Source organism: Nonomuraea sp. B208 (assembly GCF_057536035.1).
The window spans coordinates 1-56,854 of record NZ_BAAJOU010000032.1 but is presented as its reverse complement, the minus strand read 5'-3'; the positions used below and the strand labels follow the sequence as shown (position 1 = coordinate 56,854).

The following is a 56,854-nucleotide window of genomic DNA, read 5'->3' as shown; positions in this document are numbered from 1 at the left end:
GAGCCACTGAGACGCAGATCACCATGACGGGCAGCCGCCGGGCGGCGGGCCGGGAGCGGCCCGCCGCCGGGGCGAGTGAGCGTGCGTCAGCCGCGGTAGAGCTCGGCGACGCGGAAGGCCAGGTCAAGGGACTGGCTGCGGTTGAGACGGGGGTCGCAGGCCGTCTCGTAGCGGGTGGCGAGGTCGGTCTCGACGATGCCGTGGCCGCCGCCCACGCACTCGGTCACGTCGTCGCCGGTGAACTCGATGTGGATGCCGCCCGGGTGCGTGCCGAGCGAGCGGTGCACCTCGAAGAAGCCGGCCACCTCGTCGAGGACGTCGTCCAGGCGGCGCGTCTTGTGCCCGCTGGGCGCCTCGAAGGTGTTGCCGTGCATCGGGTCGCAGATCCACGCCACCTGCGCGCCGGCCGCCGTGACCTCCTTGACCAGCGCGGGCAGGTGCTCGCGGATCTTGGTGGCGCCCATGCGGGTGATGAACGTGAGCCGCCCCGCCTCGTTGGCCGGGTTGAGCCGCTCGACCAGGTCAAGAGCCTCCTGCGGCGTGGTGGTCGGGCCGAGCTTCACGCCGATCGGGTTGCGGATGCGGGCGAAGAAGTCGACGTGCGCCCCGTCGAGCTGGCGGGTGCGCTCGCCGATCCAGACCATGTGCGCCGACACGTCGTACGGCAGGCCGGTCCGCGAGTCGATGCGGGTGAGCGCCCGGTCGTAGTCGAGAATCAGCGCCTCGTGCGAGGAGTAGAACTCGACGGTGTGGAACTCCTCGGGATCGGCGCCGCAGGCCCGCATGAACGCGAGCGCCTGGTCGATCTCCCTGGCCAGCTGCTCGTAGCGGCGGCCGGCCGGCGAGCCGGACACGAAGTCCTGGTTCCAGGCGTGCACCTGCCGCAGGTCGGCGTAGCCGCCCTTGGTGAAGGCGCGCGCCAGGTTGAGCGTCACGGCCGAGGAGTGGTAGGCCTTGAGCAGCCGCCACGGATCCGGCGTGCGCGACTCGGCGGTGAACTCGAACCCGTTGACCATGTCACCCCGGTAGGCGGGCAGCTCGACGCCGTCGCGCACCTCGGTGGGCTTGGAGCGCGGCTTGGCGAACTGACCGGCCACCCGGCCGATCTTGACGACCGGCACCTTGCCCGCGTAGGTCAGCACGATCGCCATCTGCAGCAACGTCTTGAGCTTGTTGCGGACGTTGTCGGCGGTCGCGCCGGAGAAGGTCTCGGCGCAGTCGCCGCCCTGCAGGACGAACGCCTCACCGCGGGCCACGGCGGCCAGCTGGTCCTTCAGCTGGTCGCACTCGCCGGCGAACACCAAGGGGGGCAGGCCGCCGAGCTCGGCGACGACCTTGTCGAGCTCGCTGCGATCGGGCCAGTCGGGCTGCTGGGCCGCGGGGAGGGCTCGCCAGGAATCGAGATCCAGTAGATTGCTGCTCACGAGATACGAGGGTATGCCAAGGAGCCCCTACCTACCGACCTCGTTGTCCACGTTTTGGCCATTACCGGTGCGTAGCCTCTCCACGGACCTCCTCCGTCTCCACGTGCTCGGGCCGGATCCCCACGCCGACCAGGCGCGGAAGCAGCCGGTTGAGCAGCGGCACCCGCGTCAGATCGCGCGGCAGCACGCCGGGGTCGAAGCTGCCGCGCAGGGCCCGGCGGACGAGCAGGTTCTGGGCCACGCGCTGGGCCGTCTGGGTGATCACGGTGGGCGGCGTGCGCCGCCGCTGGATCCGGTGCAGCAGCGACTCGGGGACCGGCGCGCCCGACCGCAGCGGGGCGGCGAGTGCGTTGGCGGCGGCCACCGCGTCCTGCACGGCCAGGTTGATGCCCACGCCGAACACCGGCGACATCGCGTGCGCGGCGTCGCCGATGCACAGGAAGCCGGGCCGGTGCCAGCGGCGCAGCCGGTTGATCGCCACGGTGAGCACGCTCACGTCGTCGTAGCTCCCGAGCTCGGAGACGCGGTCGGCGAGGAACGGCAGCAGCCGCGCGACGGGCCGGCGCAGCGCCTCGATGCCCTGGCCGACCAGCCGGTCGTGGCCGCCCTTCGGGATGAGGTAGGCGAGCTGCCAGTAGCTCACCCGGTTGATGCCCACCATCATGTGGCCGCGCGAGACGCGCAGGAACGTGTCCGCCGGGTCGCCGTCCCGCCAGGGCAGCCGGAACCACAGCACGTCCATCGGCGCGCCCAGCTCGCGCGGCACCAGGCCCGCCCGCTCGCGCAGCGCCGAGCGCCGGCCGTCGGCCGCGACGGTCAGGTCCGCCCGCAGCTCGTGCTCGCCGGACGCGTCGCGGTAACGCACCCCGCGCACCGCGCCGCGCTCGCGGATCAGGTCGTACGCCTCCGCCCCCATCAGCAGCCGGAAGCCGGGGTAGCGGCGGGCGGCCGAGGTGAGGATCGTGAGGAAGTCCCATTGGGGGACGAACGCGATGTAGTCGTACGGGCGGGGCAGCCGGCGCAGCGACGCCATGCGGACCTCGCCGGCGTCGGTGACCAGTCCGACGTCGCGCACCTCCTGGTGGGGCAGTTTCAGCAGCTCGTCCACCAGGCCCAGCTCGTCGAGCACCTGAAGGGTCGAGGGGTGGATGGTGTCTCCGCGGAAGTCACGGAGGAAGTCGGCGTGCTTCTCCAGGAGCGTGACCTCCACGCCCGCTCTGGCCAGCAGCAGGGCGAGCATCGCGCCCGCAGGGCCGCCGCCCGCGATCACAGCAGTCATAATTCATCACCTGATGAGATTGTCTCACGTCCACGGAAAGAAGCAAGGGCCTGAGCCATCCGGCGTGCCCGAGCGGCCGAAGTACATGCGTGAGCCGCCTCTCACCCCGGAAGTGATCATGGACGACGACCTCCACGCCCTCTCCGGCGCCTACGCCGTGGACGCGCTGCCGTACGCGGAGTGGGTGGTGTTCGAGGAGCACCTGCGCGGGTGCGCCGGGTGCGGGACGGAGGTGCGGCGACTGCGCGAGACGGCCGCCCGGCTGGCCGGCGCCGTGGCGGTGAACCCGCCGCCCGGACTGCGTCCACGCCTGCTCGCCGCCGCCCGCCGCCCCTCCCCGCGCCCCATGCTTCCCCTGCTCGGCGACGCCCCTGCGCGGGGTGACGGTCTCGCGCCACCCCCTGTCGCACGGCCTTGGCCGGGAGAAGAGCGGCGGCGGAAGTGGGGACAGGGATGGGGGCGGAGGCGGGAGCAAGGGCCTGGGCAGGGGCGGGGGTGGCCGGCGAGGATGCTGGCCGGGCTGGCCGCCGTGTGCGCGGCGGCCGCCGTCGGGCTCGGCGCGGTGGCCGTGGACGCGCGCCGCGACTCCGGCGGCCTGGCCGCCGAGAGTCGTCGGCTCGCCGAGGTCAACCAGCGGCTGTCGGACGCCAACCAACGGCTCACGGGTGTCAACCGGCAGGTCGCGGAGGCCAATCAGCGGCTCGCCGGCGTCAACCGGCAGGTCGCCGTGCTGCTGGCCGCGTCCGACGCCCGGACCGTGCGGCGCCCCGTCGCCTCCGGCGGGACCGCGACGGTGGTGGTGTCACGCTCGGCGGGCCGCCTGCTGTTCACCTCGTCCGGGCTGCCGTCGCTGCCGGAGTCGCGCGGGTACGAGCTGTGGCTGTTGGGTCCGGGCGGGCCGCGCCCCGCCGGGCTGCTGGGTCGCGCCGAGGGCGGCGTCACCGCTCCCGTCGTGGTGACGCCGCTACGCGGCGACGAGCGGGTGGCACTCACGGTCGAACCGGCACGCGGCTCACCCCGGCCGACCACCGACCCGATCCTCCTCGCCGACCTCCCCGCAGCCTGACCGGAGAAAGTCGGAAAAGGGGGATCTGGGCAAAAGATGGTCTTGTGGGAGATAGTGCAGGGCATGCGTAAATTAGCGGCCCTGATCACGGCCGCAGCCCTGCTGCACGTCCCCGTCGCCGCCACTCCCGCCGCAGCCGCCGACGCGGCCGCCCCCGGCGCAGCCACCGTCGTCCCCGTGCAGGTCACCGGCCCGCCGGCCAAACGGTTCAACCTCGTCGTCATGGGCGACGGCTACACCGAGGCCGAGCAGGCGAAGTTCCGTGCCGACGTGGACCGGCACCTCAACGTCATGTGGTCGATCGAGCCGTTCAAGTCCTACCGGAACTACGTCAACGTCTACCGCATCGACATCGTCTCCGGCGAGTCCGGCGTGAGCTGCGACCCCGGCCTGGACGCCCCCCGCCGCACCACCCCCCTGAGCATGGGCTTCTGGGGCCGCTGCAACCCGGGCAGCGTGCAGCGCCTCATCACCATGGACAACGCCGCCGCCACCCGCTACGCCGACATGGTGACCGGCACGACGTCCGGCAACCGGCAGATCCTCGCCCTGGCCAACAGCGGCACGTACGGCGGCGCCGGCGGCTCCTACGCCACCGCCTCCGGCAGCAACAGCATGTCGGCCCTGATCAGCCCGCACGAGCTGGGCCACTCGCTGGGCGGCCTCCAGGACGAGTACGACTACTACCAGCGCGGCGTCCCCGGCGGCGCCTACACCGGCGGCGAGCCGGGCAGCGCCCACCACACCCTGCTCACCGAGCAGCAGATGCGCGAGCAGCGCAGGAAGTGGTGGCGCTGGCTGGGCGAGCCGAGCGAGTCCGGCGGCACGATCGGCCGCCACGAGGGCGGCCTCTACTACACCAGCGGCGTGTGGCGGCCGAGCGAGCACTCGATGATGAAGACCCTCGGCTACTACTACGACCAGGTCGGCCGCGAGGTCATGACGCAGCGCATCACCGCCAAGACCGCCGTGATCCAGGACGCGACGCCCACGGCCGCGCCCGTCGGCGCGGACCGCGTCCTCTGGGTGGAGCCGATGCGCCCGGTCAGCCACTCCCTGACGACGACCTGGAGCGTGGACGGCCGGACGCTGCCCGGCGACCGTGACGCCCTCGACCTGCGCACCCTCGGCCTCGCGCCGGGCAAGCACACGGTCACGGCCACCGTCGCCGACCCGACCGGCTTCGTCCGCGACCCGGCGATCAAGGCGGCGCTCACCGGCACCCGCACCTGGACCGTGGACACCGCGCTCACCACGCCGTCCGACGGGGTCGCGGTCGAGGTCGTCTCCTCGACGCCCACGGACCGGCCGGTCGGCCGCGCCGACCTCGTCCACGTCGAGACCACCCACCCGGCCGCCGAGATCCCCCGGATCGACTGGCGGCTCGACGGCGGGCAGGTCGACGGCGGCACCGATCTCGACCTCGGCGCGCTCGGCCTGACGCCCGGCGCGCACACGCTCACCGCCACAGTGGGCGGCCGGACGCTCACCTGGGAGGTCGACGCCGCGCCGCCGGCCACCGCGTACGAGCTGTCGCGCCCCCTGGCCCGCGCCGGCGACACCTACGTCTACAACGGCCCGTTCACCATGCGCCTGACCGGCGACGACGACCGCGACGGCTACGTCGTCTCGGAGTCGCGGGTGGACGGCGACGGCTGGTTCAACTACTTCGGCTGGCCCACCTCCTCCGAGCTGCCGTGGACCTTCACCGAGCAGGGCACCGTCATCGACTCCCTGGTCTACGGCAAGCTGCCGCGCGGCCGGCACACCGTCGAGTACCGCTCGATCGACGCGGCCGGCAACATCGGCGAGGCCGGGAGGTTCACCGTCACCACGATCGCCCCGCCGCCCGCCTGCACCCGTACGGTCACCGGCGAGCACCGGGGCCCGCTGGTCGTCGCCGACGGCGTCACCTGCCTCGACGAGGCCAGGGTCACCGGACCCGTCACGGTACGGGCGGGCGCCGGACTGGTCGCCACCGGCGGCCGGATCACCGGCGCGCTGGCCGCCGCGAACCCGGCCGCCGTCCACCTGCTCGGCACCGGCGTCCAGGGCGCGGTGACCGTCACCGGCGCGAAGGAGCTGGTGATCGTGGGGGCCGACCTGCGGGGGGCCGCGCAGCTCACCGGCAGCACGGCCCCGATCCTGTCGGGCACCACGGTGAAGGGTGCGCTCGCCTGCTCGGGCAACACCGCCGTCCCCGCCGACCTCGGCGTGCCGAACGAGCTGTCCGGCACCGGGGCGGGGCAGTGCGCGAAGCTAGCCCACGGTGTCCAGGGAGGCGCGTACGAGGCGGTCCAGCACCTCGGCGAGTGAGGAGAAGGCCGCGTCGCGGAGCCCGGCGTACTCCTCCTCGGGGTACTGCCGGGGTCCGTTCTCCACCAGCAGGATCAGCGACAGGTAGGCCCGGTAGAGGTCGAGCCTGGTCAGCGCGGAGGGCGTGAGCTCCAGCGGCGTCACCTCGCGGTAGCCCGCCAGCAGCGGATCGTCCTCCCGCAGCTCGCCGAAGATCGTCGGCGTGACGAACTCGGCGAGCAGATCGCCCCAGAACGCCCGCTCGTGGTCGATGAGCGCCTGGATCCGCGGCGTGCCCCGCAGGTCCAGGAAGACGTTGCCCACCCAGACGTCGAAGTGCACCAGGCGGGGGGTCGTCACCTCGTCGAGCGCGGGCGCGGCGGCCTCGAACACGGCCAGGATCTCCCCGGCCGGGCGCGGCAGCGGCGTCGGATAGCGCTCGGTGTCGCGCACCAGCGCCCGCGCCATCGCGAGGAACGCCTCCCGCCAGGTCGCGCCGGTGATGCCGGCGTGCGGATAGCCGAACACCTCGCCGGTCACCCCGTTGAGCCTGGCGAGGTGGCGGCCCAGCTCGCGGCGCAGGTCGTCGCCGCAGCCCGGCGGCAGGGCGTCCTTGCAGGCGTTCCAGGAGACGCCGTCGAGCGCGGCCAGCATGAGGTAGTCGCCGCCCAGCACCGGGTCGTCGAACCCGGCGCGCAGCAGCCCGGCCACCGGCACGCCCGCCGCGGCGGCCAGCCCGATGGCGGCCGCCTCCATGCGCAGCAGGTCGCGCTCGTAGCTGAGCTGATCCAGCTCGGGCGGCGGCGCCAGCTTCAGCACCACCTCGCGGCCGTCGTCGAGCGACAGCCGCCACACGGCGTTGGCGAACCCGTCGGTCAGCTCGGCGGACGCCGTGACCCCCGCGCCGAGGGCCCGCCGGGCCAGCGCGTCGAGCTCGGCCGCCGATAAGCGACGTTTGGTCCTGCTGTCCACGGGGGCTCCTCTCAGGCCGACTCCCGCCGGACGAGGTGGGTGTCGAGGATGACGACGGGCTGCCGGAGCTCCTCGCCGTTGATGCGGGCGACCAGGAGCCGCGCCATCTGCCGGCCCATGGCCTCCGTCGGCTGGTGGACGGTGGTGAGCGGCGGATCGGCGTGCAGCGCGGCCTTGGAGTCGTCGAAGCCGATCACCGCGACGTCCCGCGGAATGCGGCGGCCTTCGGCCTTGAGCACCCGCATCGCGCCGAGCGCCATCGGGTCGGAGGCGGCGAAGACCGCGTCGAGCTCGGGGTGGCGCTCCAGCAGCTCGATCATCGCGGCCGAGCCGCTCTGCTCGGAGAAGTCGCCGAAGGCCACGATCTCCGGCAGGCCGGAGGGCAGCAGCGCGTCGCGGTAGCCGGCCAGACGGTCGACGCCCACGCCCATGTCCTGGGGGCCGGCGATGGCCGCGATCGCGCCGCGGCCGAGGCTCAGCAGGTGTTTGACCGCCTGCCGGGCCCCGGCCCTGTTGTCCATGTCGACGTAGCTGTAGGGGTCGAGGCCGACGGGGCGGCCGCCGAGAACGGTCGGCACGCCCATCGCCTCCAGCCGCCCCGGCAGCGGGTCGGCGCCGTGCAGCGACAGGAGCAGCACGCCGTCGACGTGCTGCCCCGTCAGGTAGTGCTCCAGCCGCGCGTGCTCCTCCGGGGTGCGCGCCATCGCGAGGATGAGCTGCAACCCGGTCTCCGCCAGCGCCGAGCCGATGCCGCGGATGGTGCCGGCGAAGTAGGGCTCGTCGAACACCCGGAGCTGTGACTCCGACACCACCAGCGCCACCGTGTCCGTGCGGCGCGTCACCAGGGCGCGCGCCGCACGGTTGGGCACGTAGCCCAGCTCGCGGATCGCCAGCTCCACGGCCTCGCGGGCCTTGGCGCTGACATTGGGCGAGCCGTTGATGACTCTCGACACCGTGCCCCGGCCCACACCCGCGCGGGCCGCGACGGCCTCAAGAGTCGGTCGGTTCATGGGTCCTATTCTGCCGGATGATCTCCGCGTACCAGAGCGCGCTGTCCTTCATCAGCCGCTCCTGGGTGTCGAAGTCCACGTGCACCAGGCCGAACCGCTTGCCGTAGCCCCATGCCCACTCGAAGTTGTCCATCAGCGACCAGGCGAAGTACCCCTCCAGGGGCACGCCGGCCTCGATGGCCGCCTTGCACGCGCCGAGGTGTGCCTCCACGTACGCCTGCCGCTGCCCGTCGTGCACGCGGCCGTCCTCGATGACGTCGTCGAACGCGGCGCCGTTCTCGGAGACCACCATCGGGATCGGCGGGTAGTCGCGCGCGACGCGGGTGAGGACCTCGACGAGGCCGCCCTCGTCGATCTCCCAGCCCATCGCCGTCACGGGGCGGCCCCCGTTGGCGAAGGACACGTGCTCGCTGCCGACCCACGGGGAACCCGCGTCCGTGGGGGCCGCCGCCGCCGACTGCCGGCCGCCTGGTGCTCCCGAGACCGTGAAGCGGCTGTAGTAGTTGACGAGCAGCACGTCGAGGGGCGCGTTGATGATCTTCAGGTCGCCGTCCTGGATGAAGTCCGTGTCGCCGGGCAGGTCGGCGAGCACGTCCTCCGGGTAGCGGCCGAGCAGCATCGCGTCCAGGAAGAAGCGGTTCTGCAGGCCGTCGATGCGCCGGGCCGCGTCGAGGTCCGCGGCGCTGTCGGTCTCCGGGGTGATCGCGTACAGGTTGACGCAGCCGCCGACTCGGCGCGCGCCCATGGCCTGGACGGCCAGCCCGTGCGCCAGGTTGAGGTGGTGCGCGCCCCTGATCGCGTTCTCCGGCTCGCGCCTGCCGGGGGCGTGCTCCCCGGAGGCGTAGCCGAGGAACGCGGCGCACCATGGCTCGTTGACCGTGCTGAACGTGTGGACGTGATCCTTCATCGCCTCGTGGACGGTCGCCGCGTAGTCGGCGAAGCAGTAGGCGATGTCCCGGTTGGGCCAGCCGCCCTTGTCCTCCAGCTCCTGCGGCAGGTCCCAGTGGTAGAGGGTGAGCCACGGGTCGATGCCGTGCGTGCGCAGCTCGTCCGTCAGGCGCTTGTAGAAGTCCAGGCCCTTCTGGTTGACCTTGCCCGAGCCGGTCGGCTGGATCCGCGGCCAGGAGACCGAGAACCGGTACGCGGTCAGGCCCAGATCCGCCATGATCGCGACGTCGTCGCGGAAGCGGTGGTAGTGGTCGATGGCCGTGTCCGCGTTGTGCCCGTTCAGGATCTTGCCGGGCGTCCTGGTGAAGGTGTCCCAGATCGAGGTGCCCCGCCCGTCCTCGGCGACGGCCCCCTCGATCTGGTACGCCGAGGTCGCCGCGCCGAAGGTGAAACCCGTGGGGAAGCGGAGCCCGGAACGCGTCTGTTCCTCTTGTGTCGTCACGCCTTGACCGCACCTTCCATGAGTCCGCCCACGATCTGACGGCCGAATGCGATGAATACAGCGACTAGCGGGATGATGGACAACGCCGTGCCCGCGAAGATCAACGTGTAGTTCGTGGAGAACCTCGCGTTGAGCGAGGTGATCGCGATCTGCACGGTCGGGTTGTCCGGGGTGAGCACGATCAGCGGCCACATGAAGTCGTTCCACATGAGCATGAACGTGTTGATGCCGAGCACCGCCATGCCCGGCCGCACGGCCGGCAGCACGACGTTCCACCAGATGCGCAGCGTCGCCGCGCCGTCCACGCGGGCCGCCTCGACCAGCTCCATCGGCACGGCCTGGCGGGTGTACTGCGTCATCAGGAACACGCCGAACCCGTTCAGCAGGTACGGCAGGATGACCGCCTTGAGGGTGCCCGTCCACTCCAGGCTCACCATGAGCCGGTAGAGCGGCACGACGCCCATCTGCTGCAGCGGCACCGCCATCGTGAGCAGCACCAGCACCAGCAGCACGTTGCGGCCCTTGAACTGCAGGTTCGCGAACGAGAAGCCGGCCAGCGTGGAGATGATGACGACCGAGACCGTCACCGTGGCGGCGACGATGAACGAGTTCGTCAGGCCCAGCAGGAACTTCGCGTCCTCGTTGTTGAGCACCGCGATGATGTTCTCGCCGAGGTTGCCGCCCGGCAGGAACGGCGGCGGCACGGACACCGCGTCGGAGTTCGTGCGCGAGGCGATGACCACCATCCAGTACAGCGGGAACGCCGACAGGAACACCGCCAGGCCCAGCATGACCCTGGTGAAGACGGTCGGAGACCAGTTGGTCATTTCGTGCCTCCGATCCTGCGCACGAACAGGAAGTTGATCGCGGCACCGATGAGGATGAGCAGGAACAGCAGCCAGGCGGCCGCGGCGGCGTAGCCGTAGTCGAACTCCCGGAAGCCCTCCTTGACGATGAACATGGCCACCGTCTGGAACTGGCCCTGCGAGCCGCCGTCCACGTTGCCGCCGTAGAAGGTGGTCGGCTCGGCGAACAGCGTCAGACCGCCGATCGTGGAGTTCAGCACCACGAAGATCATGGTCGGGCGCAGCATCGGCAGCGTGATCTGCCAGAACTGGCGGCGGCGGGAGGCGCCGTCGATCGCGGCGGCCTCGTACAGGTCGCGCGGGATCGTCTGCATGCCGGCCAGGAAGATGATCGCGTTGTAGCCGGTCCAGCGCCAGTCGACCATGGTCGCGATGGCGATCCAGGACGGGATGCGCTCGGCCCGCCAGTTGAAGGGCTCCACGCCGAACGAGCCGAGGATCCAGTTGACCAGGCCCCAGTCGCGGGCGAAGAGCTGGGTGAACACGACCGCGACCGCGACCACCGAGGTGACCAGCGGGAGCAGCACGCTCATCCGGATCGCCAGGCGGAAGCGGAAGCGCTTGTTGAGCGCGTTGGCCAGGAACAGCGCGAGCAGCATCTGCGGCACGGTGGCGAGGACGAACATGCCGACCGTGTTGATCACCGCGCGCCAGAAGTCGTCGTCGGTGAGGAGCGCGGTGTAGTTGCCCAGGCCGATCCACTCGGTGGTCCCGGCCAGGTCGTAGTCGTAGAGCGAGTAGTAGAGCGTGAAGGCCAACGGGAAGAGCCCGAAGGCGGCGAACAGCAGGAAGTAAGGAGACACCAGGGCGTACGGCATCCCCTTGACGTCGAATCGCGACGTCCAGCGGCGGCCGGGCGGACGGGCACGACGGTGGTTGCTCCGTGACGCCCGCGGGAGGGTGTCGAGGCTCATAACAGACCTTTCGGCGGCAGAGTGCCCGGCCCGCTCGTGGCGGGCCGGGCAGAAGGATCAGCCCGCGGCCTTGACCGCGTCGTCGACCAGCTGCTGCCAGGCCTTGTCGTAGGCCACCGAGCCGTCGTCCATGCCCTGGATGACCGACTCGATGGCGTTCTTCACCTGCGCGTGCTTCACGCCGAGGAAGACCGGCTGGAGGGAGGAGGCGGACTTGGCGAAGATCTCACCGATGGGGGCGTCGTTGAAGAACTCGTTCTTCGCGCCCTGGACGGCCGGGTCCTGCTGGGCCTTGGTGTTGCTCGGCATGTTGCCGAAGTCGGTGAAGATGCTCGCCTCGGTCTCCGCCTGGGTCAGGTAGTCGGCCACCATGGCCGCTTCCTTCGGGTGCTTGGACTGCTTGGGCACGGCCAGCCAGGAGCCGCCCCAGTTGCCGCCGCCGCCGGGCACCGAGGCCACGTCCCACTTGCCCTTGCCGCTGTCGCCGGCGTTGTCGCTGACCACGCCGAGCATCCAGGACGGGCAGCCGACCGTGGCGAAGGCGCCCTTCTGGGTGCCCGCGGCCCATTCCTCGGTGAAGTTGCGCAGCTTGGCGGTCAGGCCCTGCTGGCTCATCTTCGAGGCGAAGTCGAAGGCGTTCTTCACCGCCGGGTTCTTGTCGACGATCAGGTTGTTCTGCTGGTCGAAGTAGGTGACGTTGCCGTTCTTGGCGGCCTCCTGGTACAGGTACACCTGGTAGAGGGTGTTGGTGCCGTCAGCCCACTTGGTGTCCTTGACCTTGCCCTGGAACTGCTGGCCGACCTTCATGAAGTCGTCCCACGTCGGCCACAGGGCGCTCACCTTGTCGCGCTCGCTCGGCAGGCCGGCCTTCTTGAACAGGTCGGCGCGGTAGCAGACGCTCATGCCGCCGATGTCGGTGCCGAGGCCGAACAGCTTGCCGTCGGCGGTGACGCCGTTCTCCCACTTCCAGGCGGGGAAGTCGGCCTTACGGGAATCCAGGCCGAACTCCTTCAAGTCGGCCCACCACTCGGGGTGCGCCTTGGCGAGGCCCATGCCGCCCTCGTCGATGCCGACCACGTCGCCCGCGCCCGTGCCGGACGTGAGCCACTGGATCATCTGCGGCCAGTACTGCTGCTCGAACTGGTCCGTCAGGTGCTCTTCCTTGATCTGGATGTCCTTGTGCTCGGCGTTCCACTTCTCGATGGCCTTCTTGTAGCCGAAGTTGGTGCCGCCGCCGAAGGTCTGAACCCGGATCGTGACCGGCTCGGCCGCTCCGGACGAGGCGGGAGCGCTGGACTGCGAAGTGCCGCCGCCGGAACTGCAGGACGCGACCGTCAGCGCCGCCGCGGCCAGCACCGAGGCCGCGGCCAGACCGCCGCGACGCTTGCTGATCATCATGGTGGACCCCTTCTCGGGTGAATGTTGGGGGAGTGCACCGCGGCACGCGCTCCGCCGCGGTGGGAGTCTTTGGGAGCGCTCCCACAAAGGGTGCACTTGCCCGCTGTTCACGTCAATCCACCGAAACGCAACCGTTACCGATGGGGTGATTTGTGACCGTGAAAGCGGATTTAAGGGGATGAAGCGTGCAAAGGGAGGATTGGGAGCGCTCCCATCACATCAGACACGTTTTGTGTCGGATGAAGGGCATGTCGCCCGTACCTTGGGCGCTTGCCGCTGGTCATCGTTCCCAGTCAGCGGGGTTCCAACTGGGTCGCAAAGAAGATCCAAGTGAGCTGCATCCGCATGATGGTGGACTCGGTCACCCGACCCCCGGAGGAGGTGATCGATACCGTTACGCCCGGATGAGCGGGTGCGGTGACGCCGCTCGGGGTCCTGAGAGCGGGCCGTGACCGCGGCCGCTTGAAACCGTTCACACGGGAACGCCCGGCCGGCCGGATCGGGACGCCGGGCGTTCCGCGGAGCCTATGAGTGGCGGCTCGTGGCTATGGCGCGTGGTCCGGGCGGGAGGCGCGGTGCAGCCGCAGGCCGAGGACCGACGACGCCACCAGCACCAGTCCCGCGATCATCAACGCGAGCGAGCCGCCGACCGCGCCGTCCGTCCAGTCCCACACCGCCTCGGGCACGGCCAGGGTGAACCCGGCGACGCCCGCCACGAGCAGCACCCAGGCCCGTTCCCACCGGTACAGCACGAGGCAGGCCACCGCGACGGCGAACGTCGTCACGTACGACCAGGCCAGGCTGTCGCCGGTCCCGGCGCCGTGCTGCGCGCCGAACAGCGCCACGACCGCGCCGAGTCCCAGCCCGAGCCGCCGCTGCCCGATCACCCCGGCCATCACCAGGGCCGTCCACGCGACGCCCGTCCCGACCAGCGTCAGGCCCACGGTCATGGAGCCGTAGCCGGCCAGCTCGCCGGCGACGGCCCCGGCGGTCAGCGCCGCGAACCCGGCGGCCGCCACCACGCAGGGGCCGCCCGGCAGCGCCACGTACCCGGCGGCGGCCAGGACCAGCCCTGTCACGGAGGCGGCCGTTAGCTGACGTCCGGTGACGACGGCGGCGAGCTCGGCGGCGGCCAGGGCCCCGGTCACGGCGGCCAGCGCCAGCGCCACACCCCCGATCCGCTGCCGCACGGGCCCGGCCCGCCCGGCCCCCTCCGACCAGGCCCGCCAGCGCTCCCCGGCACCCAAGTGGACGAGGGACGGTGGCTCACCCGGCCCCCCGCCCGACGACGGGCGAGAGCGCGCCGCCCCTCGCGGGCCGGTCTCGTGCGGGCCGGTCTCGTGCGCGGCGCTCTCGTGCGGGCCGGTCTCGTGTGCGGCGGCCTGGTGTGCGGCGGTCTCGTGCGCGGCGGGCCCGTGCGCGGCGGTCCCGTGCGGGGCGGGGGAGGAGCGGAGGCGGGGGCCGAGGTCGGCCAGGAGGAGGCCGGCGGTCAGGAGGGCGGCGGTCGCGGCCAGGAGGATGAGGACGCGGGCCGTCGTGGACAGGACCGGCCACGACGTCCCCGCCAGCGACACCGCGCCCACCAGCAGCAACGCGCCGCCGACGTATCCGGCGACCTCCGCCCACCGCGCCCGCGCCGGCCGCTCCGCCTCGTCGAGCGCCTGGTGCACGGCCAACGCCTGCGCGGCCGTCAGCGTGCCCTCACGTACGAGCCGCCGCAGCACCTCGTCCCGGCTCTGAGTCACCTCGCGGCCCTCCTTCCCCCGTCCCATCGCCGGACAGGCGCCTGCCGAAACCCGTCCGGACCACGCCACGCCGGCCCGCATCCCCGAACCTGCCGGGGCCCCGGACGTCCCGCGGAAAGGAGCCGGTCGTTCCTGTGACTAGGAGCCCGTACGGGGCATCTGACCTGGGAGAAGGAGCGGGACGAGGAGGTCTGTGATGAGGGCGAGCGTGGGAGATCGGCTGGTGGTCGAAGGCACGTACGGGGGCGAACTCCGCAAGGAAGGCGTCATCGTACGGGTCGAGCACGACGACGGCTCGCCGCCGTACATCGTGCGGTGGCTGGAGGACGGGCACGAGACCCTGGTGTTCCCCGGCCCCGACGCCCGGGTCGTCGCCGGAGCCCGGTGACCGCGGTGCCGCCGGCTCCGGGGCGTGGCTCGCCGGGAGGATGACCCGGATGCCCAGGTCGCGGCTGGTCCGGGTGCCGCCCGGCTGCTGCCGTACCGCGTGGGCGGGCGACCCCGCCCGCGCGGCCGGGCCGCGACGGCACGGGAGCGGGGGAGGCGCGCGATGACCGGGCCCGTCCTGGTCGCCGTGGACGGCTCCGCCCCGGCCGCCGCCGCCGTGGAGTGGGCCGCCGCCGACGCCCAGCTGAGAGGGCTGGCGCTGCGGCTCGTGCACGTGTGCGAGCGGCGGCCCCCGGGTCAGGACGGATTGGAGCCCTGCGAGGAGACGCTGGACGTGGCGCGGGACCGGGCGCTCGCCCTGACCCGCGACGTCGAGGTCGAGGCCGCCCTGCTGACCGGCGACGTGGTCGAGGCGCTGCTCGCGGAGTCGGTGACGGCGGACAGCGTGGTGCTGGGCAGCCGGGGGCTCGGCGGGTTCGCCGGGATGCTGCTCGGCTCGGTCGGCATGGGGGTGGCGGGGCACGCCCCCGGGCCCGTCGTGATCGTACGGGAGACGTCCGTGGTGCGGCACGGCCGGGTGGTCGTGGGCGACGACGGCTCGGAGCAGGCGGCGGCGGCCGTGGCGTACGCGATCGAGCAGGCGAGGGCCCGTAACGTCACCCTGCACGTGGTCTGCGCCTGGCAGTCGCCGGTGTACTCGCCGTACGCGGCGGCGTACGACACGCTGGCGCAGGAGGGCTACGAGTACCTGACGCGGGCCGCGGCCGAGCGGGCGGCGGCGTGGCGGGAGAGCGCCCCCGACGTCCGGATCACCGACGCGCAGGTGCACGGCCACCCCGTGCACGCCCTGATCGAGGCGGGCCGGGCGGCGGACCTCGTGGTCGTGGGCTCGCGCGGGCGGGGCGGCTTCGCCTCGGCCCTGCTCGGGTCCGTCGGCCACGCGGTCCTGCACCGCCTGACCTGCCCGGTCGCGGTGGTCAGGCCGCGCCCCGGTGGCGGGTGACGGATCGGCGCGCCGGGTCAGTTCTCCGCCACGACGAGGTCGCCCGCGGGCCGTCGCGGCGCGCGGTCACGCGTCCCCGGCCAGCTCGACGACCACCTCGGGCGGCCGGCGCAGCGAGTTGTGCACGGTGCAGCGCGAGATCACGGCCAGGAACGCGGGCCGCCGCTCGGCGGGCAGGCCGGGCGCGGTCACGCGCAGCCGTACGGCGGCGATCCGGGCGGGCCGGTCGGCGGCCAGGCCGAAGTCCGCGCTCACCCGCAGCCCCTCCCGCGAGGCGCCGTGGCGGGACAGGAAGCGGCCGGCGTAGTAGGCCACGCAGGAGGCGAGGGAGGCGACGAACAGCTCGGTCGGGGTCGCGCCGGCGTCGTCGCCGCCCGCCTGCTCCGGCTGGCCGGCGACCAGCGTGTGGCCCCGTACGGTGATGAGGTAGGACTCGCCGCCGGCGTGCGCGACCTCGACCCGTTCGGGCAGGTCGGACGGCGGTACGGGGGCCTGGAGCGGGATCGTCGCGTGGCGGGCGTCCATGGTGATCTCCTTCGTTCGCCAGGGAGCACGGTGGCCACCCTCCACCTTGGCCTCCGGGAGGGAGAAGGGGGAGGGCCCAAACCCCTCACCGCCGCTCTCCGCGGTCAGGGCGGGTCGAGTGCGGCGAGTGCGGCGTCGATCGTGGGCAGCAGGTCCAGTCCGGCGGCGCCGGCCGTGCCGAGCAGCGGCAGGCCGCCCGTGACCACCAGGCGCCCGCCGGCCGCGGCGGCGTCGCGGGTGGCCGAGCGCAGGACCTCAAGGCCGGCCGCGTCCAGGCCGGTCAGCCCGGCGAGGTCCACGACGAGTGCCGGGACCGCCAGCGTGGCGAGCGTCTTCGCGAGGTACATCCGCAGGATCTCCACCGGCGCGCCGGACAACGGCCCGCCGAGCTCGATCAGCAGGACCTCGCCGCGGCTGCGGATCCGCAGGGAGAAGTCGCCGGCGGCGGAAGGGCCCGTCGGGTCTGCGGGCGCGGTCGGGGTCATCGTTCGCTGGCTCTCCAAGGCGCTACGGAAGCATCACCGGCCGGACTTCCCGGCACACCGCCGACGACACTACCGGCTGCGGAAGGAGAACATCACAGCAGGTAACGGAGCCACAGGTAAGGAGCGACCAGGCCGATGGTGACCGCCGTGACGACGAGGCCGTACTTCGTGAACTGCCAGAAGCTGATCGGGGTGCCGTTGCGGGCGGCGATGCCGAGCACGACCACGTTGGCCGCCGCGCCGACGGCGGTGGCGTTGCCGCCCAGGTCGGCGCCGAAGGCCAGCGCCCACCACAGCGCCTGGTCGCCGCCGTTCGCGTCGACGAGCCGCTCGACGATGGGGCTCATGGTGGCGACGTACGGGATGTTGTCCACGATCGCCGACAGCACGCCGGACACGCCGAGCAGCCCCAGGGTGGTCAGCTCCGGCCGCCCGGCGGTCGCCTCCACGGCGGCCTTCGACAGCTCGCCGATGACCCCGGTCTCCACCAGGGAGCCCACCATGACGAACAGCCCGGCGAAGAACACCAGCGTGGGCCACTCGACCTCGGCGATGGCCTGCTCGGTGGTCACCTTCGTCACCGCGACCAGCACCCCGGCGCCGAGCAGCGCGACGACCGACGGCTCGTAGTGCAGCACCGGGTGCAGCACGAACGCCGCCATGACCAGCACCAGCACGCTCAGCGACTGCCACAGCAGCGTCCGGTCGCCGAGCGCCTCCCGCTCGTCCAGCGCCATGATCTCCGCGGCCCGCTCGGGGTCGTGCCGGAAGTGCCGCCCGAACATGAGCCGGCACAGCGCGACGAACACCGCCATCAGCACGACCACCATCGGCGCCATGTGCACGAGGAAGTCGTTGAAGGTCAGCCCGCCCCGGCTGGCGATGATGATGTTCGGCGGATCGCCGATCAGGGTGGCCGCGCCGCCGATGTTGGAGGCCATGGCCTCGGCGATGAGGAACGGCGCGGCGGGCAGTGCCAGCCGCTCGCACACCAGGAACGTCACCGGCGCGATGAGCAGCACCGTGGTCACGTTGTCGAGCAGCGCGGAGGCCGACGCGGTGATGATCACCAGCAGCGCCATGAGCCGGAACGGCCGCCCGCGGGCCCGCTTGGCCGCCCAGATCGCCAGGAACTCGAAGACGCCGGTCTCCTTCAGCACCCCGACGATGATCATCATGCCGAGGAGCAGGAAGATGACGTTCCAGTCGACGCCGGTGCGCTCGGAGAAGAACGCCGCCTCGGCGCCCGTGGCGTGGATCAGCAGCATGATCGCCGCCCCGCCGAGCGCGGCCGCGACCCGGTGGACCTTCTCGGTGGCGATCAGCGCGTACGCGGCCAGGAAGACCGCCACGCTCGCCCAGGAGAGCGCGGTCACGCGGGAAACCGGTCAGTGAGGCGCACTGGCACATCCTCTGCTCACGACGGATGAACGACTCGCCGACCAGACTTCCCGGCACACCTCTGCACAACGTATCAAGAACGCTCCCGTGTGGAATCATGGGGCGCGGGGGAGCGGATCATGACCTTCGGCGTGCGCCAGTTCGAGCTGGCGCTGATGCATCGCATGCGCGACCTCGCCGCCGCCCGCGTCGAGGACGCGCTCAAGGCCATGGGCGCCACCCGCGCCGAGCTGCGGCAGGCGCACACCCGGTGGACCGCCATGGCGCACTCGGCCCGGGCCCCGAAGGGGCGGCGGGCGTTCCTGGCCGCGCTCGGGCCGCCCGCGTACGAGGGCGAGCGGCGCGTGGGCAGCCTGACCTGCGACGTGGCCCGCTGGGCGCTGCCGTCCTGGCCGGGACTGCGGTTCGAGGTCCTGTCCGGGCCGGGCGGCGAGGTGTGGAACCAACGGTTCGTCCGGCCGGGCGGCGGGCGGGCGTTGCCGTTCGCCGAGCTGACGCCGTGGAGCTGCGTCGTCGCCGACGTCGGGGCCGGCTTCCCCGGCGCCTCGCACATCGAGGGCGCGGCCCCTCACCACTGGACGGTCGGCTTCGCCCACGAGGGCACCCACTACCGCGCCCGCTTCGTCTACGGCCTCCACCAGCGCCTCGACCGGGCCGACGACGACTCCTGACGCCCGCGCCGAACCGGACGGGACGGCCGGACCGGGCGGCCAGACCGCGCCTCGCCAGGCCGGGCTGAGCGGCCAGACCGCGCCTACCCAGGCCGGGCGGCTAGACCGCGCCTACCCAGGCCGGGCCGGGCGGTCAGACCGCGCCTCGCCACGCATGGCCAAGTCGCGTCGGGCCGGGCGGTTAGGCCGGGTCAGGGGGCCGCGGGAGCCTGTGCGGCCGTCGACGTCCGCTCCACCAGCGCCGGCTGGAAGATCACCCGCCGGTGCTGATGGCCCGGCACCCGGCCGGACTCCTCCAGCAACATCTGCGTGGCCGTGTCGCCGATCTGCTCGCGCGGCTGCCGGATCGACGACAGCGGCACGGCGGCCGCCGCCGCGAAGTCGATGTCGTCGTAGCCGAGGATCGCCACGTCGTCCGGCACCCGCAGCCCGCGCTGCGTCAGCTCCTGCAGCACCCCCAGCGCGACCAGGTCGTTGCCGCAGAACACCGCGGTCGGCCGCGCCCCGGGCGACAGCTCGGCGATCTCCCGGCCCGCCGTGCGGCCGGTCGCGACGTTGAGGTCGGGCAGCCGGATGACGGTCAGCCGCTCCCGCTCGCCCAGTACGGCGGCCAGCCCGTCGTGCCGGTCCTCCACCTGCCGGACGCTGAACGGCCCGCCGGCGTAGGCGATGTGCCGGTGCCCGCGCTCCAGCAGGTGCCGCCCGGCCAGCCGGCCGCCGAGCACGTCGTCCACCGCCACCGCGCACCCGTGGCTGAACCGGGAGGAGTTGTCGAACACGACGACCGGGATGCCCCGCGACACCAGCTGCTCCAGCCGCTCCCGCTGCCCCCGGTCGTTGACCGGCGTGATGAGCACGCCGAGCGGCCGCTGCTCCGCCAGCTCCTCGATCAGCCGCTCCTCCCGGTCGGCGTCCTTGCTGCTGTTGAACACCATCACGGTCAGCCTGTCGCGCTGCGCGGCGCTCTCGACGCCGCTGAGCACGTCGATGAAGAACGGATTGGCCAGGTCGAGCGCCACGACGGCGATCGTCCTGCTGCGCCCGGCCCGCAATTGCCGGGCCGAGCCGTTGCGGACGTAGCCGAGGCGCGTGATCGCGGCCTGCACGCGCTCGCGGGTCTCGGGAGCGACCATGTCGGGACGGTTGAGCACGTTGCTCACGGTGCCGACGGAGACCCCGGCGAGGCGGGCGACCTCTTTGATGCTCGACATCGTTCCTCAGTGTCAGTCGCCACCGCGTCCAGCGGCGTGGCCCCCTAGCTTATGCGATCATCGGCCACGCTGAAACGATTCATCCCCTCGCTCACCGTACCGTGACCTCCCGTCGCAGCCGCAGGTCCCGCGACGACGAGCCGACCTGCACGGCCCGCCTCCCGGCGGCGAGCACCCACCCCTGGCCGCCCCAGTGCCGCAACGCCCGGCCGGGCACCGTCACCGTGACCCGCCGACGCTCGCCGGGGGCGAGCCGGACCCGGGCGAAGGCCGCGAGCACGCGCGGCGGCATCGGCACGGGCGGGTCGGCGGGCGGCGTCACGTACACCTGCGCCACCTCCACGCCCTCCCGCCGCCCCACGTTCGCCAGCGTGAACGTCACGCGCAGCCCGTCCCCGGACGGCCGCACCGACAGCCCCGCGTACGCGAACCGCGTGTACGACAGCCCGTGCCCGAACGGGAACAGCGGCTCGATCCCGTACGCGTCGTAGTGCCGGTACCCGACGAAGACGCCCTCGTCGTAGACCGCCGTGCCGGCCACGCCGGGGTAACGCTCGGGCGCGGCGGCCGGCGCGTCCGCGGCCCGCGCAGGGAACGTCACCGGCAGCTTCCCGCCGGGGCAGGCCGCGCCGAGCAGCAGCGCGGCGGTCGCGTCCGCGCCCTCCTGCCCCGGGTACCACATCTGCAGCACCGCCGGCACGTCCGCCAGCCACGGCATGAGCACCGGGTGCCCGGTGTTCAGCACGACGGCGGTCCGCGGGTTGGCCGCCGCCACCGCCGCGATCAGCGCGTCCTGCTCCTTCGGCAGCGCCAGGCTCGTCCGGTCGGCCCCCTCCGTGCCCTCGTCGAAGGCGAACACCACCGCCGCCCGCGCGCCGCGTGCCAGGGCCGCCGCGGCCTCCCGCGCCTCCTGCCGCCGGGCCGGCGTGACCCAGGCCAGCCGGACCTCCAGCGGCTTCCCCGCGACCCCGGTGGCGGAGATCCGCAGCGGCGTGGGCCGCCCGCCCTCCAGCCGGACGACCGCCCCGGCGTTGGTGAGGCCGTCCGCGGTCGCGATCAGGCTGCTGTTGCCGCCGAGCAGCGCCTCGACCGCGCCGATCCTGGTCCCGTCCACGGTGAGCGTGATCGAGCCGCCGGACGACGGCGGGGCGCCGGCGCCCTGGACGCGCAGGTCGTAGTCGCCGGTCGCGGGGGCGGTGATCGTGCCCTTCCAGGTCCAGGACGATCCCGCGGGCAGGGCCGCGGCGCCGGTGTGGTCCACCCGCGTCACGGTCTCCGGGTCGCCGCCCCGGCGGGTGCGGGTCAGCGACAGGGCGCTCGCGGGGACCGGGACGCCGTCCAGGTCCACGCCGGTGGCGAACCGCACCCGCGCGGCCCCGCCCGCCCGGCGGTGCAGGGCGGCGAACGGGCTCTCCGTCCCCGAGCGCAGCACCCGGGCGCTGCCGCCCCCGCCGGCCAGCGGGACGGCGGCGGTGGGGCCGATGACGGCCAGGTCCGCCAGGTCGGCGCGGCGGAGCGGCAGGAGGCCGCGCTCGTTGCGCAACAGCACCGCCCCCGCCAACGCGACCTCCCGCGCCACCACCGCCCCGGCCGCGGCGTCGAACACCGGCCGCGCGGAGTCCCCAGCCGACGGCGCGCCCGTCAGTCCGTCTGGCAGTCCGCCCGTCAGCGCACCCGTCCCCCCGCCCGTCAGCGCGTCCACCCGGCCGCTCGTCAGCCCGCCCAGCACCCCGCCCGTCACCTCGTTCCGTGGCTCGGTCAGCAGGTCGAAGCGGTCGAGTTGGAGCAGGATCCTGCGCACCGACCGGTCCACGACGGAGCCGGCGAGCCGCCCCGAGGCCACCGCCGAGGCCAGGCCGGAGAAGTGGGCCCCCGAGGGCATCTCCATGTCCAGCCCGGCCTCGACCGAGGGGACGCCGCTGCGCGTGCCGCCCCAGTCGGACATCACCCAGCCCGCGAAGCGCCACTCGTCCCGCAGGATCTCGGTGAGCAGGTGCCGGTTCTCGGCGCAGTACCGGCCGTTCACGCGCGGGTACGCGGCCATGACCGCCCCCGCTCCGGCCGCCACCGCGGCCTCGAACGCCGGCAGGTAGACCTCGCGCAGCGTCCGCTCGTCCACGCGCACGTCGACGTTCTGGCGTTCGTTCTCGAAGTTGTTGGCCGCGTAGTGCTTGACCGTGGCGATCGCGCCCTCGCCCTGGATGCCGCGCACCTCGGCGGCGGCCAGCGCGGCGGCGAGCACCGGGTCCTCGCCCAGGGTCTCGAAGTTCCGGCCCGCCTGCGGGACGCGGACGATGTTCACCATCGGCGCCAGGATCACGTCCATGCCGAAGGCCCGGCACTCGCGGCCGAGGACCGCGCCGTACCGGCGGGCCAGGCCAGGGTCGAACGTGGCGGCGAGCGCGACCGGCGCGGGCAGCGCCGTGGCCCGCCCGCCGGCCTGGACAGCGCCGCGCACGCCCGCCGGGCCGTCGGCCAGGCGCAGCTCGGGGATGCCGAGCCGGGGAACGCCGGGCACGTACCCGGCCGCCCCCTTGGCCGCGGGGTCGGCGGCTCCGTGCAGCAGCGCGATCTTCTCCCGGAGCGTCAGGCCACGCAGGAGAGCGTCCACCCGGGATGGCCGGACGTCCGCGCGTACGGGCCCGGCCCGGAGGGCCCCGGCGCACGCGGCGGCGGCCCCCACCCCGGCGAGCAGGCGGGCCACCTCCCGGCGCGTCACGAACAGGGACGGACCGGATGCGGGGGCTTCGGGCATGGGGCAGCTCCTTCGCGGGTGGGCTGAACCCCGAAACCTAGAGCCGCGACGGGGGCCGGGGCCCCGCGTTCGCCGTTGAACGGAGGATCTCCCGGCCCGACTTTTACCTTCCGCGCCCGCCGCTACGCCGCGACCCCGGCCTCCTTGGCGGCCCGGTCGATGGCGGCCAGCTCGTCGTCGGTGAAGTCGAGGTTGTCCACGGCCGCCACGTTGGCCTCCAGCTGCTCGGGGCTCGACGCCCCCACCAGGACCGAGGTGACGCGCGGGTCGCGCAGCGCCCACGCCAGCGCGAGCTGCGCGACCGTCTGCCCCCGCCCGGCGGCGATCCCGGCCAGGGCCCGTACGAACGCCAGGACCTCGGGCGTCACCCGGTCGGCCGTGAGGAAGCGGCCCTCGGCCGCCCGCGAGTCGGCCGGGATGCCGTCGAGGTAGCGGTCGGTGAGCAGCCCCTGCGCCAGCGGCGAGTACACCACGCAGCCCGCGCCCTCGGCCTCCAGCACCCCGAGCAGCCGGTCCTCGATGCCCCGGTTGAGCAGCGAGTACGGCGGCTGGTGCACCAGCAGCGGGGTGCCGAGCCCGCGCAGCAGCCGGGCGATCTGGGCGGTGCGCTCGGGCGAGAAGTTGGACACCCCGGCGTAGAGCACGCGGCCGGTGCGCACCATGTGGTCGAGCGTGGCGGCCTGCTCCTCCAGCGGCGTGTCCTCGTCGTCGCGGTGCAGGTAGAAGATGTCGACGTGATCGAGGCCGAGCCGGGCGAGCGAGCGGTCCAGGGTGGCGAGCAGGTGCTTGCGGGAGTTGCCCTTGCCGTACGGGCCGTCCCACATGGGGTTGCTGCCCTTGGTGGTGACGACCACCTCGTCCCGCAGGGACGCGGGGAAGATGCGGCCGAACGCGGCCTCGGCGGCGCCGATCGGCGGCCCGTAGCGGTCGGCGATGTCGAAGTGGGTGATGCCGAGGTCGAGGGCCTTGTGCAGGATCGCTCGCTGGCTCTCGACGGGCTTGCCCTCGCCGAAGTTGTGCCACAGGCCCAGCGAGACGGCGGGGAGCAGGAGTCCGCTGCGGCCGCACCTGCGGTACGGCTGGCGTTCGTAGTCCAAGGTGACCTTCCGCGTGATCGCTATGAATCGTTTCACGGCCACGTTATCGTGCCGCCCCGCGAAGGACTGAGCGCCGGGTCAGGCCCGCAGGTGCAGGGTCGCCGGGTCCACCGCGTGCCGCAGCGGCCGGCCCGCCGCCACGGCGGCCACCTCCGCGACCGCGCCGGCCGCCAGCCGGTGCAGCTCGGTGCCCACCGACCCGGCCACGTGCGGCGTGAGCAGCACCCCCGGCAGGTCGAACAGCGCGTCGTCCGGCTCGATCACGTCGAGCACCGCGTGGATCCGGCCCCGGGCCACCGCCCTCACCAGCGCGTCCTGGTCCACCAGCGACGGCCGGGCGGTGTTGATCAGCGTCGCCCCCGGCCGCATCAGGGCCAGCTCGGCGGCCCCCACGAAGTGCCGGGTCTCGGGAAGCGCGGGCGCGTGGATGGTCACGACGTCGCTGCGCGCCATGAGCTCGGGCAGCCCGACCAGCTCGGCGTCCAGCCCCTCGGCATCGGCGAGGGTCGGGTCGTACAGCAGGGCGCGCAGGTCGAAGGGGCGCAGCAGCTCCAGCACGCGCCGCCCGACCGCCGAGGCGCCGATCACGCCCACCGTACGGCCCGCGTTGCCGCCCGCCGACCAGATCGCCTCCAGCCCGGGCGGGCGGCGGCTCTCGGTGTAGGCGCGGGAGAGCTGCCAGACCTGCTTGTTCGCCAGCAGGATCATCGCCAGGGTGTACTCCGCGACCGGCACGGCGTTGGCCGCCACCTGCGAGCTGACCTGGATCCCGCGGGCGAACACCGCCGGCCCGGCCAGCCCCTTCACCGTCCCCGCGGTGTGCACCACGTACCGCAGGCGCGGCGCGTTCTCCAGGGCGCGGGCGTCCAGCGGGGGAGCGCCCCAGCCGGTGATCAGCATCTCGGCCCGCGCCAGCGCCGGCCCCTCGTACCGGGTGAGGACGAGCGTGGGATCGAGCTCGACGTGCCGCCGCAGCTCGGCCAGCAGCTCGGGGGTGAAGAAACGGCCGACCTGCGAGGGCGGGTCGAAGACGAGGATCGCGCGCATGGGGGTCACGCTCTTGATCGTCTCAGGTGAGCTGGACGCCGATGAGGCAGGTGTCGTCGTCGGTGTCGGAGCCGCAGTGGATGAGCAGGTCGTCCAGGCGGTCGTCCAGGGAGGCGGCGCCACGGGTGGCGATGGCGAGCAGGCGGTCCTGCGCGTGGCGCAGGTTGCGGTCGCGCCGCTCGATGAGGCCGTCGGTGTAGAGCAGCAGCGTGTCGTCCGCGCGCAGCTGCACCTGCCCCTCCTCGTACGCGGCGTCGGGGAACGCCCCCAGCAGCGGCCCCTTGATCATCGGCAGCTCGCGGCCGTCCGGCTCCCGCAGCAGGATCGGCGGCAGGTGACCGGCCCTGGCCCAGGTCAGGACCCGGGTGGCCGGGTCGTACAGGCCGCACACCGCCGTCGCGGTCATGGGGTCGGCGAGGTGGCAGGCGACCAGATTGAGCCACGACATGAGCCGGGCGGGCCCGGCGCCCGTGGCGGCCAGGCCGCGCAGCGCGTTGCGCAGCACCACCATGCCGGTGGCCGCCTCCATCCCGTGCCCGGCCACGTCACCGACCGACAGCAGGATCTGCCGGGACGGCAGCGTGGCCACGTCGTACCAGTCGCCCCCGACCAGGTGGTCCTTCTGCGCGGGCCGGTAGCGCACGGCGATGCGCAGCCCGTCGGAGCGCGTCGTGCCGTGCGACGGCGGCATGATCGCGTGCTGGAGCCGCAGCGCCAGCAGGTTGCGCTCGGCGGACTCCTGCTCGCTGTGGGCGAGCTGGTCCCGGGTGACGGCCAGCGCCACCTCCGTCCAGTGCTGCGAGGAGATGTCCTGGTACGCCCCCCGCACCGCCATGAGCCGCCCGCCCGGACCGAAGACCGGCTCGGCGACCACCCGCAGGTGCCTGGCCATGCCGTCCGCGCGCCGCAGCCGGAACGCGGCGGCGGCGAAGCGCCGATGGTGCAGCACGGTGCGCAGGAAACGGCCGACGGCGACCCCGTCGTCGGGGTGGGCGTGCTCGCGCAGCCGCTCCAGCGGCACCGGCGGCTCGCCCGGCGACAGGCCGTACAGCGCGTAGAGCTGGGAGGTCCAGGTGATCTCGCCGGTGGCGGCGTTCTCCTCGAACCCGGCGATGCGGCCGAGCCGCTGGGCGTGCTCCAGCAGCCCGGCCAGACGGGCGTCCTCGTCATGGTCGCGCCACACCAGCAGCACGTTCTCGCCGTGCCGGGTGAGGCTCACGTCGGCCACGCCCGTCATGCTCAGCGCCAGCGGCATGCGCTCGGACCGGAACGGCTCGCCGGTCGCGTGCACCCGCTCGACGTGCCCGAACAGCCCGCCCGCCGCCGCCTGCGGGAACGCCTCGAGCAGCAGCCCGCCGGCCTTGAACGGGTACGCCTCCAGCGCCGGCGCCCCGCGCAGCCGCCGGCTGACGTGCCGTACCTCGAAGTCGGCCAGGCCGCCGCGCGGGTCCATGCTCGCCCGCAGCACCAGCGCGGGATCGGGCAGCGCGTCGGCCAGACCGGCCAGCTCCGGCAGGTCGGAGGCCGGCCCTCCGGGCGGCGCGGTCAGCGTGTGGGCGCACAGCTCGGCCAGCGCCTCGATCTGCCGCTCGGCCCGGGACGCGTCCGCCGCCGCCGGCGCGTACGGCCAGCAGACCTCCAGCACGCCGACGACCCGCCCGCCCCTGGTCATCGGCATGGTCACCCGGCCCCCGGGGTCGGCCCGGCGGCGGCCGATCGACGGCAGGTCGCCGGAGTGCCAGATCGTCCGCCGCCCGGCCAGCGACCGCCCGGCCATGGTGTCGACGCCGGGCGGCACGTGCCGCCAGCTCCCGGCCTCCTCCGGGCCGAAACCCGCGTGCCCTGCCAGCGACAGCGACCCGTCAGGCCCGGCCGCCCACACGGCCACGGCCGTCGCGCCGAGCGGCGGCAGCGCGTGCTCCAGCAGGGAGCGGGCCACGGCCTGGGTGTCGCCGGCGTCGAGGACGGCGCTCTCGGCGGCGCGCAGCGGCACCGCGGCCTCAGGCTGGGCCTGCGCGGTCACGCTGACGCGGTCGTACGCGGCCGCGTTGACCACGTCGGCGGCCACCTCGACCGGCGACAGGCCGCTCCGGCCCGCCAGCGTGGTGAGCTGCTCGGCCGCCTGCGCGGGGCCGCAGCGCAGCCGCCCGACCAGCACGCCTTTGGCCAGCTCGACCAGGGCGCGGTCGTCGGCGGCGCGGCGCGCGCCGGCCAGCTCGCGCCGCAGCCGTTCGACGGTCGCGGCGAGCCTGCCGAGGTCGGCGGCGGCCTCGCCCGCTGGGGCTGCCGGGTCGTCCACGCGTTCCGCCCTCCTCACGAGTCCGCCGACGACCGGCCGACGCCGGACGCGCGCGTCGAGGTGACGCGGCAGCCGCCCGGGGCCGGTGGTTCCGGTGACGCAGAGACTAACCCGCCGCGGACGCCCCGTCCGCCGGTCGCGCGTCGCGATCCGCGTGGCACCGGCGCCCTACGGGGTCAGACGGAGCGTTCGGCCCGGCCGAGCGCCGCCGTCACGGCCTCCTCGACCGTGGCGTGCATCGGCACGTGGGACAGCACGCCCGTGATCTCGAACAGGCGGGCCGGCAGCGACTGCACGGCGGCCAGGTGCACGGCCCCGCCCTCGCGACGGCAGCGGACATCGCACATCAGCAGGACGTGCAGGCCGGAGCTGTCCATGAACGGCACCCGGGACAGGTCGAACACGAGCGGGGCGTCCGTCAGGTCCTTGACGTAGTCGTCGAGCTGCGCGCGGTTGGTGGCGTCCAGCTCGCCGCACACCGTGATCACGGTGACCCCCGGCCGGCGTTCGTGGGCCAGCGTCAACATGGGCATTCAGCTTGTCACCGGTCTCGCCGGCGGTTCGGGACCATCAATGAAGGATAGTGGGCGGGAGGCGTCCGCGACATCCTCATCGGAGGAGCCGTCGTCAGTGGCCGTGCCCGTGACCGACGAACGCCCCCGAGGGCCGGCCGGGCGGCACCAGCCGGAGCGAGACGAGCGCCGCCGCCCCGGCCGTCACGGCGCACACGGTCAACCCCGAGACGAAGCCGCCGATCCCCGCCGCACCCGGCGCGAGGCTCGGCGCGACGACGGCCGAGGCCACCGCCACGCCGATCGAGCCGCCCAGCTCGTGGAAGGTGTTGATGACGCCGGAGGCCACGCCGTTCTCGCCGGGCGGCACGTTGGCCATGGTGGTCGTGGTGGCGGTCACGAACAGGGGGCCGATCCCGAGCGCGGCCAGCGTGAACCCGGGCAGCAGCGTGGCGTACGGGCTGGTCTCCGGCGAGATCATGGTCATCCACGCCGCCCCGGCCGCCGTCAGCGCGAACGCCGCCACCGCCACCGGCCGCCCGCCGAGCCGGGGGACGAGATGCCCGCCGGCCTGCGCGCCGATCGTGATCGCCAGCGCCACGGGCAGGAAGAGCAGGCCGGTCTCCAGGGCGCCGAAGCCCCGCGCGTGCTGGAGGTACAGCGAGCCGATGAAGAACAGGCCGAGCATGAGGCCGGTGGCCGTCAGCATGAGGAACATCCCGGAGATCACCGGCCGCCTGGCCAGGGTCGCGGCCCTCATGAGCGGGGCCCGCGCGGTCCGCTGGACCGCCGCGAACAGCGCGTAGAGCAGCACGGCCGCGGCCAGCGGCAGCAGCGTGGCGGCCGCGCCCCAGCCGGTCTCGCCCGCGGTGACCACCCCGTAGACGAGCAGGCCGGTCGCCGCCGTGACGAGCAGCGCGCCCGGCACGTCCACCCGCCCCGCCCGCCCTGGCACGGCGGGCGTCACGGCGGGCAGGGCGGCCAGCACCAGCAGGCCGGCCGGCACGTTCACGACGAACACCCAGGCCCAGCCGGGACCGGCGGTGAGCAGCCCGCCGAGGAGCACGCCGAGGGCGGCGCCGCTGCCGCCGACGGCCGCCCAGACGCCGAGCGCCCGCCCGCGTCGCTCGCCGTGGAAGACGGTGGTGATGACGGCCAGCGCGGCGGGGGAGAGCAGCGCCGCGCCGACGCCCTGCAGCGCCCGGCCCGCGATCAGTGTCGCGCCGCTCCCGGACAGCCCGCACAGCAGCGAGGCGACGGTGAACAGGGCGAGCCCGGCCAGCAGCGTCCGGCGGGCGCCGAGCACGTCGGCGAGCCGCCCGCCGAGGACCATGAGCCCGCCGAAGCACAGCGTGTACGCGGTCACCACCCACGTCAGGGCCTCGCGGCCGAGCGCCAGGTCCGCGCCGATGGACGGCAGCGCGACCTGTACGACCGTGATGTCCACGATGAGCATGAACTGGGCCAGGCAGAGCAGCACCAGCACACCCCACCCGCCCGGCGCGCGGACTCCGCCGCGCGAAACGTCGATCTCCATACGTTCCAACCCCTAAACTCGAACAGTGGTGTTCAAGTTAGCACGCACAACCGTACCCGGGTACGGTTCCCTGGAGATCGCCCCCGAGGGCGCGCGGGCGTCAGGCGGGGGAGGCCAGGAGGGACAGCATCGTGGTGACCAGCACCCGCTCGACGTCCTCCGCCGGCAGCCGTCCCGACTCCCGCTCCTGCGCGGCGCTGTGAATGATCGAGAAGAACGTCGTCACCAGCCATGCCAGCGGCAGGTCCGTACGGAAGTCGCCCTCCCGGCGGCCTCGCTCGATCAGCCGCTCCACCCGCCGCAGCGGACGCTCGTGGTGCTCACGGATGCGTTCGGTGGCCATGATCCGGTCGGCGGCCACGAACAGGCGGCGGTGCCGGTCGAGGACCTCCCACGACGAGCGCAGCAGCGCAGCCATCGCCTCCGGCGCCGGGCGCTCGTCGAGCGTGGGGTCGTCCAGCACCGCGTCGGCCAGGCCGACCGCGTGCTCCAGCACCGCGTCCACCAGCGCCTCGCGGGACGGGAAGTGCCCGTAGAGCGTGACCCGGCCCACCCCGGCCGCCTTGGCGATGTCGGCGACGCTCGCCGCCGGGTCGGCGCTGAGCAGGCGGGTGGCGGCCTCCAGGATGGCGGCGATGTTGCGCTCGGCGTCGGCCCGCCGAGCGGGTACGGGCTGTCGGGGCGCGGTCCTCACCATGCGCACCACCCTACGACGCCGGCCGCGGCCGGCCGGGCGACACGCTCGCCGGGGTCAGCGCCGGAGGGCGTGGTCGAGCAGGTCCCGCAGGGTGACCGCGCCCACCAGCCGCCCATCGGCGTCCACGACCGCCACGAGCGGGCTGTGCGTACGGGCCATCAGCGCGGCCAGCTCGAGCACCGTCGCCTTCCGGTCGGCGACCGGCAGCTCGCGGGGCTGCTCGGGCAGGCACTCGCGGACCGTACGCTCGCCCAGCCGGCGCAGGAACAGGTCGGCGTGGGCCTCGTCCACCACCCGCGCCAGCGCCGGGTCGTCCCGGCAGTAGGGCGGCACCGCCAGGCGCAGCACCTCGGTGCCGGGCAGGATGCTGATCGGCCGGCCGTCGGCGTCGGCGAGGATGAGGCCCGGCAGGTCGCCGTCGGCCAGCAGCCTGGCCGCCTCCAGCGCCGGGGTGTCCGGGGTGACCGTCGGAAAGTCGACGGCGAGCTCGTGTGCGCGCATCGGTGTCCTCCCCCCAAAGCCTAGCGGGCGCGCCCGTCAGGGCAGCTCGGCGAAGCGCTCGACCTCCTCCGTACGCCCCGACACGAGGATGACGTCGCCGTAGGACAGCTCGGTCTCGGCGGTCGCGTACGTGAACGCCTCGCCCGGCGGCTTGACCGCGACGATCGTGACGCCGCGCTTGCGCCGCAGGTTGGACTCGCCGAGCGGCACGCCCACGTACTCCTTCGGCGGTTTGATCTTGGCGAGCGCGAAGTCACCGTCGACCTGCATGAAGTCCAGCATCCGGCCGCTGACCAGGTGAGCGACCCGCTCGCCCATGTCGTGCTCGGGGAAGACGACATGGTGGGCGCCGATCCGGTCGAGGATGCGGCCGTGCTGGGAGCTGACGGCCTTGGCCCAGATGTCGTTGATCTCCAGCTCGACCAGCAGCGACGTGGTGAGGATGCTGGCCTCTATGTCGCTGCCGACCGCCACCACCGCCCGGTAGAAGTCGGGGACGCCGAGCTGGCGCAGCGCCTCCATGTCGGTGGCGTCGGCGGTGGCGATCTGGGTGAGCTGCCCGGCCAGCGCCTGGGTGATCTTGGGCCGGTGGTCGATGGCCAGGACCTCGGTGCCGCGCCGGGTCAGCCCCAGCGCCAGCGCGGTGCCGAACCGGCCCAGCCCGATGACCACGACGGGGTTGCTCTTGTAGTCAGCCAACGATGACTCGCTCCTCCGGTAGCTCGTAACGGCGGGTGCGCCGGTTGAGTGCCAGCGCGGACCCCAGGGTGAGCGGCCCGATCCGGCCGATGAACATCAGCACGGCGAGCAGCACGTGGCCGGGGGTGCCGAGGCTCGCGGTGATGCCGGTGGACAGCCCGGTCGTGCCGAAGGCCGAGATGACCTCGAACAGTACCTGGTCGAGCTTGTAGGGGGTGAGCGCGAGCAGCACGTACGTCGAGACCGCCACCAGCGCCACCCCCAGCACCGTGATCGTGACGACCTGGCGCTGCGTGGTCTCCGGCAGCCGCCGCCGGCCGATGTTGACCCGGCTCTCGCCCCGCATCTCGGTCCAGACGATGAAGGCCAGCATGCCGAACGTGGTGACCTTGATGCCGCCCGCGGTGCCGGCGCTGCCGCCGCCGATGAACATCAGCAGGTCGGTCGCCAGCCAGCTCGACGGGTACATCTGCCCGATGTCCAGCACGTTGAACCCGGCCGAACGCGGCATGACGGCGGTGAAGAAGGCGGCCATCAGCTTGTGCCCGTCGTCGAGCCCGCCGAGCGTGGCCGGGTTGCGCCACTCGGTGGCCAGGAAGACGAGGGTGCCGGACACCAGCAGGATCACGCTGGTGCCGACGGTGATCCTGGTCAGCACCGTCCACTTGCTCGGCTGCCGCCAGAGGCGGGCCAGCTCGAACACCACCGGGAACCCCAGCCCGCCGACGATGGCCGCGATCGCGATCGTCAGGCAGATCCACGGGTCGGTGACGAAGCGCATGAGGCTGTCCGGCCACAGCGCGAACCCGGCGCTGTTGAACGCCGTGACCGCGTGGAAGACGCCCAGGTAGAGCGCGCGGCCGAACGACTCGCCGTAGCCGAGCACGAACCGGCCGGTGAGCACGGCGGCGGCCACCGCCTCGCAGACGAGGCTGAAGGCCACCACCTTCAGCACGAGCCGGCGCACGTCGCTCATGCTGAGCGTCTTGGTCTCCGTCTGGGCGGCGATCCGGGCGCGCAGCCCCAGGCGGCCCGACACGAGCAGGGTGAAGACCGTGGCCATCGTCATGATGCCGAGGCCGCCCACCTGGGCCAGCCCGGCGATGACCACCTCGCCGAAGACCGACCAGTGCGCCTCGGTGTCGACCAGCACCAGCCCGGTCACACAGACCGCGGAGGCGGCCGTGAACAGCGCGTTCAACCATCCCGCCGACACGTCCCCGGCGGTGGCGGCGGGCAGCGACAGCAGCAGCGCCCCCAGCCCGATCGCCACGGCGAACCCCGCGGCCACGACCTGGGCCGGATGCTGGAATCTCGCTAAGAGCGTCGAGGTCGCGCGCATCATCGATCGCCGCCATCACTCCAGCGCATCGCGCAACACCCTCCGGGACACTTCGGTCGCCGATCCAAAGCCGACCAGACTTCCCGGCTCACCGCGCCCCACCATACCCCCCGCGTGCGCGGCAGCGGTCCCGGACGGGCGCGAACGCCCGGGAGACCCCGATCACTTGAGCGGGTCGTGCCCCCAGTTCATCAGCGAGTACCGCCACCGCGTCTCCCTGACGTCGCCGGAAGGGCGCTGGGCGAGGTGCCGGTGCACGTACCCGATGACCTTCCTCATGTGGGCGTAGTCGTCGTCGCCCCACTCCGACCTGCGGCGGCGCAGCAGCGCGACGATGCGGCGCCCGGACTCGTGGCCGGTCGACTCGCCCGCGCCGTCCTCCTTCTGCCCGACCGACCTCGACTCCTCGGTGGTCAGCCAGTGCTCCAGCTCCTTGACCGTCATGTTCACGGCCCGGTCGAACTCGGCGGCGATCTCGCGGCGGTCGTCGCTCACTTCCTCTTCCGCTTCTTGAGCGCCGACGCCTTGTGCACGGCCTCGCCGCCGCTCTTGTCGCTGCGCACCACGTACTGGGGCTCCTCGGGAGAGGCGGCGACGGTGCGGCCGGCGGCCTTCGTCCGCTTGGTGATCTTCTTCTCCACCTCGCCCTCGGCGGTGCCGCCGTGGCTGCGCCAGCTCACCTGGTCGCCCTTGGCGAGCGCGTCCTTCTTCGGCTGGTCCTTCTTCTTCGGCATGCACCTGCGGCTACCCGCACCCCGGGGGGATAACCGCAGGTCAGGGCCGCCTCGCTAGCGCAGCCCGGCGAAGAGGGCGCGCAGCTCGGCCACGAGCAGGTCCGGCGCCTCCAGCGCGGCGAAGTGGCCGCCGCGGTCGAACTCCGACCAGCGCACGACGTTGTGCACCGGCTCGGCCAGCGGCCGGACCGAGAAGTCGGTCGGGAAGACGGCCACGCCCGTCGGCACCGTCCCGCGCGGCTTCGGCGCCCACGCGGCCGCGTCGTTGAAGCGCTCGTAGTAGGTGTGGGCGGCCGGGCCCGCCGTCTCGGTGAACCAGTAGATGCTCACGTCGGTGAGGATGCGGTCGCGGTCCACGGCGTCCTCGGGCAGCTTCGCCGCCGGGTCCGTCCAGTCCTTGAACTTCTCCGCGATCCAGGCGAGCTGACCGGCGGGGGAGTCGTGCAGCGCGGCCGCGATCGTCTGCGGGCGGGTGCCCTGAAGGTTCATGTACGCGCCCAGCTTCTGCTGCCACTCCTCCATCCCGGCCAGCCGGGCCCGCTCGGCGCCGGTGAGCGCGCCCATGATCGCCGGGTCGCCGTTCGGGAACGTGAGCAGCGCGTTGACGTGCACGCCGATGACGTGCTCCGGCGCGGCCCGGCCGATGAGCGGCGCGATGAAGGCGCTGACGTCGCCGCCCTGCACGCCGTAGCGGTCGTAGCCGAGCCGGTCCATGAGCGTGGCCAGCGCGGCGGCGGTGCGGCCGTCGGTCCAGCCGGTGTCCGGCAGCGGGCCGGAGAAGCCGTAGCCGGGCAGCGACGGGATCACCAGGTGGAAGGCGTCGGACGCGGCGCCGCCGTACGCGGCCGGATCGGTGAGCGGCCCGATGACGTCGAGGAACTCCACCACCGATCCCGGCCAGCCGTGCAGGAGCAGCAGCGGCGTCGCCTCGGGCACGGCCGAGCGTACGTGCAGGAAGTGCACGTTCGCGCCGTCGATCGTGGTGGTGAACTGCGGGAAGGCGTTGAGCGCCGCCTCCTGGGCGCGCCAGTCGAAGTCGCCGGCCCAGTACGCGGCCAGCTCCCGCAGGTAGCCGGTCGGCACGCCGCGCTCCCATCCGGTGCCGGGCAGCTCCGGGGCCCAGCGGGTGCGGCGCAGGCGGTCGCGCAGGTCGTCGAGGGCGGTCTGGGGGATGTCGATGCGGTACGGCGCGATGCGCGAGGTCTCCATGCGCAGCACGCTAGAAGGAATCGGTGACAGGTTCGGGCACCGATGCGCGGCAGAATGTCGGCCATGCTGGAAACCTCGGCGCGGCTGCTCCGCCTGCTGTCCCTCCTCCAGTCCCGGGCCGACTGGACCGGCAGCGAGCTGGCCGACCGGCTCGGCGTGGGCCTGCGCACGGTGCGGCGCGACGTCGGGCGGCTGCGCGAGCTCGGCTACCCGGTGGACGCCGCTCCCGGCGTGGCCGGCGGCTACCGGCTGGGCGTGGGCGCGGCGCTGCCGCCGCTGCTGCTCGACGACGAGGAGGCGGTGGCCGTCGCGCTCAGCCTGCGCACCGCCGCCACCGGCAGCGTCGCCGGGCTGGAGGAGGCCGCGCTGCGCGCGCTGGCCAAGCTGCGGCAGGTGCTGCCGTCGCGGCTGCGGCACCGGGTGTCGGCGTTCGAGGCCGCGACCGTCCCGCTGGCCGGGGCCGCCGTCCCCGGCGCCGGCGTCGGCGCCGACCTGCTCACCGCCGTCGCCGCCGCCTGCCGCGACCACCGGCGGCTGCGGCTGCGCTACCGGGGCCGCGACGGGGCGAGCGAGCGGGAGGTGGAGCCGCACCGGCTGGTCCACACGCCGCGCCGCTGGTACCTGCTGGCGTGGGACGTCGGGCGGCGCGACTGGCGGACGTTCAGGATGGACCGCGTCGAGGAGCTGCTGGGCCTGCCCGGCGCCCGGTTCACGCCGCGCACGCCGCCGGGGGACGACGCGGCGGCGTACGTCTCGCGCGGCATCACCACCGCCCCCTACCGGCACCAGGCCCGGATCCTCTTCCACGCCCCGCTCGCCGCCGTCGCCCCGCGCACCTCGCCGGGCGCGGGCCGGCTGGAGCCGGTGGACGGCGAGCGCTGCCTGTTCACGGCGGGCGCCGACTCCCTCGACGAGCTGGCCGCGTACGTCGCCGCCAAGGGCTTCGACTTCGAGGTGCTCGGCCCGCCCGAACTGGCGGCCACCCTGCGCACCCTCGCCGCCCGGCTGCACCGTGCCGCCGATCACTCGGCTGAACAACCGTGATCTGTGGGACAGTCACTCTCATGTCCGACGAACCCGCCCTGCCCATGACCGTCGAGGAGGCCGTCGCCGCCGAACGCGCCGGTCTCCGGCTGAAGTACCTCTACTTCTGGGGCCACCGGCCGCCGCGCGGCGGCGGCGTCGGGCCGGGCTGCCTCAGCCAGTGGTGGCCGGTCACGTTCACCGAGGACGGCCACGTCTACGCCTCGGCCGAGCACTACATGATGGCCCACAAGGCGTGGCTGTTCGGCGACGGCGAGACCGCCGAGCGGATCCTCGCGGCCGGGCACCCGGCCGAGGCCAAGGACCTCGGCCGAGGTGTGCGCGGCTTCGACGAGGCCACCTGGGCCGGGGAGCGTTTCGCCATCGTGGCGCGGGGCAACGCCGCCAAGTTCGGCCAGCACGCCGACCTGGCCGCCTATCTGCTCGGCACCTCCGGGCGGGTGCTGGTCGAGGCCAGCCCCCGCGACCGCGTGTGGGGCATCGGCCTGGCCGCCGCCGACGAACGCGCCGCCTCCCCGGCCACCTGGCAGGGACTCAACCTGCTCGGCTTCGCCCTCATGGCCGCCCGCGCCACGCTTCAGAAGGCGAGGTAGGCCGGGGGGACGTGGCCGGTCAGCCAGACGCCGTTGGCGCTGAGGTGGAAGACGTGGCCGTCGGCGTGCATCGCGCCCGCTCGCACGACCAGCACGACGGGCGCGCCCCGGCGGGCGCCGACGCGGACGGCGGTGTCGCGGTCGGGCGACAGGTGCACATGGTGGCGGCCCATCGGGCGCAGCCCCTCGCGCCGGATCGCGGACAGGAAGCGGCCCACCGTGCCGTGGTAGAGCACCTCGGGTGGCTCGGCGGGCGGCAGGCCCAGGTCGACCGGCACCGAGTGCCCCTGGCTGGCGCGGATGCGGCCGTCCTCGATGACGTAGCGGCGCTTGTCATTAGTCTCCACCACCCGCGCCAGCTCGGCGGGCGTGATCGGGAAGCCGTGCGCGGCGGCGGCCGACAGCAGCTCCTCGACCGGCACCCAGCCGGCCGGGTCGAGGGTGAGGCCGATGCGCCCGGGGTCGTGGCGCAGGTGGCGGGCCAGGAATTTCGATACGCGGACCAGGCGGCGCCGCATCACGTCTTCGTCCACTCTCAGGTCTCCGCTGTCTCCGTCGGCGGGGTCTCCAGGGTCAGGGCCAGGCGGCGGGCCAGGCCGGTGTTGCGGCGGGCGCCGATCCGGTGGACGGCCAGCTCCAGCGCCTCGCGCTGCCCCACCAGCACCACCCACGCCCTGGCCCTGGTGACCAGGGTGTAGAGGAGCTTGCGGCGCAGCATGATGCCGCCGGACTCGGCGACGATCGGCGCCACCACGAACGGGTATTCGCTGCCCTGGGAGCGGTGCACGCTGATCGCGTAGGCGTGGGTGAGGTCGTCGAGCTCGTCGAAGCCGTAGGCGACGCTCTCGCCGTCGTCGGTGCGGATGGTGATCGTGCGCTCGGCCGGGGTCACGGCCGTCACCGTGCCCGTCTCGCCGTTGAAGACGCCCTTGTCGTAGTTGTTGCGGATCGGCATGACGCGGTCGCCGACCCGGAACACCGTGGCCCCCGACCAGTGCTCGGGCTTGTCGTCGGCGGCCGGGTTGAGCCGGTCCTGGATGAGCCGCCCGAGCGCGGTGGCGCCGGTCTCGCCCTTGCGCATCGGGCACAGCACCTGGACCTGGCTGGGCTCGACGCCCTGCTTGCGCGGGATCGCGACCATGGCGAGATGGGCGACCCGCTGGGCCACCTGCGCGGGGTCGTCGAGCTCCTCGAACCAGAAGCCGCCCCGGCCCGGCGTGACCGGCATGCGCCCGGCGCGGATGCGGTGGGCCGCCTCGACGATGCCGCTGCCGCCCGCCTGCCGGAAGACGTGGGTGAGCTGGATGCGCGGGACGCCGGGCACCCGCAGCAGGTCGGCCAGGACGTCGCCGGGCCCGATGCTCGGGAGCTGGTCGCTGTCGCCGATGAGCAGCAGGTGGCTGCCGGACGGGACGGCCGCCACCAGCCGGGTGGCCAGGTGCAGGTCGAGCATGGACGCCTCGTCCACCACGATGAGGTCGGCCCGCGAGGGCCGCTCGTCGAACAGCGTGCCGGGCTCGGGGTCGGGCTGCTGGGCCAGCATGCGGTGGACGGTCATCGCCGGCAGCCCGGTCAGCTCCGACAGCCGCTTGGCGGCCTTGCCGGTCGGCGCGGCCAGCGTGACCGTGCCGCCCGCCTGCCGCACCGCGGTCGCGATGGCCCGGACCGTGTGGCTCTTGCCCACCCCCGGCCCGCCGGTGATCACCGCGACCGTGCTGGTCAGCGCCATGGTGACGGCCGCCCGCTGGTCGTCGTGGAGCGAGTCGTCCTCGCGGAAGGCGCGCAGCGGCAGCGTCGAACGGGCCCTGAGCAGCCGGGCGAGGTGCGTGGCCAGCGCCTGCTCGCGGGCGTGCACGTGCTTGGCGTAGGCCACGAGCTGACCCGGCTGCGCGGGCGAGGTCTCCACCGCCAGGCGGCGCTCGGCGACCAGCGCGTCGAGCTGCGGATGCACCAGGTCCTGGTCCTGCTCGATCAGCTCGGCCGTCTCGCGGACGAGGGCGGCGACCGGGAGGTAGCAGTGGCCGTCGCGGCTCCCCGCCGCCTCCAGCCGGTCGAGCAGCGCCGCCCTGACCCGCTGCGGGCTGCGCTCGGGCACCCCCGACTGCAGCGCGATGCGGTCGGCCACCCGGAACGCGATGCCCCGCACCCGCCCGATCAGCCGGTAGGGGTCGGTCGCCAGCACCTCGTCGGCGTCCTGCCCGAACGCCTGGTAGATCTTGGCCGCGAGCAGCGGGCTCACCCCGAGCCCCTGCAACGTCACCATCAGCGCGGCGATGGCCTTCTGCTCCCGCCAGGCCTCCACGATCTGCGCCTGCCGCAGCGGGCCGATGTTGACCACCTCGGTCAGCCGATCGGGCTCGGCGTCGATGACCTTGAGCGTGGCCTCGCCGAAGTGCTCGACGATGGCGTGCGCGAGGCGCGGCCCGATGCCCCTGACCAGGCCGGAGCCGAGATAGATGCGGATGGCCCGGACCGACGACGGGGTGACGCGCTCGCACCCGGACACCGCGAAGCGCCGCCCGTGGCGGGCGTGCCGGCCCCACTCGCCGTGCAGGCGCAGCGTCTCGCCCGGCTGCACCCCGGCCAGCGCCCGGCCGGTCGCCACGAAGCCGGGCTCGCCGTCGGCGCTCATGCGCGCGACGGTGTAAGAGTCCTCGCGGACGTAGACGAGCTGCTCGACCGACGCCTCCACACGGACGATCCAACCATCCCGCACCGACAAACCACCGGGAGAGGGGGCGGGGCAGGTCATGCGGTGCCGGGGCAGGTCACCGGGTCACAGGTCGTCCTCGCCGAGGACGCGCAGGCATTCGCGGGCGAGCTGCAGCTCCTCGCGCACCTGCACCACCAGGACCGGTACGGCGGCCCCGTCCGCGCTGACCGGCCCGTCGTCGCGGCGATTGCCGAGCGCGGGCGGCTCGATCCCGAGCGGCCCGAGCCGCCGGCAGACCGCCTCGCGCACCTCGGGCTGGTCCCAGCCGATCTCGCCGGTGAACACCAGCGCGTCCACGCGCGGCAGCGACGTGGCCGCGGCGGCGATCTCCCGCGCCACCCGGTGGGCGAACACGCGCAGCGCGAGCCCGGCGTCCTTGTCGCCGTCGCGCTCGGCGGCGACCAGCTCGCGGGTGTCGCCGGAGCGTCCGGACAGGCCGAGCAGCCCGGAACGCCGTTCCAGCCCCTCGCTCAGCTCGTCCAGGCTCAGGCGGCCCTCGGCCAGCAGCCAGGTCAGCATCCCGGGATCGACGCTGCCCGAGCGCTTGCTCATGGGCATGCCCTCCAGCGGCGTGAACCCCATCGAGGTGTCCACGCTGCGCCCGCCCGACAGCGCGCACGCCGAGCATCCGCCGCCCAGGTGCGTCATCAGCAGCTCCAGCTCGGCGAGCGGCCGGCCGAGGAGCTCCGCCGTACGGTCGGCGGCCCAGGCGTAGGACAGGCCGTGGAAGCCGTAGCGGCGCAGGCCGTGCTTCTCGCGCCACTCGCGCGGCAGCGCGTACGTCGCCGCCTCCTCCGGCAGCTCCGCGTGGAAGGCGGTGTCCGGGCAGAGCACGTGCGGCACCGCGGGAAGCTGCTCGCGGGCGGCCTCCAGCAGCGCCAGCGCGGGCGGCAGGTGCAGCGGCGCGAGACTCGTCACGCCGCGCAGCGCCGCCACCGTCTCGTCGTCGGCGACCGCCGGGGCGCGCACCGCCTCGCCGCCGTGCACCAGGCGGTGCGCCACCGCCCGGATGTCCCGGTCGAAGTGCCCGCCGAGGAAACGCGCCAGCTCCTCCCGCGCCGCGGCCGGGTCGGCGGCCCGCTCGGCGTGCGCGCTGTCCAGCACGCAGCCGCCCTGCACCAGGTCGAGACGCAGGCTGGAGGAGCCCGCGTTGACGGTCAGCACCGCCGCCGATTCGCTCATCCGCTCGTCGAACGCCAGGCCCATGCGCCCCCGGCTACCCGCCACCGCCCGCGCAAAACGGACGGCTGCGGACGAAGGCGCTTTACCGCCCCCGGAGGTTGCCCGGCGATCAGGTCGGGTAGCGAGCGCTCATGGACATCCGCCTTACGGTGAACGGCAGGCCGCACCCGCTCGACGTCGACCCCCGAATGTCGCTGCTCGACCTGCTGCGCGAGCGGCTGGGGCTGATCGGCTCGAAGAAGGGGTGCGACCACGGGCAGTGCGGCGCCTGCACCGTCCTCGTCGAGGGGCGGCGGGCCAACTCCTGCCTGGCGCTGGCGGTCGCCATGGACGGCCTCTCCATCACCACCGTCGAGGGCCTCGCCGACGGCGAGCAGCTGCACCCGCTGCAGGCCGCCTTCATCGAGCACGACGCCTTCCAGTGCGGCTACTGCACCCCCGGCCAGCTCTGCTCGGCGGCCGGCATGCTCGGCGAGCCGGGCCCGAGCGCCGTCACCGAGAACCTCCTGGACGACCCCGAGCTCACCCCGCACGAGATCAGGGAGCGCATGAGCGGCAACCTGTGCCGCTGCGGCGCGTACGTCAACATCGTCAGCGCCATCTCCGAGGTCGCCCGATGAGGCCGTTCGACTACGCCCGCGCCACCAGCGCCGCCGACGCCGTGCGCCGCTACCGCCCCGGCACCATGTACCTGGGCGGCGGCACCAACCTCGTCGACCTCATGCGCCTCGGCGTGGCCCGCCCCGAGCACCTGCTGGACGTCAGCCGGCTGCCGCTCGACGCGGTCGAGGAGGTCCGCGGCCGGCTGCGCGTCGGCGCGGCGGTCCGCAACACTGACCTCGCCGCCCATCCGCTGGTGCGCGCCCGCTACCCGATGCTCGCCCGCGCGGTGCTCACCGGCGCCTCCGGCCAGATCCGCAACATGGCGACCGTGGCCGGGAACCTGCTGCAGCGCACCCGCTGCGCTTACTTCCAGGACGTGAGCAGGCCGTGCAACAAACGCCGGCCCGGCTCCGGCTGCCCCGCCATCGAGGGCGACCACTCCAACCTGGCCGTGCTCGGCCACTCCGGCGCGTGCGTGGCCACCCACCCGTCCGACATGGCGGTGGCGCTGGCCGCGCTGGAGGCGGAGGTGCACGTCACCGGCCCTGGAGGTGACCGCATCGTCCCCATGCCCGGCCTGCACCGCCTGCCAGGCGAGGCCCCGGAACGCGACACCGTGCTGGAGCCCGGCGACCTCATCACCGCCGTCGAGCTGCCCGCGCCGCCGCCCGGCGCGTCCCTCTACCGCAAGGTGCGCGAGCGGGCCTCGTTCGCCTTCGCGCTGGTGTCCATCGCGGCCGTGCTCGACGTCGCCGCCGACGGGACCGTGGCCGGGTGCCGGATCGCGCTCGGCGGCCTCGCGCACGTGCCCTGGCGGGCCGAGCGCGCCGAGCGGGAGCTGATCGGCCGCCCGGCGACCGGCGGGGCCTTCCTGGCCGCCGCCGAGGCCGAGCTGGAGCAGGCCAGGCCGCTGCCGCGCAACGCCTACAAGGTCCCGATGGCCCGCGACCTGATCGTCAACACGCTGGAGGAGCTGGCACCGTGAATCGCGTCGAGGGCCGCGTCAAGGTCACCGGGCTGGCCACGTACGCGGCCGAATACCCGGTCGAGGGCGTCGCGTACGCCTATCCCGTCCAGTCGCTCATCGCCAAGGGCCGGGTCGCCCGGGTGGACGCCGCCGCCGCGCTCGACATGCCCGGCGTGCTCGCCGTGCTGTCCGTGGCCCACCCGCCCGAGCTGGCCGAGGACGCCGACGCCGAGCTGGCGCTGTTCCAGCGGCGCGAGGTCGCCTACCGCGGCCAGATCATCGCCGCCGTCGTGGCCGGCACCTACGACGAGGCGCGCGCCGCCGCCGACGCCGTCCGGGTCGAGTACGAGCCCGCCGACCACGACGTCAGCCTGCGCGCCGACCACCCGGGCCTCTACCGACCGGAGGTCGTCAACCCGAACTTCCCCTCCGACACCGAGCAGGGCGACGTCGAGGCCGGGCTGGCGGAGGCGGCGACCGTCGTGGACGTGACGTACACGACGCCCGTCCTGCACAACAACGCGATGGAGCCGCACGCCGCGCTCGCCGTCTGGGACGCCGAGGGCACCCTGCTGGTCTACGACTCCACGCAGGGCGCCACCACGGACCGCGACATGATCGCGAAGACGCTGGGCCTGCCGTCCGGCCGGGTCCGCGTGGTGGCCAGGCACGTCGGCGGCGGCTTCGGCTCCAAGGGCACCACCCGGCCGCACGCCGTGCTGGCCGCCCTCGCCGCGCGCGTCACGGACCGGCCGGTCAAGGTGGCGCTGACCCGGCAGCAGATGTTCGACGTGACCGGCTACCGTACGCCCACCATCCAGCGGCTGCGCCTCGGCGCGGACGGCGAGGGCCGGCTGACCGCGCTGGAGCACGTCGCCTACGAGCAGAGCTCGACGCTGAAGGAGTTCGCCGAGCAGACCGCCGTCCCGGCCCGCGTCATGTACGCCACCCCGGCCCTGCGCACCGCGCACCGCCTGGTCCGGCTGGACGTCGCCACGCCGTCGTGGATGCGCGCCCCGGGGGAGTGCCCCGGCATGTACGCCCTGGAGTCGGCCATGGACGAGCTGGCCTACGCGGCCGGCGTCGACCCGGTCGAGCTGCGGCTGCGCAACGAGCCCGAGACCGAGCCGGAGAGCGGCCTGCCGTTCAGCTCCCGTAACCTGGCCGGCTGCCTGCGCGAGGGTGCCCGCCGCTTCGGCTGGGAGCGGCGCGACCCGGAGCCGGGCGTCCGGCGCGACGGGGAGTGGCTGATCGGCACCGGCGTGGCCGCCTCCACCTACCCGGCGAAGCGGAGCCCGTGCCAGGCCGTGGCGTGCGTCCGAGACGGCGGCTTCCTCGTCCAGGTGGCCGCGGCCGACATCGGCACCGGGGCGCGCACCGCGCTCACCAGGATCGCCGCCGAGACGCTGGGCGTCGCCCCCGACCGGGTGCACGTCGAGCTCGGCGACAGCGACCTGCCGGCCGCGCCGGTCGCCGGCGGCTCGATGGGCACCGCCTCCTGGGGGTCGGCCGTCGTACGCGCCTGCGAGGAGCTGAAGAAGGACGGCAGGGAGGGCCGCGCGGACACCACCGAGGAGGTGGGGCAGGACTCCGAGCTGGCCAGGCACGCCTTCGGCGCGCAGTTCGCCGAGGTACGGGTCAGCGCCGTCACCGGCGAGATCCGCGTGTCGCGGCTGCTCGGCGTGTTCGCCGCGGGCCGCATCGTGGACGCCAGGCTGGCCCGTTCGCAGTTCATCGGCGGCATGACCATGGGCCTCGGCATGGCGCTCATGGAGGAGACGCTGACCGACGAGGAGTTCGGCGGCTTCCTGCGCCGCGACCTCGCCCAGTACCACATCCCGGCCTGCGCCGACGTCCCGGACGTCGAGGCGGTCTGGCTGGAGGAGGAGGACGAGCGGCTCAACCCGATGGGCAGCAAGGGCATCGGCGAGATCGGCATCGTCGGCACCGCGGCCGCCATCGGCAACGCCGTCCACCACGCCACCGGCCACCGCGTCAGGGAGTTGCCGATCACCCCGGCCAAGATCGTCATGACCAGGTTTTGACGCTTCTTCACGTGGAAGTAGATCGCTCTTCACTGCCGCATTCCGCGGCGACGGCACAGGAGGGCGCGTGAGCCGAGAATCGGACAAGGAGCGGGCGGACCGCAATTTCGTGGAGCTCCTGCAGGGGGCCCGCGTCGCGGTCACGGGCGTGCAGGTGCTGTTCGCGTTCCTGCTGACCGTGCCGTTCTCGCAGCAGTTCGACAGGCTGGCCCCGGCCGACCGGTGGCTGTTCTTCGCGGCGCTGGTCGGCGCGGCGGTGGCCTCGATCTGCTACATCGCGCCCACGGCGCAGCACCGGGTGCTGTTCCGTCAGGGCCGCAAGGAGCTGCTGGTGAAGCGCTCCAACTTCTACGGCATCCTGGGCGCGCTCGCGCTGATCGTGTCGATGACGGCGGCCACCGGACTGGTGATCGACTACCTGTTCGGGCCCCGGCTGGCCTGGCCCGTCGCCGGCGCGATCGCCGTGCTGGCCCTCTGGACGTGGTTCGGGCAGGCGGCGATCGACCGGGCGAACGGCGACGATCAGGACCGCGACGATCAGGACTCCGGTGAGGTGCCGGACGGCTCCTCCGGCGGCAGCGACGTGCCGTCGTCCTCGTCCTCCCGTGAGGAGTCGCGGGCGTAGGCGGCCCGCGCCACCGTGTACGCCGCCACCGCCACAGTGATCACCTGCGAGAGCCCGACCAGCGCGAGCGGCCCGGCGGTCGCCCAGGTGGGCCGGTGCAGCCACATGGCGAGCAGCACCAGCAGCACCCCGGCCACCTGGGGCTTGGTCCCGGCGTGCATGCGTTCCAGCGTGTGACGGAACTTCACCAGGCCCGCCCCCGCCGACAGCGCCAGCACCGCGCCCAGCAGGAGACAGGCCCCGGCGAGCGGATCGAGCGAGCTCATTCGGGCCTCCTGCCGGACCGGGCGGTGAAGAACCGGGCCAGCGACACCGACCCGACGAACCCCAGCAGCGACAGCACCAGCAGGATCGGCAGGTCGGAGTAGTCGTCCCTGGCCACCGCGAACGCCCCCGCGCCGCACATCGACAGCGACGTCATCACGTCCAGCGACACGGCCCGGTCCAGCATCGACGGGCCGCGCGCCGCCCGGTACAGCGTCAGCACGGCGGCCACGCCGAGCAGCGCCAGCGTCAGCGCGTACACCAGCGTCACGGCGTCCCCAGCTCCTCCCGGTCCGCGCGGGTGCCGAACGCGGCCACCACCCGCGACTCCAGCGCGGTCACGTCGCCGCGCACCTTCTCCGTCGCGTCGCCAGGGATGCCGAGGACGTGCAGCATCAGGCACCGCTCGGCGAGGTAGGCCTCCACCACGATGCTGCCGGGCACGTTCGACAGCGCCGTCATGATGAGCACCGTCATGGGCTCCGACGACGTGCGCAGGCGCACCCGGACGAGCTGCGCGGGCGGCGGCCCCGGCCGGAACACGTAGAACACCACCCGCGCCGTGGAGGCCACCAGGTCCCATCCGAAGTACAGCAGGAAGCGCGCCAGCGCGACGGGCCGGACCCTGATGCCGGGGTCGAGGGCGGGCAGCGGCAGCAGCCACGACACCACCGCGCCCGCCGCGATCCCGCCCAGCACGTTGCCCGGCGACACGTCGCCCCACAGCGTCACCCACACCAGCGTCAGCCAGGCCACCAGCGGCAGCGGCACCCTGCGGCCCAGCACGCGCGGGGCCAGCGGCCGCCCGTTCACCGCCGGTCTCCCAGCACCGCCGAGACGTACGGCTCGCGCTCCATCAGCTCGCCGGCCGTCCGCCAGGTCAGCGCCGACAGCGGCCCGGCCAGCACCGTGTACGCCAGCCCGAGCGCCACCAGCGCGGCCACCGGCCCCGCCAGCGCCGCCGGCAGCGTGGTCGTGGTGACCGTCGGCTCCTCGCCGGTGTCCTCCTCGCTCTCCACCACCGTGCCCGCCCGCTCCTCCCGGGTCTCCCGCCAGAACGCCTTCGCCCACGTCTTCGCGACGGCGTACAGGGTGAGCAGGCTCGTCACCAGCCCGGCCGCCACGAGCGCCACCGGCAGCGGCCCGCCGTGCGCCAGCCCCGCCTGCACCAGCATCAGCTTGCCGAGGAAGCCCGACATCGGCGGGATGCCGGACAGGTTCATCGCGGGCACGAAGAACAGCACGGCGATCAGCGGCGCCGCCTTCATGAGCCCGCCCAGCCGGTTCACCGACGTCGTCCCGGTCCGCCGCTCGATCAGCCCGGTCACGAGGAACAGGCTGGTCTGCACGGTGATGTGGTGCACCACGTAGAAGATCGCGCCCGCCATGCCGGCGACCGTGGACAGCGCCACCCCGAACACCATGTACCCGATGTGGCTGACCAGCGTGAAGGAGAGCATCCGCTTGATGTCGGTCTGCGCCACCGCGCCGAGCACGCCGGTCAGCATCGTGGCCAGCGCCACCCACATGAGCAGCGTCGAGACCGGGCCGCCGGGGAACAGCAGCGCCTCCAGGCGGATGATCGCATACACGCCGACCTTGGTGAGCAGACCGGCGAAGACCGCCGTCGCCGGGGCCGGCGCGGTCGGGTAGGAGTCGGGCAGCCAGGCCGACATCGGGAACAGCGCCGCCTTGATCGCGAACACCAGCAGCAGCGTCAGCTCCACCAGCAGCTTCACCTGCTCAGGCAGCGTGGCGAAGCGCGTGGCGAGCTGGGCCAGCGACAGGGTGCCCGTGGCCGCGTACGTGATCGCCAGCGCGATCAGGAACAACATCGACGAGGCCAGCGCCATCAGCGTGTACGTCGCCCCGGCCCGGATCCGCGCCTCCGTGCCGCCGAAGGTCAGCAGCACGTACGAGCCGCTGAGCAGCAGCTCGAAGCCCACGAACAGGTTGAACAGGTCGCCCGACAGGAACGCGTCGGCCACCCCCGCCACCATCACCAGGAACGCCGGATGGAAGATCGCCATCGGCGCGTCGTGCTCCTGCTCGTCGTAGGCGTTGGCGATGGAGTAGACCATGACGCACAGCGTCACCGCCGACGACACCACCAGCACCAGCGTGGAGAGCCGGTCGGCCACCAGGCAGATCCCGACGGGCGCGGGCCAGCCGCCGAGCTCGGTCACCAGCGGCCCGCCGGAGTCGGCCGCCACCAGCAGCAGCACCGACACCGCGAGCGTCAGGCTCATCGTGCCGATGCTGAGCAGCGACTGCAGCCGCCGCAGCCGCCCGCCGATGGCCAGCTTCACCCCGGCGGCCAGCAGGGGCAGCAGCACCGGCACGCACACCAGCCCTTCCAGCACGGCCCTGTTCACGGGGATGGCGAGGATCACGAGTCCTCGCCCTCCAGCTCCGGGTCCTGGGCCAGCGCCTGCCGTTCCAGCTCGCGGCGGATGGCGGCGCGCAGCTCCCGGCGCGCGTCCCGCTGCCGCGCCTTGAGCTGCCTGCGCAGGTCGCGTTCCCTGGCCGCCTGGGTGACGCGGCGCCGCTCGTGCTCCTCCCGCAGCTCCTCGATGCGCAGCGCGTTGTCCACGGCGGGCTCGCGCAGCGACGCCTCCTCCAGGCGGCGCTGCAGCTCCTCCTCCGTGGCGCCCCGCTCGCGCAGCCGCCGCGCCCACTGCTCCAGCTCGACGTGGACGCGGTCGATGCGCCGCTCCAGGTCCGCCTCCTCCAGCCGCTCCCGTTCGGCCTGCTCGGCCTCCAGCCGGGCCAGCTCGGCCCGCTGCTCGGCGATCAGCCGCCGGTAGGCGTCGTTGCGGCGGTGCAGGGCCTGGCTCAGCGCGCCGCGCCGGGCGCGCAGCCGCACCCGCCGGTCCTCGGTGTCGTCCTGGACCTCGTCGCTGCCGGTGAGCTGCCACGAGCGGTGCACCATGGCCAACACGAACGCGGTCACCCCCAGCGTGATGACGATCGCGGTGAGCACCATGGCCTGCGGCAGCGGATCGGCCTTGCCCGCCGCCCCGACGAACGGGGGCACGCCCGCGTTGCCGCCGGCGGTGACGATGAGCAGGTTCACCCCGTTGCCCAGCATGATCACGCCGGCCAGCACCCGGACCAGGCTCCGCTCCAGCAGCAGCGCCACCCCGGCCGCGATCAGGGCGCAGGAGGCGGCGAAGGGCAGCAGCGGCGCGCTCACCCCTCCTCCCCGGCGTCCGGCTCCGCGCCCTCCCCGGCGTCGATCTGCCGGTCCAGCTCCGCGCCGAGGCCGCGCAGCACGTCCTGCACCATCCCGATGACCGACAGGTAGACGCCGATGTCGAACAGCAGCCCCGTGGACAGATGCACGTGCCCGAGCACCGGCACGGTCACGTCCGTGGCCAGCATGTCGAGCGCCGCCCGCCCGGCCAGCAGCCCGATCAGCGCCGTCGCCGCCGAGAGGGACAGCCCGACGCCCATGAGCACGCCCGCGTGCACCGGCAGCGCCACGGCCAGCTCGTTGCGTCCGCCCGCCAGGTAGCGCACGGTGATCGCGAGCCCGGCCACGATGCCGCCCGCGAACCCGCCACCCACCCCGCTGTGCCCGATGAACAGCAGGAACACCGACAGCAGCAGCACCGTGTGGAAGGTCAGCCTGGCCGCGATCTCGAACGGCACGATCCGCCTCTCCGCCGGCCGGGTCGAGGCCAGCCAGTGCGTACGCTCGGCGGGCGGCTGCTCGCCCCGCTCGATCGCGTACGACCGCCGCCGCAGGAACACGAGGCTCGTCACGCCCAGCGTGAGCACGATCAGCACCGAGCTCTCGCCCAGGGTGTCCCAGGCGCGGATGTCGAGGATGACGGCGCTGACGATGTTGGCGATGCCCGCCTCCCGCGCCGCGGCCTCCATGAGCCCGCCCACCGGCGCGGCCGTGCGGGCGCTCATCGCCTCCATGCCGGCGCCGATCGCCACCACGGCCACGGCCAGGCCGAGCGCGGCGCGCAGCGGCAGGGCCAGCCGCCCCCTGACCGGGTCGATCGGCAGCCGCCGCAGCACCAGCGCGAAGATCACCAGGCTGAGCGTCTCGGCCAGGAACTGGGTGAGCGCCAGGTCGGGGGAGCCGTGCACGAGGAACAGCAGCGCCGTGCCGTACCCGGTGAAGCCCACGATGACGGCCAGGAGGATGGACGCGCGGGCGAACAGCGCCACCACCGCCGCCGCGACCGTCAGCACCGCGACGACGAGCTGCTCCGGCCGCTCCCACCACACGACCGGCGACTCCAGGCGGGGCGTGCCGCCGTAGATGACCGAGAACACGCCGACGCCGATCGTGGCCAGCAGCGCGAGCAGCAGGTAGTCCGGCACCGAGCCGCGCTGGATCACGCCGGTGACCTGGATGGCGAGCCGGTCGAGGCGGCGGATCAGCGCCCAGTACGCCTGCCCGGAGTCCACCAGGTGCAGCCGCGCGCCCATCCTCGCGACCGGCTCCCTGGCCAGGAACAGCGCCACGCCGCCCGCCAGCGCCGCCGCCGACAGCAGCAGCGGCAGACCGAACCCGCTCCACACCACCAGATGGGCGGCGTGCCCGGGGTCGCGGAAGAAGGCCGCGTAGCCGGTCTCCATCGTGTGGCCGTACCAGGACGAGAACGGCACCAGGACCAGCCCGAGCGCCGCCAGCAGCGCCGCGGGCACGAACATCGCCGCGGCCGGCCGCTCCATTGGCCGCTCCTCCAGCCCCGGCTTGGTGGCGAAGGCCCCCCACAGGAAGCGCAACGTGTACGCCGCCGTCAGCGCCGACCCCGCCACCGCGCCCGCCAGCGGCCACGGGGCGCCGCTCAGCGCCTCGAACGCCGCCTCCTTGCCGACGAACCCCGCCAGCGGCGGCACCCCCGCCATCGACGCCCCGGCCAGCACCGCCGCCGCGCACACCCACGGCATCGACCGTCCGAGCCCGCTCAGCTCGCGCAGGTCCCTGGTGCCGGTCGCGTGGTCGATCACGCCCACCAGCAGGAACAGCGCCGCCTTGAACAGCGCGTGCGCGAGCAGCATGCCCACGCCCGCGAGCGCCGCCCCCTGCGTGCCGTACCCGAACAGCGCGATCAGGAAGCCGAGCTGGCTGACCGTGCCGTAGGCCAGCAGCCGTTTCAGGTCGCTCTCGCGCAGCGCCCGCCAGCCGCCCAGCACCATCGTCAGCAGCCCGAGCGCCACCGCCGGCACCCGCCACCCCGTCAGGTCCCCGGCCGCCGGCCCGAGCCGCGCCACCAGGTACACGCCCGCCTTCACCATCGCGGCCGCGTGCAGGTACGCCGAGACCGGCGTCGGCGCGGCCATGGCCGCGGGCAGCCACGAGCTGAACGGGAAGACCGCCGACTTCGCCAGGGCGCCGGCCAGGATCAGCCCGATCGCGGCCGGTCCGACGGCGCCGGGACCGACCTCGGAGATCCGGTACGTGCCCGCCGCCGTCCCGACCAGCACGAACCCGGCCAGCATGGCCAGGCCGCCGAACGTGGTGACCGTCAGCGCCTTCATCGCCGCCTGCCGGCTCATCCGGCTCTCCGGGTCGTACCCGATCAGCAGGTACGAGAAGACGGTGGTCAGCTCCCAGAAGACGTACAGCAGGAGCAGGTCGTCGGCCGTCACCAGGCCCAGCATCGACCCGGCGAAGGCCACCATCACGCCGCCGTAGCGGCCGAGCCCCTCGTCGCCGGCCGGGAAGTAGCGGGCGCTGTAGACCAGCACCAGCACGCCGACACCGGTGACCAGCGCCATCATGAGCATCGCCAGCGCGTCGGCGCGGAAGGCCAGCTCCAGCCCCGTCGACGGGGCCCACCGGGTGACCTCCTCCGCCGGCACCCGCCCGCTCAGCCCCAGCCACGCCGTGTACCCGAACCCCGCCGCCGGAGCCAGCGCCAGCACCGGCAGCGCGCGCCGCCCGCCGATCCGGCGGGCCAGCCAGGGAGCGCACACCGCCGCCACCGCGTGCAGGATCAGCAGCGACTCCATGGGCTCCTCGGGCGGGGGCGGGCATACCGGTCTCGTCCGCCCAATCTCGCCCACGCCGCGACCCCGGCCGCGCAGGCACGGCCGGGGTTGACCAGTCCCTCACCAGCGGCAGGGGCTGGCGGCATCAGACCTTGGCGGAAGCGTGGCAGGCCCCGCGGGCCGGCGCGCGGCCCGTGATCAGGTAGCGGTCGACCTGGCGCTCCACGCAGGAGGAACCGCCGTGGTAGGCCGTGTGGCCGTCGCCGTCGTTGGTCAGCAGCACGCCGTGGTCGAGCTGCGCGGCCAGCGACCTGGCCAGCGCGTACGGCGTCGCCGGGTCCCGCGTCGTGCCCACCACCACGATCGGCGGCGAGCCGGGGGCCGTCACCTTCTTGGTGAACTTCCTGCCCTTGACCGGCCAGTACGGGCACGGCGTCTCGGGGTGGTCGACGCAGGAGATCGCCAGGCGGGCCATGGACTCGTTCTTGTAGGTGCCGTCCTGGTTACGGCCGTTGTAGACGTCGGCGAGGACCAGCAGGGCGGTGCCGTCGCCCTTGAACGCCATCGCCAGTGAGCCGCGCAGGTACTTCCAGGAGTCGGCCGAGTAGAGGGCGGCCATGACGCCGGTGCGCACGATCGACTCGGTGACCTGCCGCCCGTCCATGGTGTTGCGCAGCGGGGCCCGGTCGGCCCTGCGGAGCAGCGTGTCCAGGCGTTCGCCGGCCGCGGTCAGGGTGTGCTTCCTGAACGGGCAGTCCGCGCGCCTGAAGCAGTCGCGCAGGAACGCGTTCATCGCCACCTGGAACCCCTGCGCCTGCGAGCGCTGGAACTCGGCCCCCGTCTGCTGCGGGTCCTCGGCGCCGTCGAGCACCATGGCCCTGATCCGCCTCGGGTAGAGGTCGGCGTACCTGGCGCCCAGGTAGGTGCCGTAGGACCAGCCCAGGTACGTCAGGCGGGCGTCGCCGAGCGCGGAGCGCATCATGTCCAGGTCGCGGGCGGCCTCGTAGGTGCCGACGTGCCGCAGCAGCTCCTTGCCGGAGCCGGCGGCGCAGGACGTGGCCAGCGCCTTGCTCCACTGCGTGATCGCGGCGCGCTCACGCCGGTCGTCGGGCGTGGAGTCGGCGGCGTGGTAGGCGTCCATGCCGAGCGTGCCGAGGCAGCGCACCGGGGCCGACCGGCCCACGCCGCGCGGGTCGAACGACACCACGTCGAAACGCTGCCGCAGCGCGGCCGACAGGACCGTCCTGTCGGCCCGCAGCAGGTCCACGCCGGACGCGCCGGGGCCGCCGAAGTTCAGGACCACGGAGCCGATCTTCTTCCCGGTGGCGGGCAGCCGGATCAGAGCGATCTCGATCTGCCGGCCGTCCGGCTTCGCATAGTCGAGCGGGACCCGCAACGTGGCGCACTGGAAACCGCCGCCGCACGACGTCCAGGCCGGCCGCCGGCCGTCATGGGTGGCGGCACCGGCGAGACCGGTCATGGTGAGCAAAGCGGTGAGGACCGCTGAAATGACAAAGAATGAGCGTCGCATGCTCAAACGCTGAACGTGAAAGCTTGCGGTGCCCTTTAATAATGCTGTATTAGATCATTTGCAAGAATAAGAGCAGTGATCGGAAAAATCCGGCGGCGCGGCGGAAATGGGGATTTCGGCGCTCAGTCGCGGCCCGATCGCCGCTCAGCCGGAACCCTCGACGCGCCGGTTCACCTCGTCGGCCAGCCGATCGAGCGAACGGTCGAGCAGCTCGCGGACCTCCGCCGACCGCTCCCCGCCCTCGGGCTCGTCCAGCAGCGAGATGTGCACCGTGACCTCGCTCGTCCCGCTCGCCGAGTCGGACACCTGGAGCCAGCCGGCGTAGTCGGGGTGGTCACGGCCGCCCCACTCGACGCGCAGCTGGTCCTCCTGGGCGCGGAACAGCCCCTCGTGGGTCCCCTCGCCCGGCACCAGGTCGCCCTCGGCCTCCACCCGGTCGGGGCCCGCGTCGGAGACGTGCAGGCCGCGTGGCAGCCAGCGGTCCATCACCGCGACGTCGGAGGCCACGCCGAACACGATCGTGCTCTCGGCCGGCATGCCGCGAGATGCCTCGAATTCCGCCATTTCGACCCTCCGATATCCGTTCCTGGGTTGTTTCCAATCTGCCGCAGTACCCGGGTGATCCGCTCGCAAACCGGGGCCTTCCTCCGGCCGTTCCCCGCTACCGTTTGCGTGGTCCGGAAATCGCGCGAGAGGAGCGGGGCGATGGCTGAGCCGCCGAGGATGCCGCCGGAGCTTTTCCGGTTCGCCACGACGGAACGGGCGGACCTGCACACCGCGGTCCTCCACGCCTTCGCCGCGGCCGCCGGCCGCCTGGAGACCGCACTCACGCCGGCCGGGCTGCGCGCCCTCCTGCCCGCCGGGGCCTGCGGGGAGCGGGACCTCGCCGCCGCGCTCCGCAGACTCACCGCCTGGGGGCTGCTCGACGTCGTCTTCGACCACGGGGGCGGCTTCGGCACGGCTGAGGCGTACCGGCGCGAGAGCATCCAGTACGCCCTGACCCCGCGTGGCGAGGCCGCGCTCGCCGCCCTCCGTCACGCCACGGCGGCCCTGTCGTCCTCCGGGCCGCCCTCGGGCGCCCTGCACGCCGCCGTCCTCGACGCCATTGCCGAACGCCTGCGCGAGCTCGCCGACCTGCTCCGCGACCCCGACCCCGGCCGCGACCGGCGCGTCTTCACCGCGCTGCGCGAACTGGAACGCCACTTCGACGACCTCCGGACCGACGCCGGCCGCTTCACCGCCGGCCTGCGCCGCCTCCTGCGCCCCGGCGAGCCCGCGCCGGACGCGGATGTGGTGTATCTACGGGAGACGGTGGCGTACCTGCAGGAGTACGTCACCGACCTGGACCAGCGACGGGACGCCGTCACCCGGGCCCTGGAGGGCGTCGCCGCACACGGCGTGCACCTCCTGCACACCCGCGCCCTGACCGGCGCGGGCCTGCGCCCGTCGCGCGCGGATCCGGCTCCGTCCCGCGCCGACTTGCCCTCGTCCGCTGTGGATCTGTCCTCGTCCCGGGCGGAGCTGCCTCCGCCCCGGGCGGACCTGTCCCCGTCCGGCGTCGACTTGCCCCCGTCCGCTGTGGATCTGTCCTCGTCCCGGGCGGAGCTGCCCTCGCCCCGGGCGGACCTGTCCCCGTCCCGGGTGGATCTGTCCCCGTTCCAGGCCGGGCGGGACCCGGTGGCTGCATGGCTGGAGGAGCGGGCGGTGCGGTGGGAGGAGCTGCGGGCGTGGTTCGGTGCCGAGGACGGAGGGGCGAGGCGGCTGCACGACCAGGCAAGGCAGGCCGTCGTCGCGCTGCTGGAGTCGCTTGACCGGATCGCCGAGGCACGAAGCCGCCCGGTCGGAGCCGCCGCCGACTTCCGGGCGCTGGCCCGCTGGTTCGCCGCCGCCCCCACCGAGGAGGACGCCCACCGGCTGTGGGACGCCGCGTTCGGGCTCGGGCCCGCCCGGCACGCGCATCTCGGGCACGCCGACGCCGAGCTCGTCCCCGCCGGGGTGCCGTGGGCGCGGGCGGAGCCGGTCGAGGTGTCGGCGCTGCTGCGGGCGCGGGGGCGTACCGAGCGGGTGGGCCGTACCGGGAAGGTCCGCGACGTGACGGCCCTGCGCGCCGAGCGCCGCGCTCGCGCCGCCAGGGAGCGCGCCGCCCTGGAGGCCGCCTGGTCCTCCCTGACCACCACCAGCTCCACCCCGCCCTCCACCGCCGGACCCGCGTCACCGAGCCCTGGCGGACCGTCGTCGTCCGGGGCCGGCGGGCCGGGGTCCTCCGGGGCCGGTGAGCCGGGATCGTCCGGCGCCGTCGCGCTGGGGGCGGCGGGAGCCGGCGGGGTGGGGTCCTCCGGGATCGGGGCGGTGCGGTTGTCGCGGCTGGGCGAGCTCGACCACGACGGCCTCGGCCGCCTGCTCGACCTCCTCGGCCGCGCCCTCGCCGAGCGTCCCGACTCCACCGGGTTCCGCCGCGCCACCACCGCCGACGGCCGGATCGAGATCGTCCTGCGCGACCCGGAGGACGGCGCCATGGCGGAGCTGCGCACCCCGGAGGGCTGCTTCCGCGCCCCCGACTACCTCATCGACCTCCGCACCCCCGGCCACGGCCGCGAGGCGACCCCGACCGCCCACGGCCGGGCGGTCGGGGCGTGAACGGCCGCGCCAACCAGCTCGTCCGGGCCGAGAAGGAGGAGATCGCACGGGCCGTCAGGACCCTGCTCGGCCGCCCCCTGGTGTCCCGGCACGCCGATCCGGCCGCGTTCGACCTGGTCAGGAAGCGCCGCCGCCCGCTCGTCCAGTGGTTCGACTACTTCTGCGGCTGGCGGCTGGTCGTCGAGCTCCGCCAGGGGTACGCCCGGCTCGCCAAGGTCTCCCCGCGCGCCGACGCCACCCGCCCGGCCCGGCGTACGCGCGGCTCCGGGGCCCCGTTCGACCGCCGCCGCTACACGCTGCTGTGCCTGTGCGCGGCCGAACTGCTCGCCGCGCCCGTCACCACGGTCGGCCTGCTGGCCCGCCGGGTGGCGCGGGCGGCCGCCGCCGAACCGGGCGTGCCGCCGTTCGACCCGGTACGGGGGGAGGAGCGGGCCGCGTTCGCCGACGCGCTCGCCCTCCTGCAGCAGTACGGCGCCCTCACCCCCCTCCACGAGCCCTCCACTCGCGACGCCGACGTGCTCTACCGCGCCGACACCACCCTGCTGACCCGGCTGCTCGCCACCCCCGTCCCGCCCTCCACCCTCCAGGCCCCCGACCTCGCCGCGCTCACCGCCGAGCCCCGCTACGGCGGGAACGAGCCGACCGAGACCCAGCGCCTCCTGTGGGCCCGCCACTCCCTCGTCCGCCGCCTCCTCGACGAGCCGGTCGTCCACCACGACGACCTCACCCCCGACCAGCACGCCTACGCCGCCTCGCCCACCGGCCGCCGCACCATCCGGCGCGCCGCCGAGGAGGCCGGTTTCGTCCTGGAGGAACGCGCCGAGGGCTTCCTCCTCGTGGACCCCGACGCCATCGCCACCGACGACCGCTTCCCCGACGACGGCAGCCCCGCCAAGGTCGGCGCCCTGCTCCTGCTCGACCCGCTGATCACCGGCGGCCCCCTGACCACCGCGCGACTGGCGGACGAGGCCGCCGGCCTGCTGCGCCGCTTCCCCCAGTGGGCCAGGTCCTACCAGTCGCGGGACGGCGCCGCCCGCCTGGCCGCCGACGCGCTGGAGGTGCTCGCGCGCTTCGGGCTGGCCCGCCGTACGGGGGACCGGGTCACCGCCCTGCCCGCCGCCGCCCGCTACCGCGTCGCCCCTGACCACCCCGACGCCGACTTGGTGGAGGACGCATGACCGTCACCGAGCTGACCAGGGCCCGGGCCGCGCGCGGCGGCGAGGCCCGCTGGACGCCCGAGCGCGCCGGGATACTCAACGTCTGGCGCTACTACGACGAGGTGTTCGAGTTCCACCGTGGCCGGCTGCTGCTGCGCGGCCCCAACGGCAGCGGCAAGTCCAAGGTGCTGGAGCTGCTGCTGCCGTACGTGCTGGACGCGAGCCTCAAGCCGAGCTGGCTGTCCACGTTCGGCGGCAGCGAGCGCACCATGCACTGGAACCTCATGGGCGACGGCGCGGGCGGCGTCACCCGGGCGGGCTTCGTGTGGCTGGAGTTCCGGCACGCCGACGGCCGCTGGTTCACCTGCGGCGCCCGGCTCCAGGCCACCGTTCACACCAAGAACGTCACCGCCTCCTACTTCACCCTCACCCACGCCAGGATCGGCGTGCCCGGCGGGATCCGGCTGACCGGCGACGGCGGCCACCCGCTCACCCGCCCCCAGCTCGCCGAGGAGCTGGGCGAGGCGGGCACGGTGTACGAATCCGCCGAGGCGTACCGGACCGTGGTGCGCCGGACCCTCTACGCGGGGCTGAACGAGCAGCGCTACGACACGCTCCTGACCGCGTTGCGCCAGCTCCGCACCCCCAAGCTGTCCGAACGCCTCGACCCCGGCCTGCTGTCCGACCTGCTGTCCAGCGCGCTGCCGCCGCTCGGCGAGGACGAGCTCCGTGACCTCGCCGAGGGCTTCGAGCGGCTGGAACGGCAGCGCGAGGAGCTGCGGCGGCTCGACCGGGACGTGACGGAGACCGACCGGCTCGCCGGTCGGCAGCGCGACTACGCCCGCCGCGTCCTGCGCGCGGCCGCCGCCGGCGTCCTGGCGAGCCGCGCCGAGCTGGACGCGCGGGCCGAGGAGGCCACGGCCCGGCGCGCGGCGTTGCGCGAGGCCGAGGAGGAGCTGCGGGCGGCGACGCTGCGGCTGGGGGGGGAGGAGTCGCGGGAGCTGGCGCTGGCGGCGCGGGTCGACGGGCTGAAGGAGAGCGAGGCGTACCGGAGCGGGAGCGGC

General features: G+C 73.8%; 50 protein-coding genes and 1 pseudogene. 14 read left to right on the top strand and 37 right to left on the bottom strand.

Annotated features, from left to right (window positions below; all coding sequences use genetic code 11):
- Window positions 1-86: 86 nt before the first annotated feature.
- Window positions 87-1,424: a class II 3-deoxy-7-phosphoheptulonate synthase gene (locus tag AC27IY_RS45325; protein ID WP_020540076.1), complete on the bottom strand. Its 1,338-nt coding sequence runs from the start codon at window positions 1,422-1,424 to the stop codon at window positions 87-89.
- Window positions 1,425-1,485: 61 nt separating this feature from the next.
- On the bottom strand, window positions 1,486-2,703 hold the full coding sequence (locus tag AC27IY_RS45320; RefSeq protein WP_487181760.1) for an FAD-dependent oxidoreductase: 1,218 nt from the start codon (window positions 2,701-2,703) through the stop codon (window positions 1,486-1,488).
- A gap of 118 nt (window positions 2,704-2,821) precedes the next feature.
- Between AC27IY_RS45320 and AC27IY_RS45315 the strand changes: the two genes are divergently transcribed.
- The gene (locus AC27IY_RS45315) at window positions 2,822-3,769 is read left to right on the top strand and encodes an anti-sigma factor domain-containing protein (RefSeq protein ID WP_487181759.1); all 948 of its coding nucleotides are present in this window, start codon (window positions 2,822-2,824) and stop codon (window positions 3,767-3,769) included.
- A 63-nt stretch (window positions 3,770-3,832) separates the two neighbouring features.
- Window positions 3,833-6,085 (top strand): M64 family metallopeptidase, encoded by a 2,253-nt coding sequence (locus tag AC27IY_RS45310; protein ID WP_423471898.1) that lies wholly within the window; start codon window positions 3,833-3,835, stop codon window positions 6,083-6,085.
- Here AC27IY_RS45310 and AC27IY_RS45305 read toward each other — a convergent pair.
- The 7 genes from AC27IY_RS45305 to AC27IY_RS45275 form a co-directional block, all read right to left on the bottom strand.
- On the bottom strand, window positions 6,029-7,036 hold the full coding sequence (locus AC27IY_RS45305; protein ID WP_487181758.1) for a phosphotransferase family protein: 1,008 nt from the start codon (window positions 7,034-7,036) through the stop codon (window positions 6,029-6,031). The two genes, AC27IY_RS45310 and AC27IY_RS45305, sit on opposite strands and share 57 nt — an antisense overlap.
- Before the next feature lie 11 nt (window positions 7,037-7,047).
- Window positions 7,048-8,046, bottom strand: a complete 999-nt coding sequence (locus AC27IY_RS45300) for a LacI family DNA-binding transcriptional regulator (protein WP_091084348.1) — start codon at window positions 8,044-8,046, stop codon at window positions 7,048-7,050.
- Window positions 8,027-9,436 carry a GH1 family beta-glucosidase gene (locus AC27IY_RS45295; protein WP_423447644.1) on the bottom strand — a complete coding sequence of 470 codons (1,410 nt, stop codon included), beginning with the start codon at window positions 9,434-9,436 and terminating at the stop codon, window positions 8,027-8,029. The genes AC27IY_RS45300 and AC27IY_RS45295 overlap by 20 nt, the downstream gene beginning before the upstream one ends.
- Window positions 9,433-10,263, bottom strand: coding sequence for a carbohydrate ABC transporter permease (locus AC27IY_RS45290; protein WP_423447642.1), 831 nt, complete (start codon window positions 10,261-10,263; stop codon window positions 9,433-9,435). The genes AC27IY_RS45295 and AC27IY_RS45290 overlap by 4 nt, the downstream gene beginning before the upstream one ends.
- The gene (locus tag AC27IY_RS45285) at window positions 10,260-11,216 is read right to left on the bottom strand and encodes a carbohydrate ABC transporter permease (protein WP_423447640.1); all 957 of its coding nucleotides are present in this window, start codon (window positions 11,214-11,216) and stop codon (window positions 10,260-10,262) included. Before AC27IY_RS45285 ends, AC27IY_RS45290 begins: the two co-directional genes overlap by 4 nt.
- A gap of 57 nt (window positions 11,217-11,273) precedes the next feature.
- Window positions 11,274-12,614 carry an extracellular solute-binding protein gene (locus AC27IY_RS45280; protein WP_423471894.1) on the bottom strand — a complete coding sequence of 447 codons (1,341 nt, stop codon included), beginning with the start codon at window positions 12,612-12,614 and terminating at the stop codon, window positions 11,274-11,276.
- Between the two features lie 545 nt (window positions 12,615-13,159).
- A complete protein-coding gene (locus tag AC27IY_RS45275) occupies window positions 13,160-14,359 on the bottom strand; it encodes a hypothetical protein (RefSeq protein WP_487181757.1) in 1,200 nt (399 codons plus the stop codon).
- A 196-nt stretch (window positions 14,360-14,555) separates the two neighbouring features.
- Between AC27IY_RS45275 and AC27IY_RS45270 the strand changes: the two genes are divergently transcribed.
- Complete coding sequence (locus AC27IY_RS45270) at window positions 14,556-14,747, top strand: DUF1918 domain-containing protein (RefSeq protein ID WP_344205883.1); 192 nt, start codon at window positions 14,556-14,558, stop codon at window positions 14,745-14,747.
- A 162-nt stretch (window positions 14,748-14,909) separates the two neighbouring features.
- Window positions 14,910-15,749: a universal stress protein gene (locus AC27IY_RS45265; protein WP_449954572.1), complete on the top strand. Its 840-nt coding sequence runs from the start codon at window positions 14,910-14,912 to the stop codon at window positions 15,747-15,749.
- Between the two features lie 66 nt (window positions 15,750-15,815).
- On the opposite strand, the gene AC27IY_RS45260 is transcribed toward AC27IY_RS45265, so the two are convergent.
- From AC27IY_RS45260 to AC27IY_RS45250, 3 genes are all read right to left on the bottom strand, one after another.
- Complete coding sequence (locus AC27IY_RS45260; protein WP_423447632.1) at window positions 15,816-16,274, bottom strand: OsmC family protein; 459 nt, start codon at window positions 16,272-16,274, stop codon at window positions 15,816-15,818.
- A gap of 104 nt (window positions 16,275-16,378) precedes the next feature.
- Complete coding sequence (locus tag AC27IY_RS45255; RefSeq protein ID WP_344205889.1) at window positions 16,379-16,759, bottom strand: STAS domain-containing protein; 381 nt, start codon at window positions 16,757-16,759, stop codon at window positions 16,379-16,381.
- A gap of 92 nt (window positions 16,760-16,851) precedes the next feature.
- Window positions 16,852-18,135 carry an ArsB/NhaD family transporter gene (locus AC27IY_RS45250; RefSeq protein WP_423447630.1) on the bottom strand — a complete coding sequence of 428 codons (1,284 nt, stop codon included), beginning with the start codon at window positions 18,133-18,135 and terminating at the stop codon, window positions 16,852-16,854.
- Window positions 18,136-18,279: 144 nt separating this feature from the next.
- Here AC27IY_RS45250 and AC27IY_RS45245 point away from each other — a divergent pair, with 144 nt between their 5' ends.
- Window positions 18,280-18,831, top strand: coding sequence for a hypothetical protein (locus AC27IY_RS45245; protein ID WP_487181756.1), 552 nt, complete (start codon window positions 18,280-18,282; stop codon window positions 18,829-18,831).
- Between the two features lie 191 nt (window positions 18,832-19,022).
- Here the strand turns inward: AC27IY_RS45245 and AC27IY_RS45240 are convergent, their stop codons facing one another.
- From AC27IY_RS45240 to AC27IY_RS45175, 14 genes are all read right to left on the bottom strand, one after another.
- Window positions 19,023-20,042, bottom strand: a complete 1,020-nt coding sequence (locus tag AC27IY_RS45240; protein WP_371252341.1) for a LacI family DNA-binding transcriptional regulator — start codon at window positions 20,040-20,042, stop codon at window positions 19,023-19,025.
- A 91-nt stretch (window positions 20,043-20,133) separates the two neighbouring features.
- On the bottom strand, window positions 20,134-22,797 hold the full coding sequence (locus tag AC27IY_RS45235) for a glycoside hydrolase family 3 C-terminal domain-containing protein (protein ID WP_487181755.1): 2,664 nt from the start codon (window positions 22,795-22,797) through the stop codon (window positions 20,134-20,136).
- A 122-nt stretch (window positions 22,798-22,919) separates the two neighbouring features.
- Complete coding sequence (locus tag AC27IY_RS45230; protein ID WP_423447623.1) at window positions 22,920-23,930, bottom strand: aldo/keto reductase; 1,011 nt, start codon at window positions 23,928-23,930, stop codon at window positions 22,920-22,922.
- A gap of 42 nt (window positions 23,931-23,972) precedes the next feature.
- The gene (locus AC27IY_RS45225; RefSeq protein ID WP_487181766.1) at window positions 23,973-24,941 is read right to left on the bottom strand and encodes a hydroxyacid dehydrogenase; all 969 of its coding nucleotides are present in this window, start codon (window positions 24,939-24,941) and stop codon (window positions 23,973-23,975) included.
- A 22-nt stretch (window positions 24,942-24,963) separates the two neighbouring features.
- Complete coding sequence (locus AC27IY_RS45220; RefSeq protein ID WP_487181754.1) at window positions 24,964-27,240, bottom strand: SpoIIE family protein phosphatase; 2,277 nt, start codon at window positions 27,238-27,240, stop codon at window positions 24,964-24,966.
- 176 nt (window positions 27,241-27,416) lie between these two features.
- Complete coding sequence (locus AC27IY_RS45215) at window positions 27,417-27,767, bottom strand: STAS domain-containing protein (RefSeq protein ID WP_423447619.1); 351 nt, start codon at window positions 27,765-27,767, stop codon at window positions 27,417-27,419.
- A 100-nt stretch (window positions 27,768-27,867) separates the two neighbouring features.
- On the bottom strand, window positions 27,868-29,289 hold the full coding sequence (locus tag AC27IY_RS45210) for an MFS transporter (protein ID WP_487181753.1): 1,422 nt from the start codon (window positions 29,287-29,289) through the stop codon (window positions 27,868-27,870).
- Between the two features lie 100 nt (window positions 29,290-29,389).
- Window positions 29,390-29,986 carry a TetR/AcrR family transcriptional regulator gene (locus tag AC27IY_RS45205; protein WP_487181752.1) on the bottom strand — a complete coding sequence of 199 codons (597 nt, stop codon included), beginning with the start codon at window positions 29,984-29,986 and terminating at the stop codon, window positions 29,390-29,392.
- A gap of 54 nt (window positions 29,987-30,040) precedes the next feature.
- On the bottom strand, window positions 30,041-30,487 hold the full coding sequence (locus tag AC27IY_RS45200; protein ID WP_423447614.1) for a CBS domain-containing protein: 447 nt from the start codon (window positions 30,485-30,487) through the stop codon (window positions 30,041-30,043).
- A gap of 36 nt (window positions 30,488-30,523) precedes the next feature.
- Window positions 30,524-31,186, bottom strand: a complete 663-nt coding sequence (locus tag AC27IY_RS45195) for a potassium channel family protein (protein ID WP_177240819.1) — start codon at window positions 31,184-31,186, stop codon at window positions 30,524-30,526.
- The gene (locus tag AC27IY_RS45190; protein ID WP_487181751.1) at window positions 31,179-32,531 is read right to left on the bottom strand and encodes a TrkH family potassium uptake protein; all 1,353 of its coding nucleotides are present in this window, start codon (window positions 32,529-32,531) and stop codon (window positions 31,179-31,181) included. The genes AC27IY_RS45195 and AC27IY_RS45190 overlap by 8 nt, the downstream gene beginning before the upstream one ends.
- Window positions 32,532-32,690: 159 nt before the next feature.
- Complete coding sequence (locus AC27IY_RS45185; RefSeq protein WP_364456474.1) at window positions 32,691-33,023, bottom strand: DUF3140 domain-containing protein; 333 nt, start codon at window positions 33,021-33,023, stop codon at window positions 32,691-32,693.
- Window positions 33,020-33,262, bottom strand: a complete 243-nt coding sequence (locus tag AC27IY_RS45180) for a hypervirulence associated TUDOR domain-containing protein (protein WP_423447609.1) — start codon at window positions 33,260-33,262, stop codon at window positions 33,020-33,022. The genes AC27IY_RS45185 and AC27IY_RS45180 overlap by 4 nt, the downstream gene beginning before the upstream one ends.
- Before the next feature lie 54 nt (window positions 33,263-33,316).
- Window positions 33,317-34,471, bottom strand: coding sequence for an epoxide hydrolase family protein (locus AC27IY_RS45175; protein WP_487181750.1), 1,155 nt, complete (start codon window positions 34,469-34,471; stop codon window positions 33,317-33,319).
- A gap of 63 nt (window positions 34,472-34,534) precedes the next feature.
- Between AC27IY_RS45175 and AC27IY_RS45170 the strand changes: the two genes are divergently transcribed.
- Both AC27IY_RS45170 and ybiA read left to right on the top strand, forming a co-directional pair.
- Window positions 34,535-35,515, top strand: coding sequence for a helix-turn-helix transcriptional regulator (locus AC27IY_RS45170; RefSeq protein WP_487181749.1), 981 nt, complete (start codon window positions 34,535-34,537; stop codon window positions 35,513-35,515).
- Between the two features lie 20 nt (window positions 35,516-35,535).
- Window positions 35,536-36,108 carry a riboflavin biosynthesis intermediates N-glycosidase gene (gene ybiA, locus AC27IY_RS45165; protein WP_344205910.1) on the top strand — a complete coding sequence of 191 codons (573 nt, stop codon included), beginning with the start codon at window positions 35,536-35,538 and terminating at the stop codon, window positions 36,106-36,108.
- Here ybiA and AC27IY_RS45160 read toward each other — a convergent pair.
- Genes AC27IY_RS45160 through AC27IY_RS45150 form a run of 3 tightly spaced genes read right to left on the bottom strand, consistent with a single transcriptional unit; the run spans window position 36,093 to window position 40,027 of the window.
- The gene (locus AC27IY_RS45160; RefSeq protein WP_487181765.1) at window positions 36,093-36,626 is read right to left on the bottom strand and encodes an RNA 2'-phosphotransferase; all 534 of its coding nucleotides are present in this window, start codon (window positions 36,624-36,626) and stop codon (window positions 36,093-36,095) included. The two genes, ybiA and AC27IY_RS45160, sit on opposite strands and share 16 nt — an antisense overlap.
- A gap of 17 nt (window positions 36,627-36,643) precedes the next feature.
- Entirely contained in the window at window positions 36,644-38,824 is a 2,181-nt protein-coding gene (recD2, locus tag AC27IY_RS45155; protein ID WP_487181748.1) for an SF1B family DNA helicase RecD2, read from the bottom strand.
- A 60-nt stretch (window positions 38,825-38,884) separates the two neighbouring features.
- Window positions 38,885-40,027: an acetate/propionate family kinase gene (locus tag AC27IY_RS45150; protein ID WP_487181747.1), complete on the bottom strand. Its 1,143-nt coding sequence runs from the start codon at window positions 40,025-40,027 to the stop codon at window positions 38,885-38,887.
- A gap of 107 nt (window positions 40,028-40,134) precedes the next feature.
- Between AC27IY_RS45150 and AC27IY_RS45145 the strand changes: the two genes are divergently transcribed.
- The 4 genes from AC27IY_RS45145 to AC27IY_RS45130 all read left to right on the top strand — a co-directional run bounded on the left by AC27IY_RS45145 (window position 40,135) and on the right by AC27IY_RS45130 (window position 44,243).
- Entirely contained in the window at window positions 40,135-40,623 is a 489-nt protein-coding gene (locus tag AC27IY_RS45145) for a (2Fe-2S)-binding protein (RefSeq protein ID WP_423447597.1), read from the top strand.
- Window positions 40,620-41,591: an FAD binding domain-containing protein gene (locus AC27IY_RS45140; RefSeq protein ID WP_487181746.1), complete on the top strand. Its 972-nt coding sequence runs from the start codon at window positions 40,620-40,622 to the stop codon at window positions 41,589-41,591. Before AC27IY_RS45145 ends, AC27IY_RS45140 begins: the two co-directional genes overlap by 4 nt.
- On the top strand, window positions 41,588-43,618 hold the full coding sequence (locus tag AC27IY_RS45135) for a xanthine dehydrogenase family protein molybdopterin-binding subunit (protein ID WP_487181745.1): 2,031 nt from the start codon (window positions 41,588-41,590) through the stop codon (window positions 43,616-43,618). The genes AC27IY_RS45140 and AC27IY_RS45135 overlap by 4 nt, the downstream gene beginning before the upstream one ends.
- Window positions 43,619-43,685: 67 nt before the next feature.
- The gene (locus AC27IY_RS45130; RefSeq protein ID WP_487181744.1) at window positions 43,686-44,243 is read left to right on the top strand and encodes a DUF6328 family protein; all 558 of its coding nucleotides are present in this window, start codon (window positions 43,686-43,688) and stop codon (window positions 44,241-44,243) included.
- On the opposite strand, the gene AC27IY_RS45125 is transcribed toward AC27IY_RS45130, so the two are convergent.
- The 8 genes from AC27IY_RS45125 to AC27IY_RS45090 form a co-directional block, all read right to left on the bottom strand.
- On the bottom strand, window positions 44,156-44,509 hold the full coding sequence (locus AC27IY_RS45125; protein ID WP_423447589.1) for a cation:proton antiporter: 354 nt from the start codon (window positions 44,507-44,509) through the stop codon (window positions 44,156-44,158). The genes AC27IY_RS45130 and AC27IY_RS45125 overlap by 88 nt on opposite strands.
- Entirely contained in the window at window positions 44,506-44,778 is a 273-nt protein-coding gene (locus AC27IY_RS45120) for an MrpF/PhaF family protein (protein ID WP_423447587.1), read from the bottom strand. The genes AC27IY_RS45125 and AC27IY_RS45120 overlap by 4 nt, the downstream gene beginning before the upstream one ends.
- Window positions 44,775-45,320, bottom strand: coding sequence for a Na+/H+ antiporter subunit E (locus AC27IY_RS45115; protein WP_487181743.1), 546 nt, complete (start codon window positions 45,318-45,320; stop codon window positions 44,775-44,777). The genes AC27IY_RS45120 and AC27IY_RS45115 overlap by 4 nt, the downstream gene beginning before the upstream one ends.
- Window positions 45,317-46,900, bottom strand: a complete 1,584-nt coding sequence (locus AC27IY_RS45110; protein ID WP_487181742.1) for a Na+/H+ antiporter subunit D — start codon at window positions 46,898-46,900, stop codon at window positions 45,317-45,319. The genes AC27IY_RS45115 and AC27IY_RS45110 overlap by 4 nt, the downstream gene beginning before the upstream one ends.
- The gene (locus AC27IY_RS45105; protein WP_423471858.1) at window positions 46,897-47,703 is read right to left on the bottom strand and encodes a Na(+)/H(+) antiporter subunit C; all 807 of its coding nucleotides are present in this window, start codon (window positions 47,701-47,703) and stop codon (window positions 46,897-46,899) included. The genes AC27IY_RS45110 and AC27IY_RS45105 overlap by 4 nt, the downstream gene beginning before the upstream one ends.
- The gene (locus AC27IY_RS45100; RefSeq protein ID WP_487181741.1) at window positions 47,700-50,486 is read right to left on the bottom strand and encodes a Na+/H+ antiporter subunit A; all 2,787 of its coding nucleotides are present in this window, start codon (window positions 50,484-50,486) and stop codon (window positions 47,700-47,702) included. Before AC27IY_RS45100 ends, AC27IY_RS45105 begins: the two co-directional genes overlap by 4 nt.
- A 124-nt stretch (window positions 50,487-50,610) precedes the next feature.
- A complete protein-coding gene (locus AC27IY_RS45095; RefSeq protein WP_487181740.1) occupies window positions 50,611-51,945 on the bottom strand; it encodes an alpha/beta hydrolase in 1,335 nt (444 codons plus the stop codon).
- 195 nt (window positions 51,946-52,140) lie between these two features.
- A complete protein-coding gene (locus AC27IY_RS45090; RefSeq protein WP_344205928.1) occupies window positions 52,141-52,560 on the bottom strand; it encodes an SRPBCC family protein in 420 nt (139 codons plus the stop codon).
- A 141-nt stretch (window positions 52,561-52,701) separates the two neighbouring features.
- Between AC27IY_RS45090 and AC27IY_RS45085 the strand changes: the two genes are divergently transcribed.
- The 3 genes and pseudogenes from AC27IY_RS45085 to AC27IY_RS45075 form a co-directional block, all read left to right on the top strand.
- A complete protein-coding gene (locus AC27IY_RS45085) occupies window positions 52,702-54,633 on the top strand; it encodes a DUF2397 domain-containing protein (protein WP_487181739.1) in 1,932 nt (643 codons plus the stop codon).
- Window positions 54,630-55,811, top strand: coding sequence for a TIGR02678 family protein (locus AC27IY_RS45080; protein WP_487181738.1), 1,182 nt, complete (start codon window positions 54,630-54,632; stop codon window positions 55,809-55,811). The genes AC27IY_RS45085 and AC27IY_RS45080 overlap by 4 nt, the downstream gene beginning before the upstream one ends.
- Window positions 55,808-56,854, top strand: a pseudogene (locus tag AC27IY_RS45075) (TIGR02680 family protein); the annotation flags it as partial. The gene AC27IY_RS45080 and the pseudogene AC27IY_RS45075, both read left to right, overlap by 4 nt.

Coding starts and splice junctions, on each gene's coding strand:
- AC27IY_RS45145 (WP_423447597.1), top strand. CDS start 40,135: ATGGACATCCGCCTTACGGTGAACGGCAGGCCGCACCCGCTCGACGTC.
- AC27IY_RS45235 (WP_487181755.1), bottom strand. CDS start 22,797: ATGCCCGAAGCCCCCGCATCCGGTCCGTCCCTGTTCGTGACGCGCCGG.
- AC27IY_RS45095 (WP_487181740.1), bottom strand. CDS start 51,945: ATGACCGGTCTCGCCGGTGCCGCCACCCATGACGGCCGGCGGCCGGCC.
- AC27IY_RS45170 (WP_487181749.1), top strand. CDS start 34,535: ATGCTGGAAACCTCGGCGCGGCTGCTCCGCCTGCTGTCCCTCCTCCAG.
- AC27IY_RS45280 (WP_423471894.1), bottom strand. CDS start 12,614: ATGATGATCAGCAAGCGTCGCGGCGGTCTGGCCGCGGCCTCGGTGCTG.
- AC27IY_RS45265 (WP_449954572.1), top strand. CDS start 14,910: ATGACCGGGCCCGTCCTGGTCGCCGTGGACGGCTCCGCCCCGGCCGCC.
- AC27IY_RS45300 (WP_091084348.1), bottom strand. CDS start 8,046: ATGAACCGACCGACTCTTGAGGCCGTCGCGGCCCGCGCGGGTGTGGGC.
- AC27IY_RS45085 (WP_487181739.1), top strand. CDS start 52,702: ATGGCTGAGCCGCCGAGGATGCCGCCGGAGCTTTTCCGGTTCGCCACG.
- AC27IY_RS45270 (WP_344205883.1), top strand. CDS start 14,556: ATGAGGGCGAGCGTGGGAGATCGGCTGGTGGTCGAAGGCACGTACGGG.
- AC27IY_RS45255 (WP_344205889.1), bottom strand. CDS start 16,759: ATGACCCCGACCGCGCCCGCAGACCCGACGGGCCCTTCCGCCGCCGGC.
- AC27IY_RS45315 (WP_487181759.1), top strand. CDS start 2,822: ATGGACGACGACCTCCACGCCCTCTCCGGCGCCTACGCCGTGGACGCG.
- AC27IY_RS45160 (WP_487181765.1), bottom strand. CDS start 36,626: ATGCGGCGCCGCCTGGTCCGCGTATCGAAATTCCTGGCCCGCCACCTG.
- AC27IY_RS45210 (WP_487181753.1), bottom strand. CDS start 29,289: ATGGAGATCGACGTTTCGCGCGGCGGAGTCCGCGCGCCGGGCGGGTGG.
- AC27IY_RS45140 (WP_487181746.1), top strand. CDS start 40,620: ATGAGGCCGTTCGACTACGCCCGCGCCACCAGCGCCGCCGACGCCGTG.
- AC27IY_RS45125 (WP_423447589.1), bottom strand. CDS start 44,509: ATGAGCTCGCTCGATCCGCTCGCCGGGGCCTGTCTCCTGCTGGGCGCG.
- AC27IY_RS45290 (WP_423447642.1), bottom strand. CDS start 10,263: ATGACCAACTGGTCTCCGACCGTCTTCACCAGGGTCATGCTGGGCCTG.
- AC27IY_RS45225 (WP_487181766.1), bottom strand. CDS start 24,941: ATGCGCGCGATCCTCGTCTTCGACCCGCCCTCGCAGGTCGGCCGTTTC.
- AC27IY_RS45180 (WP_423447609.1), bottom strand. CDS start 33,262: ATGCCGAAGAAGAAGGACCAGCCGAAGAAGGACGCGCTCGCCAAGGGC.
- AC27IY_RS45285 (WP_423447640.1), bottom strand. CDS start 11,216: ATGAGCCTCGACACCCTCCCGCGGGCGTCACGGAGCAACCACCGTCGT.
- AC27IY_RS45260 (WP_423447632.1), bottom strand. CDS start 16,274: ATGGACGCCCGCCACGCGACGATCCCGCTCCAGGCCCCCGTACCGCCG.
- AC27IY_RS45100 (WP_487181741.1), bottom strand. CDS start 50,486: ATGGAGTCGCTGCTGATCCTGCACGCGGTGGCGGCGGTGTGCGCTCCC.
- AC27IY_RS45320 (WP_487181760.1), bottom strand. CDS start 2,703: ATGACTGCTGTGATCGCGGGCGGCGGCCCTGCGGGCGCGATGCTCGCC.
- AC27IY_RS45205 (WP_487181752.1), bottom strand. CDS start 29,986: ATGGTGAGGACCGCGCCCCGACAGCCCGTACCCGCTCGGCGGGCCGAC.
- ybiA (WP_344205910.1), top strand. CDS start 35,536: ATGTCCGACGAACCCGCCCTGCCCATGACCGTCGAGGAGGCCGTCGCC.
- AC27IY_RS45310 (WP_423471898.1), top strand. CDS start 3,833: ATGCGTAAATTAGCGGCCCTGATCACGGCCGCAGCCCTGCTGCACGTC.
- AC27IY_RS45090 (WP_344205928.1), bottom strand. CDS start 52,560: ATGGCGGAATTCGAGGCATCTCGCGGCATGCCGGCCGAGAGCACGATC.
- AC27IY_RS45215 (WP_423447619.1), bottom strand. CDS start 27,767: ATGTTGACGCTGGCCCACGAACGCCGGCCGGGGGTCACCGTGATCACG.
- AC27IY_RS45190 (WP_487181751.1), bottom strand. CDS start 32,531: ATGATGCGCGCGACCTCGACGCTCTTAGCGAGATTCCAGCATCCGGCC.
- AC27IY_RS45150 (WP_487181747.1), bottom strand. CDS start 40,027: ATGGGCCTGGCGTTCGACGAGCGGATGAGCGAATCGGCGGCGGTGCTG.
- AC27IY_RS45175 (WP_487181750.1), bottom strand. CDS start 34,471: ATGGAGACCTCGCGCATCGCGCCGTACCGCATCGACATCCCCCAGACC.
- AC27IY_RS45240 (WP_371252341.1), bottom strand. CDS start 20,042: ATGTCGAGCATCAAAGAGGTCGCCCGCCTCGCCGGGGTCTCCGTCGGC.
- AC27IY_RS45200 (WP_423447614.1), bottom strand. CDS start 30,487: ATGCGCGCACACGAGCTCGCCGTCGACTTTCCGACGGTCACCCCGGAC.
- AC27IY_RS45245 (WP_487181756.1), top strand. CDS start 18,280: ATGACCTTCGGCGTGCGCCAGTTCGAGCTGGCGCTGATGCATCGCATG.